The following is a 56,586-nucleotide window of genomic DNA, read 5'->3' on the forward strand; positions in this document are numbered from 1 at the left end:
TACCGTGACCGTCGAACAGAGGGCCTTTCCGTAACGCAACCGGGCAGACACTCGTGAGTCGCCGTCGCATACAGCTGACTTGATTCTTCATTCTGTACGTGCGGCGCCTCGATCCTTGAACGTAGTTCTCCGTTGGTGTTAATTGCAGTTCATCGCTAGGCTAGCATCGAATATAACAAACGTAATGGCATGCTGCCGTTGGCAGGAGCAGTAGCGTTCGCCTGGAACCACTGGAGCAAAGAAGACAATGAAGCAATCGAAACTCGATCTGTCACGATTCCCCCAAGCGTCCCTGCGCGACGGCCCCTCACCGATCCAGCATCTTCCCCGCCTAAGTCGGAAATTAGACGGCCCCGGCATCTATGTGAAGCGTGACGATCTGGACGGTTTGGGTGGTGGAGGAAACAAGCTCCGTAAACTCGAATTTCTAATCGGAGAGGCGCTGGCCTCTGGTGCTGACACGATCATTACGGTTGGTGGCCGTCAGTCCAATCACGCCCGACTCACGGCGGCAGCAGCTGCCCGTGCGGGCTTGAAGTGCGAGCTTGTACTTTCCCGTCTGGTGCCAATCGAAGACGAGGACTACGTGAACAACGGCAACGTGCTACTGGACGCATTGTTAGGCGCCGTTATCCATGATATTCCCGGCGACGTTAGTGCACTGGATTTTGCAGAAGAGCGTGCGGCGAAGCTTAGATCTCAAGGCAGCCGTGTCTACGTGTGCCCACTTGGCGGCTCAAGCCCTGTCGGTTGCCTTGGCTATGCCGCCTGTGCAGCGGAGATTGACGAGCAGTCCGCCAAACAAGGTATTTCATTCGATCGTATCGTCGTTGCAAACGGCAGCGGCGGGATGCAAGCAGGTCTCATATCGGGAACCATCGCCATGGGCAAGGATCCGGCATCGATCGTTGGTTACACGGTCCTGGCACCGTTGGAGAAAGCGTTAGCGACGACTTTCGAGAAGACACAAAAAGCCCTTGAACTACTCAATCCCGACTTATCAGTTCATGCAGATGCGGTGGCAATTCGGGGAGAGCAACTTGGTAGTGGTTATGGCCTGCCGACCGAAGCCATGCGAGAAGCGCTCAGCCTCGCCGCGACCCTCGAGGGGCTGCTGCTAGACCCTGTCTACAGTGGCAAGGCGTTCGCTGGCTTGATTCACGAAATCAGAACAGGCGTACTAAAGCCCGAAGACAAGGCTTTGTTCGTAATGAGTGGGGGAACCCCTTCGTTGTTTGCGTATCGTCGGGCGCTGTCGTAATCCAAGATCGATGATAGGCAGACGTGCCTACGGAGTTAAGCGCGATAACAGACGATGGCGACCGCGAGCGCGGCACGCTCACTTCACGGTCGTCAATGGATTACCCAGTCGCTGCTCTCGATCCCGCCGAAGGCGCATTTAGTAAGCTTGAGCCAAGAAGCCCTGGATCTGCGCGATCACACCCGCACCTTCGCCCACTGCCGAAGCAACACGTTTCGTCGAACCTGACCGAACATCGCCGATTGCGAAAATGCCTTGGACGCTCGTCTGCAGCGACACCGATTGCAAGGTCGCATCCGAAAGAGCGATGCCTGTCCGCACGAAGCCTTTGCTATCAAGCTCGACGCCGCAGGTCGCAAGCCAGCCCGTATGCGGTTCCGCGCCTATAAACACGAATAGGTGGCGGGCGGTCATACTTCCTTCGACCCCCCCGGCGCCGCGATAGTGCACACGTTCGAGACGCGTATTTCCTTCAAGTGCAGTCAGTTCGACACGGGTATGAACCGTGACATTCGGCAGCGACATGACGCGCTCGATCAGGTAGTGCGACATGCTGTCCTCAAGCGTAGCGCCTCGGATGAACATGTGCACGTGCTCGGCGTGCGATGCGAGAAACACGACAGCCTGTCCCGCCGAATTACCGCCTCCGATCAGCAATACCGGCTCGTCGCGGCATACCTTCGCTTCTATCGGCGTAGCCCAGTAGTACACGCCACATCCCTCGAAACGCTCAAGGTCCTCGACGACGGGGCGCCGATACTCTGCGCCGGTCGCGATGACAACAGTACGTGCGGTTATACGATGGCCATCAGTCATCTCTACCTCAGGCGGTTGATTGTCGCAATACACCGCCTTGACCTCGCACGGAATGCCGATATGTGCACCGAACTTCTGTGCCTGGACGAACGCGCGGTCCGCGAGGGCGTGGCCCGTGATGCCAGTAGGGAAACCGAAAAAGTTTTCGATGCGCGCGCTCGCGCCGGCCTGCCCGCCGGGCGCGCGACAGTCAAGCACCGCAACCGACAATCCCTCGGATGCTGCGTAAACCGCCGCCGCAAGGCCGGCGGGACCTGCGCCAACGATGGCCACATCGTAGACGTGAGCCGGATCAAATTCGGGAATCAGTCCGAGACACGAGGCGAGCTGTCTTTCGTCGGGGTTCCGCAGCATTGTGCCGTTCGGGCAGATGACGAGCGGGAAGTCATCCGGTTGCGGTGTCAGTTCCTCAAGTAGCGCGACGGAATCAGCTTCCTGTTCCGCATCGAGTGTGACATTTGGATAGGTGTTTCGGCGCAGGAAGTTCTGCAACGCCAGTAGCCGGGGATTGCCGGACGAGCCGACCAGAACCGCGCCGTTCACACGTTCCATTGCAATAAAGCGCCTGAGGATTAGCGCGCGCATGATCTTTTCGCCAACCTCGGCTTCACTGATCAGAAGTGGACTGAGGTCATCGGACCGGACCAACAGAGCTTCGACATCTTCTATGACACGAGAATCCACGAACGATGGCTTTTTCGAAAACTGGTTCACGTCAGAAGTGAATTCGCCGCGCTGGGAGAACGTGTGAATGATCTGTTCGCGCCCAAGACCATCGCGGGCGATAGCCCGGATCTTACCCGACAGCAGGACAAACATACCGGGGGTGCGCTCCCCTACACGATAGAGCAACGTGCCTTTGGGATACCTTGACACTCGGCCAAAGCGCCGCACTCTGGCGATCTCTGCTTCGGTGAGGACGGGAAACAGTTGCTGGAGCCGGGGGTGGCTAGACACGAACGGAGCGTCAATCACCGCATCGTCGTCGACGTGGTTCTTTCCTTCCGCGGGCTGAGGGGGCGGTACAGGGTCGCCCGGTACGGACTCGTTGCTCATCAGTTATCCTCCAGCGGCCGTCGGGTAGAAATGCGTCTGAAAACGTAAAGAGCGCCGTTGTCAGCACGCATCAATGGCCGACGACCTTTCCCTGCCAATAACTGCCCGAATCAGGCGTCGAGGGACGGGTTGATCAGAAATTTCGATCCCGTGCTGCGCTTTGTGTACTCCCGAAGCATCTCAAGCGAGAGGACATCGCTGAGCGAAATTTCGGCCTTGAACTCACTACGAAAAGTCGTACGCAACTCAGCATTTACCCGGTCACGCAGTGCTTGCGTTGCTTCGGGACCAACCCTCCCAAGGAAGTGGAACAGTAGCCATCCTCCAATTCCCCACGCCATGCCAACGCGCGGCACCTCAATCGGTCTTGGATCGAGGCTGCCATACATGTACACCTGCTTGTGAGTTGAAGATCCATACCGGCTGTAGCCTGGCAGTTCGCGGACGAGCGCTCTCTCCATTGCAAGCAGTATGCGCCCGGCAAGCGGTCCACCCGTCAGCGCGTCAAAACACAGCGTAGCCTTGGTACTGACTAATACGTCTGTGAGGTCCGCATCAAAATTGGCTGACTCACTGTTGAGAACATATTGCGAACCAAGTTCTTTCAGAACACCCAGCTGTGTTTCGTTACGGACGACGTTAACAAGTGCGATTCCTTCGTTCCGACAAATATTGATGAGCATGCGGCCGAGATTCGAGGCCGCTGCAGTGTGTACCAGCGCCAGATGACCCTCGCGGCGCATCGTTTCGACCATACCGAGCGCCGTAAGCGGGTTGATGAAAGCGGCAGCGCCCTCTGCTGGCGGCACGCCCGGATCCAGAGCCATGCACTGGGCTTTGTTGAGACGACGATACTGCGTGTACATACCGCCTCCTGCTACGGACACGGTTTTACCCAGCAATTCCGCCGCCCCCGGCCCCGACCGGACAACCACGCCAGCGCCCTCATTACCAACAGGCAGAGATGCGTCGAGCCGCAGCGCAAGACCATCCAGTGCCTCGGCTGGGATCTTCGCGGTCAACGTTCTTTGACGGCCGATACCCGTCTGCGTCGCGCTGTTAAGATCAGCGGGACCAAGCAGCAGGCCGATGTCGGAAGGATTGAGCGGCGCGGCCTCGACGCGGACAACAACCTCGTCTCCTGTCGGAGGCGCAACTTCCAGCTCGATAAGCGAAAGCTTCAGCTCACCGTCAGGGGTTATGCAAGATCGCAGTTCCAGCCCTTTCAACGGTTGTTCGTCGGGGTTTCGATCGCGCAAGTCAGGAGAATGGGTATTCATAAAGTATCCTTTGTTCATTTGGTAGCGGGCTCATCCATCAGACTTCCAAGGCGCGCTCCATAGTTGCGCTCCAAATCACTATCTTGCCCTGAACCCAGCTCCATTAGTTTTTGGGCACGCGTGACTGTTGTCGGCCAAGAGAGCGCGCTGAAGAAAGCCTTTTGCGATTCGTTAATTGCGGCCGATAGAGACTGCGCAGAATGTGTGTTCAGCAATCGCTTGGCTTCACGCAGCGGCTGCCTGTCGAACGAGGCGACCCGTTTTGCGAATCGGTTCACGAACTTCTCGAACTCTGCGTCAGGAATAGTCCGATTGACCCACCCGTAGCGCTCGGCAGTGCTTGCATCGAAGTCGTCCGAGCCAAGAATGATCTCGAACGCACGTCCACGTCCCGTTAAATGAGGCAGGCGCTCGATCGCTCCGCCCCCAGGAAACAGGCCCGCGCCAACTTCGATTTGCGCAAGGATCGCCTTTTCCTCGCTGGCAAACCGGATGTCGCACGCCAATGCAAATTCGCTGCCCACGCCGCGTGCGCGTCCACGAATTGCAGCAATCGTCACTACGGGGAGCCGAGCGAGCCGTTCCACAATATCTACCCACGGGTACATCCCACCCGGCAGCGGCGTCACGATCGTGTCGACTCCAGCCGCTGCACTGAAATGAGCGATGAAATATTCAGGATTGGCGCTGTCAAACACTACGACGCGCAGTTCAGGGTCCGAGTCCATCAGATCGAGTAGTTGCTGCAATTCTGGAATTGTCGCGCCGTCGAGCACATTGATGGGAGGGTTATCGAACGTGACTCGCCAATATGCAGGGCTTTGGGGCCTAACGCTGAATTGTCGAAACGACGTGGTCATAGTGCGACTCCTACTGAAAAATTGTCGTCTGGGCGCCGGTCCGGCGTCCGAGGACGTGCGCAGCTCTGTCGGAAGACGGGCCAGCACGTCATACGTGAGATCAAAAAAGTGCATCGAGCGCTTCGGACGCCCCTGCCGCCCCCACCTTTCGTGACCGCTATCAATCCTTCGATAGTTCGCCGTCAGTCAGGCGCCAAATCCCCGCAGGGTTGTCCAGCTTCAACGCTTCAGGTAGAAGATCGTCCGGGAACCCTTGGTAGCACACCGGACGCAGGAATCGCTCGATGGCAGTCATGCCCACAGATGTGAATCGGCTATCGGAAGTTGCAGGAAAGGGCCCCCCATGAATCGATGCATACGACACTTCTTGCGGATGTGAGAACGCATTGATCACGATTCGCCCGGTGCGACGCTCGAGAATCGGAAGCAGCCGCGCAGCAAGCGCGTGATCGGCGGGATCGATCTGCATCGTGGCCGAGAGTTGTCCTTGGAACTGCCGCGCGATTGCAATCAGCTGTTCGACGTCTTTCACGCGTACCAGCAGCGCGACAGGTCCAAACACCTCTTCCGACAGCAACGGATCTTCCAGCAGGCGTGCGCCGTCGACTTCGAAGAGCACCGATTGACCGTCCCACTTGCCTTGTGGCGGACCGCCCGCGGCGATTCGCTCTGCACCCGAATTGCGCTGACGCTCGAGGTTCTTGAGATACGCCGAATTGATCCCCGGCGTGAGCATCGTTCGGGCGGGCGTGTTCGCGACGCGCGGAAGCATGGCTGCTCGTAACTCTTCGTAGCCGGGACCATCGATGGCGAGGAGAATTGCGGGCTTCAGACAAGCCTGGCCGACCGTGACGAGCATGCGCTCCGTGAAACCATCGCCGATCTCAGCACCCCGAGCCGCGAGCGCCGCAGGCAACACAAACGTTGGATTGACGCTCGTCATTTCGGTGAAGACAGGAATTGGGTCACGACGTTGCTGCGCTCGACGGAAAAGCGCCATCCCGCCTACTTCCGATCCGGTGAACGTCACGCCTTTGATGAGCGGATGATCGACAAGCGCCTCGCCGATCTCATTGCCACCACCGCGGACCAGAGAGAAAACACCTTCATGTAGTCCCGCTGCTTTCACCGTCTGCTGGATCATGCGGCCCATCATCTCCGATGCACCCGGATGTGCGTTGTGCGCCTTCAGTATGACGGGGCAGCCCGCTGCCAGCGCTGAAGCCGTATCCCCACCCGCGACCGAGTACGAGATTGGGAAGTTGCTGGCGCCAAATATCGCAACGGGACCGAGCGCGATCTTCTGCAACCGGTGATCCATGCGTGGACGCGGTTGACGGTCCGGCTGCGCGGGATCTATCGCGGCCTGCCGAAAACGTCCCTGGCGGACGACGGTTGCAAACTGGCGGAACTGCACCGCAGACTTGGCGGCCTCCCCTTGCAGTTGAGCGACGGGCAGACCGGTTTCGAGCGATGTGCGCTGCGCGAGTTCGGTCGCGATGGCGTCGAGGCCGTCTGCGATCCGTTCAAGGAATGCGGAACGTTCGGCAAGACTTGTGTTGTTGTAACTGTCGAAAGCGTCGTCAGCCAGTCGCGCGGCACGATCCACCTCCGCGACGCCACCAAGCGCGAACGACGGTTCGATTTCGGCGTTCGTTGCAGGGTTTAACGCCTTCATCGTCCCTGCGCTTGCCGATATTTCCTGAGCTCCAATGAGCAGATTGCCGGTGAGTGTCATCTCTGATCTCCTTCAATTCAGGCGCCAGTGCCGGCGTTAAGCGCCGCACTGAGTTCGGCAGTTGTCAGAATCTCATGGGCATACGTCGGGCCGTTGAGCTCATGCGCCGCGCGCATCATTTCCTTCGAGAACGCAGCTGTTGCGTCGCGCACGAGTGTGACGTGGTAGCCCAACTCCATCGCGAACCGACTGGTCGACTCGATGCAGGTATTCGCGAGCAGTCCGATGACAATCACATGCGTGACACCTTGCTGCTTCAGCTGAAAATCGAGATCGGTATTTGCGAAACCACTCTGCGCCCAGTGTTCCTTGATGATGATGTCCTCTGCGTGCGGCACGAAATCGGGGTGCCATTCGCCGCCCCACGTCCCCTTTTCAAACGTGTGACGCTGCTTGATCGCATCTTGCGTGGGATTCGGATGATCCCAGTTCTCGTAATCCCCCGGCTCCCAGCGACGATGCGGCACGTAAAACACCTGGATGCTTGCCTTGCGTACGCTGGCGACTGTCGCACGAAGATTGTCCAGCAGCCTGTTCTCGGTAGCGATTTCCTTGATCATCGGAAAGACCTTGCCGCCCTCCGAGAGAAAATCGTTGTAGGGGTCGACCAGTAGCAAGCCGGTGCGTTCCGCGCGATACGTGGGATTGCCCATTTCAGTTCTCCGTTAAAAAAGGAAAATTATTTCGCTTTTCACTGGCGGCGGTGGATCAGGTGGTCTCACGTTGCAGCCCAGATCGAGCGCAGTGCAGTCCTTGATTTCATTCGTTCGAGTCGCTGCATCGCTGCAAGCACTCACTGGCGTCCAAGGAAGTTGCAGCAATAGAATACGACTGACATTGTTGTTCGCGCATCGCAGGTGACAAGTTGTAGCGATATCAAATGGTCCGTCGTGAACCGGGCGTCGTGCGAGGCATGAAAAATTCCCGAGCACTGTTCATCAGGTAGAGATGAATCCAGTGATAGCGGGACGTATCGGCCCACACGACATGGGGCCAGCGAGACTGCATTTCCCACGATGTCTTTCGAATGACAGCGACGCATCCGGAGATAAAGGCGGGAACCCCACCACCGTCTTCCGTTTTCCGGTCTTGGTGACGCAACTTGCGTGAAATGACCTCTCATCCCGTGTTCCGTCGGATGTTCGTTGGCGGACAGGATCTCTGCGGGTAGAAGTACACCCGTACCACCAAAGTATGACGCGAGTACGCCTGGACGCGGCGCTTGCAGCCATTCGTAGAATGGCTGAATCAGCGCCGGTCGCTTACCGTTATTTATGACGGGCCACGCGATCGGAAAGTTACTGCACCTGTGCATGCGTGCATGTCGATCAGACCTCGTTGCCATTGCGTTCCGCTGATTGGACTGCAATGCCTGACGCACGACTCGGCTGCAGAGGTATCAACGCTCGTATCCCACCGATCGTTGTCTCTGCTGCTGCGATATCTCTGCAAGTCACAGACTTTCGCGCCGGATACAGATGTGTTCGTTGTCGGCAGCAGCAGCGTGGGTAAGGTGAAGTTGACTCACACGATTGTTTGGGATGTTCACCCCCGGTCCGCGCACGTCACTGCCGCTAGCATTTGTCTCAGCATTGTGGCCTGGAAGCACGCGCGTCGCGCGCCATCGATAACGCCTCTATGTTCACAAATCAGGCTTAAGGGCCTCTTACGACCAACAGGAGCTTCCATGTCAAACGAAATGCTTCCTCAGGTGCCATCGCGGCGCCGTTTTATCGGTGTCGCTGCTGCCGCAGTTGCGACCGTATCGCTGAGTGAGCTCGCTCTAGCAGATACGACTCAGTCAACCTCGATCACGGAGATCACGCCGGCGACGGGCGAAGACGGGATGGCCATCCGTAAACTTCACGTCCACGTGCCAGAAGCGCAACTAGCTGATTTGCGTAGACGCATCAAAGCGACGCGGTGGCCTGAGCGCGAAACCGTCACAGATGCATCGCAAGGCGTGCAACTCGCGACGATGCAGAAGCTCGCACACTATTGGTCGACGGATTACAACTGGCGTAAAGTTGAAGCGAGGCTAAACGCATTGCCACAATATGTCACCCAGATTGATGGGCTGGACATCCACTTCATCCACGTGCGTTCGAAGAATAAAGATGCGCTGCCAATGATCGTCACGCACGGTTGGCCGGGCTCGATCATCGAGCAATTGAAGATCATCGAGCCGTTGACCAATCCCATGGCGCACGGCGGAAATGCATCCGATGCGTTCGATGTCGTGATTCCGTCGTTACCCGGTCACGGGTTTTCGGGCAAACCAACAACGACGGGCTGGGATCCCCAGCACATCGCGCGTGCGTGGGTCGTGCTAATGAAACGCCTCGGCTATACGCGCTACGTGGCGCAAGGTGGCGATTGGGGCAATGCCGTCACCGAACAGATGGCGCTTCTTACCCCCCCGGGGCTTATCGCCATTCACACGAACATGCCGGCGACAGTGCCGGACGATATTGCGAATGCGCTCAAGTACGGCAACCCCGCGCCGGCCGGACTATCATCCGACGAGCAGCACGCGTTCGACCAACTCGACTACTTCTACAAGCATGGTCTGGGTTACGCACAAGAGATGACGAACCGCCCGCAGACTCTGTACGGCATCGAAGATTCCCCTGTCGGTCTCGCTGCATGGATGCTCGATCATGACGCTGCGAGCGAAGCAATGATTGCCCGCGTTTTTGATGGGCGGTCGGAGGGACTTTCGCGCGATGATGTGCTCGATAACATCACGTTGTATTGGGTCACGAATACGGGCGTCTCGTCGGCTCGCTTGTACTGGGAGAACAAGTTGAACTTCTTCGCACCGAAACACGTTGCCATTCCTGTCGCTGTCAGCGTATTCCCCGATGAGATCTATGCGGCGCCAAAGAGTTGGACGGAAAAAGCGTATCCGAAATTGATTCACTACAACCGGCTGCCCAAAGGAGGACATTTTGCGGCCTGGGAACAGCCTCAGGAATTTACGGACGAAGTACGTGAGAGCTTTCGTTCATTGCGAGACGCAGGCGCAGCGGGTTGACAACATTGTCCCACCGGGCAGCGCGCGACCGCGATCAGTATCGACGAGCAGGTACAGGTTTGCGACAGCGCTGCTGCCCGTCCAGGACGCGAGCACTATTGGATCGCCGGCGTGTAAGGGGACCGCGAGTCCCACAAGGACCCTCAGACGCCGTCAGATATCAAAAGTTTCTTGAGTAAACTTACACAACCCGGGACTAGCCTATTTTCTTTTAAACGCCGCGCGCCGCTCCGCACGCTCCGTTGCAAACTGATTGCTCATCGACGCATCAAGATCTTTACGTTCGACAGGCACCTTACATTTCGGACATACCGATCCCAGACCCACATCGTGACCGCACTTGCGATGGACGAAACGGGTTGCGATCTCCTCGCTCCGATCTTTGCACCAGGTCTCGCCCCATGCGCGCAACGCGTAAATAACCGGATAAAACGATCGCCCCTTCTCCGTCAGTCGATATTCATAACGTAGAGGCCTCTCGCTGTACGGGTGACGTTCAATCATCCCGTCGGCCTCGAGCGATTTGAGTCGCGACGCCAGCATCTGGGGCGTCGCTTCGGTCTGGATCTGTATTTCTTCGAAACGCGTCGCGCCCATCGACAGTTCTCTCAGAACCAGGACTGTCCACCGATCACCAACGACATCCAAGGACCGCGCGACCGGACATACGGTATTTGCCCCTTCTGAATCACGTGCCACAACCCTTCTCCACTGAAACTATGAATTGCATAGTAACAGACTTTGCCCAGGTTGTGCGCCGCGAACGCCCGCGATTCGGGCATCACGGGCGTTTTGAGCACGCGTGCACCCGGCCCGCCGATCCCGCCCCAGTCCGTTTGGCACTTGACACTATGTTTTTCATAGTTATATCCTGCTTGCACTGAATGCGATGCGTGAGACGTCACGATTCGTTTGACAAAAGCATGTCGGCGCCGACGAAACGCGAGCTTGTTCGCAAAGACTTTCTAACTGGAAGACGTAATGGCTAATCTTATCTATCGCGCGGAGCGCACTGGTCTGTTGCTGGTCGATCCGTATAACGACTTTCTCTCGGACGGCGGCAAGCTGTTCCCGATGATCAAGGCAATCGCCGACGATGTCCGCCTTCTGGACAACCTGCGCGACACAGTCGCGACCGCGCGCGAGGCGGATGTCCAGGTGTTTTACGTGCCACACCGTCGCTGGCAACCCGGCGATTACGAGAACTGGGATCATCCCAACCCGACCCAACGCCTCGTGCAGCAACGCCACACCTTTGCGAAGGACACATGGGGTGGAGAATGGCACCCCGACTTCGTGCCGCAGGAAGGCGACATCATCATCAAGGAACACTGGGCCCAGAGCGGCTTCGCTAACACCGATCTTGACTTCCAGTTGAAGCAGAAAGGCATCACGCACGTGATCGTCGTGGGTCTGCTGGCCAATACCTGCATTGAATCCACGAGCCGCTTCGCGATGGAACTCGGCTATCACGTCACGCTCGTGCGCGACGCAACAGCCGCCTTCACGCAGGAAATGATGCGCGCCGCGCATGAACTGAACGGCCCGACGTACGCCCACGAGATCCTGACGACAGCCGAACTCATCGGCGCTCTCAACACCAGCACCACCGCCTGAACCGCGACGAGACCAACATGAAACTCACAGGTAATTTGCTGATCGGCGCGCAGGAAGTGTCCGCGACCGCTGGCACCATGAAGGCGCTGAATCCGGCGACGAACGTCGAAATTGAACCGTCCTTCGCATTCGGCAGCAGCGCGGAAGTCGATCGCGCCGCGCAACTGGCGGATGACGCGTTCGACAGTTACAACAACACGAGCCTTGAAGACCGTGCCGCGTTCCTTGAACGCATCGCCGACGGCCTCGACGCGATCACGCCAGAACTCGCGCAACGCATTGCGCTTGAATCAGGTTTGCCCATCGCGCAACTCGAAGGCGAAACCGCCAAGTCCGCGACCCAGTTTCGTCAGTTCGCGACTGTCGTCCGTCAGGGACGTTTTCGTCAGGCGACCATCGATGCCGCCCAGCCGGAGCGTCAACCGCGCGCGCGGATGGATCATAGATTGCAGAAGATCGCGCTCGGTCCCGTTGCGATCTTCGGTGCGAGCAACTTCCCGATCTCGTATTCAGTCGCAGGGGGCGACACGGCGTCGGCGCTGGCCGCTGGCTGTCCCGTCATACTGAAGGCGCACAACGCGCATCCTGGCGGATCGGAGCTGATGGGCCGCGTGATCCAGCAGGCGGTCAAGGATTCCGGCCTGCACGAAGGCGTGTTCTCTCTGGTCCGCGGTGGCGGCAATGAAATCGGCGAGGCGCTGGTCGATCATCCGCTCATCAAGGGCGTGACCTTTACGGGTTCGGAAGGCGGCGGCATGGCGTTGTTCCAGCGCGCGCAGCAACGTCCTGATCCGATTCCCGTCTTTACCGAAATGACGAGTGTCAATCCGACCTTCGTGCTCCCGGCGGCGCTCGCTGCTCGAGGTGGCGATATCGGCGACGGCTTTACGGAACGCATGCTTGTCACAGTTGGTCAGGCGTGTCTGAAGCCCGCAATCCTGCTCGCGATTGACGGCCCCGGCTATGCCGAACTGAAGAGCGCGATGGTCGCCCGCGTAGAAGCAATGCATGCGCGCACGATGCTGACACCAGGGATCAACACGGCCTATCGCAAAAACGTGGAGCGCCAGGCCGAAGCCGGCGCGAAGCGTATTGCCGCGGGCGGCCAAGCGCAAGGTGCGTGGGACGGGCAATCGGTTCTCTTCGAAGTCGACGGTGCGCAGCTGCTTGAAGATGCGTCGTTGTCAGAAGAAGTCTTCGGTCCTGCTGCGCTGCTAGTGCGCGTGGAGAATATCTCGCAGCTCATTGCGATCGCGAAGCAGTTTCGTGGTCAACTTTCCGCGACGATGCAGATCGATCAGGCCGATCACGCACTCGCCGCGCGCCTGTTGCCAATACTTGAGCGCCGCACGGGGCGTATCGTGATCAATGCGTTCGCGCATCCGCAAGAAGTGTCTTATGCATCGATTCATGGTGGCCCGTTCCCCGCAACTTCCGATAGCCGCTTCACTTCAGTCGGCATGAGTGCGATCGAACGTTTCCTGCGGCCGGTCTGCTATCAGGGGTTCCCCGATGACCTGCTACCTGAAGCATTGAAGCATGCCAATCCGTGCGATCTCTGGCGTCTGGTCGATGGCGAGATATCTAAAATCTGATCCGGTCTGACACCGAAGAAGCGCAGCCCGCAACTGTGCCTGTTGCAACGTTGCGGGCTGACTCGGCGTCCTCCTGGGGCGGTCAGCGCAGCGCCCCTCTGAAGGAATATCGTTTCGTGGACAAGATTCACAACATACGCGTTTTTTCGCGCGTCATCGAAGTTGGCAGCTTCACCGCCGTGGCCAATGTTCTGGATACCAGCGTTGCACACGTCTCACGCTCCATTTCCGATCTCGAAGATGATTTGCGCGTGCGCCTCTTTCATCGAACGACGCGCCGTATCACCCCTACTGAAGCCGGCGCTCGCTACTATCAGCGCTGCCAGAAGATTCTGGCCGACCTCGACTACGCCGACGCCGAAGCAGCCGACGCGCTAATCGAACCGTACGGCAAGCTGCGCGTTCACGCGATGCCAGGACTTGGACAGACGCATCTCGCGGCTTGCATTGTCGACTATCAGCGGCGTTATCCGAACGTCAATATCGAACTGACACTGTCCGCGACGATGCCGAGACTCGTCGAGGAGCAGTTTGACGTATCCGTCGTGACAGCGCCGACGCTTCCCGATTCGGACTACGTCAGCCACATAACCGGCAGCAGTTACAGCGTGCTGGTCGCTGCTCCTTCGTATCTGGAGCAGCATCGTGCACTACAATCGCCGGAAGATCTTGACCGTCATGAATGCATTCGCTTGCAGTCGCCAGCGTCACCATCAACAGATGGCTGGCAACTCGAAAGCCCGGATGGTGACGTGTTTTCGAATGTCTCTAAAGCGCGCTTCAAGGTCAACGACCCGGCAGCCTTGCGGGCCGCCCTGCTCGCCGGTGCCGGCATCGGCGCGTTGGCGGTCTATTCAGCCATCGACGATCTTCGCAGCGGCGCGTTAGTCCGGGTTCTGCCTGAGTTTCAGCTACCTACTCGAAACGTCTATTCGGTCTACCCTTCCCGCATTTACGTCGATGCGAAGATCCGCACGTTTGTCGACTTCCTGAAGCGCGAACTCAGCGCAAGAATCGCGTTGCAAGAGGCCGCGCTGAATGCATGAACCGATAGCAGGCATCCATTAGAGCGCGGTGATGCCAGTCAAATTCCCTATATCCCGGAGCACCGTAGAAACCGTTTGACCGCCGAGCGCGACTCTGTAAATCGAACCGTTCAGGTCGCTCAGAAAGACAGCGTTCCGCTTCGGATGCACTGACAATCCAATCGCCTCCCGAAATCCGCCATGCAGGACCTCGCGCTGCAATTCGCTTGCATCCAGGCACGCTCGATTCAGGGTATTGCCGAACGGTGGAGCGCCGCGGTCGGTCCAATAGAGCGTCATCGTCGCAGTATCCAGTTCGAGATCGACGGGCTCAGGTAATGCGCTGAAAAGTGTTTCGATATCGCGGCGCGAGGCAGGAGATTCGCTTGACTTCAGACCATTGAGTGGGGCACGCAGGATGCGCCCTGTGTTGGACTTCGATGCGCCTTTCTGTGTCCAATACACATGCCCGCGGTCGACATCGACCGCGATGCCGACGCACCAGTTGCGCGCATCCGCCTGATCTGAGGCTCCAAAGCCAGTTTGCACGAGCGTTTCGATCGACGATCCGTCGAGTTTGCAGCGCATCACCCGCATGCCCTCGCGGTCGCACCAGTAAAGATGCCCTCCTATCGCCTCTATAACCAACTGCTTGGGAGTATGCGTCAACCCCGGTGGCACAATACTCGTAACGTGGTGGCCATCAAGATCGCATCGCATGATGAAGCCGTCGTTACGCGACGGAACGCCCATATTGGTCCAATAAACGTGACCGCGTGCAGCATCGATTGCGATCCCGTCCGGCCCCGCGCAATGTCCGTTGACGAGGATCGTGAGGTCACTACCGTCGCTCATTGCCGACAAGACCCGGTCGCCACCGTGGTCAAGGAAGTAGAGGCGAAGGTCGCCCGACGTGGCCATTCGTGGCTGACAGCCTTCAGAAACCGGATAGTTCATCATTTCGCTGCAGCAGCAAAGCCGCCATAGGCCCGGAGCGGGACGAACGTCTCGATGACAAGTTTGCCGGCCTTCATCAGCGGCAATCCCTCGATCACGGCATGAGCTTCGTCTTTGCTTGCCGCCTCAATCAGCAGACAGGCACCGGCCGCGTCCGTGCGCGACCACACTTGACGTACCGATTCGAGTGCATAACTCTTCTGCACATACGCGACCTCCAACTCGCGCTCCTCGGTCGTTATGGGAGTAACTTCTCCCTTGACTCGCATTGCAAAAAGAAACTGCATGAAAACTCCTTCAAATTTAGATTGCTAGTGGAACGTGCACACCGTACCGCTTACTTAATGACTTGATCGTTTCGTGTGAGCATCGGACATGTCATGTTGCGCGGGGGGATTCAGGTTTCTCAATGACTGAAACCACCTGCATGCAGTCTAAAAATAATGCTTCGATAGAAAAATACCGTGTCCGGAAAAAGCCTCTTTGCTAGAAAAACAAAATGACAGATCAATGGTGCAACGTTTATCTCACGAGAGAATGTCCGGCTGGCGTGCGGCAAGCCAAGTGGCGTTTCGTCACAAACGACGCCAATCATGGATAATTCGGATGTTCGTCAGCAGACGCCTCTGAGGTCGACCTGAACTAAGCCGCAAAGATGTTATGAAGCGACTGCTGATGCTCGATCAGTTGCTGACGGATGAAATCGAAGCCACCCTGTACAAAGCGCCCTACATATCGAGATCATATGCACCCGCGTATCTGCCCGTTCGCGTTATCGACTCGCAGCTGCTACTGGAGGCAAACATCTGCATAATCGACAGTGTGTCGTACAAGGTATTGTCGGTGAAATGTTGCAAGCCAAGGGTCGACGCAGAGAATCTCAAGGTAGCCATTGGCCATTAGCGCGATTGACGTAGACATGTTCCACTCCCGAAACGGTTGATGCGCGAAGTGCAAACAACAGATCCAATCTCCCCTACCTTGTTGTTTTCATCAAGCTTGTGTTAAAGGTAGTGTCTAGCCCGGAGAAGCGCCATCGGATAAACGAATAGCATGGCCGCAGAGTTGTATCGCACTGTTATACCAAGGTTTATCGAAAGTCAGACCAAGGTGAAGCGTCGCGGCCTTCTTCGTTGATTCTTTGTCCCGTGAAGTGCCAGGTTTGACTCCAACGGTAGACGGATCAAACGTTGATACGCGGTTTGTCATTCAGACGACGCGACTACCGAAATCGTGAGTGTGGCGACGAGACCCCACCTTTCCCTCGAAAACTTATCGGGAGTGTCGCGATCCGTCTGCCGAGTTACTGACTACACGTTGCCCAGAGGGGCATGGTTCGGTGTCGCACAACCATAACAGTTTCGCGGGGATGATCATGTTCCGCGCATTTTTCGCGCGTTTGTCGCGACTGGTAGTTTTGCTGCACGGTTAAGTGCTCGACAGCAACGTCGTGCACGTCTCACTCGCCGTACCTGAATTTGACGATGAATTACGCGTGCGACTGTTTCTGTCGTGTTTGATATCTTTTACCTGCGCCCTAGTCTGGGAAGATGATCAGCATTGCGACGTCGCTACATACGACGAGAGCACCGGCATCGTCTGCGCTATCAAGTCAGATCGTTCAATCGGTGCACTTTGTGGGGACATCCAAAAACGTTGGCAAGCTTGAAGAGCACAAGAATAGATAAACCGTTCAATGCGCACTGTTAAGTGCTATTCCGCGATAAAAGCGAGTGGCGGATCCGTACATGCTAGCTAGCGCTGAGTAACACAAAAAAGCAAACAAACCAGCGGAGCAACCTGCCGTACGCGACTGCTCCGCCGCGTGCTTTTTACGACGCTAAGCTATCAAACTGACACGCTGATCTTTTGGCCGTTTTTCATTTCTTCGAGCTGCTTTTGTGCATCCATCTCTTTTTTGAGCAACTCTTGCACTTTCTTCATCACCTTGTCACGTTCTTCAGGCGACATATTTTTCAGATCGTCTTCCGTCACGCCGAGCTTCGCGAGAATCATCTTTTGCAGACGATCACTAGTCGTGCCCTTCGTGTAGTCGGTGAGTTGAGCCAGTAGTTCGGCAAAAGTCGGCTTGTCTCTATTGCGGGTACCCGATCGGATCGAGTCGCCGCTATTACTTTGAAGGTTCAATTCGACGGAGTTGTTCGTCTGAATGGACATATGATCCCCGATGACGTTGTGCTGTTTGATTGAAGTAGTGACTGCCGTGCGTGCACCTGTCCGCTCGCGCGCTTCCAGCCGATTGCACGATTAAAATATCACCCGATACATTGAATCGCTGGCAGGCGTCGATGCCGGGGCGAGTATATCACTATGAATATCATACAAACATACCAAGTGTGAGAAAGAGACGCAAATTTCGTCCAGGCGACGCTTTCGCACCTCTGGCGGGAGCGGACAAGAACCGGTAAAGCACTACACTTTGCACCGTGCTCCTTTTCCCCGCCGGCCCCTTCCCGGCAATTCCGCGACTTCCGTCGCTAATGCCCGTGTTTCGTGGCCGCAGCTCCGCCCGATCAGTCCGGTCTCGGGTCCCGAGGGCCACCGCCGGCTCAGCGGTATCACGCCAGTTATAATCAATATTCGAAATGGGCCCAGCATGACGACGTTGCGAACTGGCTATGCGCGAGCTATTCGTCAAGCAATATCCGTTCGAGGTTTTTTCAAGAAATGCAGGCGCGGCTAAGGATCCGAAGCGCCGGATGAAATTACGATAGTGATGCGATCGGCATGAACGTCGTCGGGCGCTGACGATGCGTAAAAGTCGGAAGGCAGCCGAGGGCTCCACGGGTGAGCTTGCGTGCACGGAAAGACATGTCTGCTCCATGGTCCGTCTTTCCGTCCTTCCCTCCCTCCTTCCACGAGGTTTCAATAACTGCACCTCTTGCTGATCGACGGTTCCTGGCCTAACCCGGAAAACCGTCGAAAGCCGATGCGCAGCGCAATTGCTTTGAGCCGCGATCTTCCGAAGTCGACCCACAACGGTCCGTCAAACAGAGGCGCGACCGCTGGCTCTTCTCACGCCATGACGACCATTCGTAGCTACCGCAAGACGCACAATTCGGAAGGGTGAATTCGAGCACTGTGAGGCAAGTTCAATGGGTGATCCCACCCGGTTGACGCCGTCTGGCGCCGGATACACGACACCCACTTCGAACAGCTCCTCATACCGCCGCCAGAACGGCTCATCTGGCCCGGTTGGCTGATGAAATACCAGTGTGCCCGTTGTGCCCATGCGATGTCCGCTGCCGGAAAGTCACGCCGGCGTTGCGTGGCGGGTCGGCCCGGACACGGTCTTTAAGTGACACCGTGGATTATGTCCACTTGTGTCGTCCTGATAGAATTACGTCTTATCTTTTTACAGCGATGTTTTACGTGGCTCCAAAAAATACGTAAAAATGTCTGGGAATTTTCCGATCTGAACTCTGATGCTTAATAGTGAAGCGATACCGACGGCTCTCAGGCGGATAGTTTTACGTACGAGCACTATCGGCCATATGGGCTTCGTCCGGCGAGCCAGTCACCTCCAAGAAAGCTGCGCCGTTCTACCACCACATCAGCGCGATATCCCGTGAAGCCCGTCGTCAGCAAATCGCCCTCGCCGCATCAACGAGGGCTCGTGAAAGTGGACGATTCCATGCGAGCTTGCGACCTGAAGCCGTCGCAGCCGCCGGTTAACCGGGGCCGGTCAGGAGATCGGACCGCCCCGTAGATTCGCCGTGGGTAAGATGCGAATGACCCTGGCGCGTGACGTCATCGTGATCAACGCTCGTCGCGTTGCCGATCCGAGCGCGGAGTGAGGGCCATATAAGCATACGCAAACCCTAACAACGCCCCCTCATCCCATTGCCGCCCCACAAAAATCAACCCAAATGGCGCACCCGACGCATAAAACCCCGCAGGCACCGCAATCCCCGGCAAGCCCGCAATATTGATCTCGCCTACCGTCGTCTCCTGAATGACATCCTGACCGTGAAGCGGAGGCAGTTCACCTCGCATCTGCGGAAACACCAGTGCATCGAGCTGTTGCGCATCCATCACCGCATTGAAAATCCGCAGATAGCGCGCCTTCACTTCGACAAACTCAGGCATCTCCGGCGGCACCGATGGATCAGCCAGCGCGGCCGTGAAATCCGCGAGGCTATGCAGATACCGCAGTATCCCTTGCGCCCCAAAAGCATCGTCATCTTTCGTCGCCGCAGCGAATTCCGCGAAGGTCTTGAGCGACGCATGCTTGCCGAGCCGCTGAAGATACTTTTCCAGATCGTACGGAATCGACTCCAGACCGCGCGCATCGAAATGCGCCAGCGGCGGAGTCGGCTTCCTCAGTTCGGCGAACCCCGAGCCCGCGAACGGATCGTCGACAAGAATCGCACCCAGATAGACCAGTTCGTCCTTGACCCGCTCATACAGCGCGGCAGCTTCATCGGACAAAGGCTGATTGCGCCAGCCCGGGCCATACAGGCCGATGCGCTTGCCGTTCAGCGCTTTCGGGTCCAGCGCCGCGGTATAACCGCCTTCCGGTTGCCGGCCGACGCTCGCGAGTGTCTTCGGGTCTTCGCTCGAATAGCCCGCGAGCACGTCGAGGCACAGCGCGGCATCCCGCACGTTTCGTGCAATGGGCCCCACCACATCGCGATTACCCGACAGCGGCACCACGCCCGCATTCGGCACCAGCCCGATAGTCGGTTTGATTCCGACGAGGTTCTGCGCCGACGCGGGGTTCTGAATCGATCCGCCGGTCTCTTCCGCGAGGCCGAGTACGGCCATGCACGACGCCACCGCCGATGCCGTGCCCGCACTGCTGCCGCCCGGCACCCGATCGGGCATCACGACATTGATCGTGGGGCCCGCCCAGCTATCGTTCGCATGCGAGCCGGTGTGGCTCAGGATCGGGACGTTCGTTTTGCCGAGCAGAATCGCACCCGCGCGGCGCATCCGTGCGACGACCGGCGCATCACGCTCTGGCATCAGGTCGACGCCGCCTCTCTTGCTGTACAACTTCGCCCATCCCGCGGTAGTCGGAAAGCCGACCATGTCCATGGGATCCTTGATGACGACCGGCACGCCGGCAAGCGGACCCAGTGGTTCGCCGGCAGCGCGCCGTTCGTCGATCCGGCGCGCGTCGTCGATAGCCGCCGGGTTCAGGAAAATCACTGCGTTGTACTTGCCGTTGTCGCGCCCGATTCTGTCGAAACAGGCGCGCGCCAGCTGCTCGGCCGTGAATGTGCCCGCCTTGAAACCCGCCTGCACGGCCTCGACCGTCAGGGCGTCCAGATCGATATCCATCGCACTGCCTCGTTCCATTCCATGCTCCTGTTGATTTGACCGTGTGTCAGAGCTGCACGCCGCGCGTGAGTGCTCCATCGACGACGAAGTTCGTCCCGCTCACAAAGCTCGCCGCCGGACTCGCGATGAATGCCACCGCGTTAGCGATTTCCTGCGGGCGCCCCATTCGCCCAGTCGGATTCAATGCAAGTGCGCTTTCGAATAGCGCCGCATCGTTATGCTCGATCCAGTCCCACACGCCGCCCTCGAAATACACATTCCCGGGCGAAACCGTGTTCGCGCGAATGCCCTTCGACGCGAGCTGGTTCGCGAGCCCCTGCATGTAATGAACGAGCGCGGCCTTGAACACACCATAAGGACCCGCGGCGAAATCGATCTCGCGTCCCGAGACGCTCGATATCGCGACGATCGACGCGGCCCGGCTCGCTTCGAGATACGGCATCGCCGCATCGACGAGATTGACGGTGCCGAGCAGATCGGTTTCGAATTCCTTGCGCCACGATTCAATGTCGTTGCCGATTGCGAGCGCGCTCACATTCGCCACGACGATGTCGAGGCCGCCCCACTCCGAGCCGATACGCTCGACCCACACTTTCAGCGCGGCACCATCCGATACATCGACTGCCGCGCCCGATGCGCGCGCGCCGCTCAGTTCGGCGAGCGCGCTAACGGTCGCCTCGACGGCAGCCTGATCGCGTGCGCAAATGGCGACCTCGGCACCTTCTGCTGCGAGCGTGCGTGCAATGGCGAGCCCTATACCCTTGGTGCCGCCGGTCACGATCGCCTTCAAACCCTTCAGTTGTAGATCCATGTTCGAAACTCCTGTGCAGGTGTTTGCGTGTCCGTTAATCGATCGAGCGACAGCACGCTCACTCTTTATCGCGCCCCTCGTCTGACGTCATGCCGCGAGAAATCTGCAGCACTTCGCCTGCCTGAATGACGGAGTGACAGATGTCGTCGATAGTTATGCGCTTCTCCATCGCCTGCGCGCGCAGCATGTCGTACGCTTCGCGTTCGCTCACGCGATGCATGGTCATCAGAATTTTTTTCGCTTCCTGCAAATGCCGGCTGTCGAGCAGCTTCTGTTCCAACTTGGCGATACGCTGCGCGTGCTGGCGCGAACGCTTTGCGTGATATAGCGCCATCACCACCGTGGACAGCAATCCCGAAGCGCGCACCGGTGTCGTTACGATGCCATCCGCGCCGAGCTTGATCGCCTGATCGATGAAGGTCGGATTCTCGTAGGCCACCACACAGATCACGGGCGGCGCATCCGGTCCCGACCATTCGCCCTTCGGCGCGCGCTCGTCAGGCCGCAATGCACGGAACACGAGGTCGACGCGCTCCGGCAGCGTGTCCACGGGCGGCCAGCATCGCTCGACCTGAAAGCCCATGCGCCGAAGGTGGTTCGTGAGCGTCACCCCGTCGTCGTCGTCGGGATGAAAAACGACCACGCGCGCATTGCGCTCGAGGATCGAACTCGTGAGGCTGCGTTGGCCTCTGTCCGGGCGCGCGCTCACGTCAGTAGTCCCGCGTGCTCAATTTCGTGACCCAGTCCCCGAGCGTCTGACGCGTCATGTAGGGATCCGGGCCGACGGCGAACTTCGATTCGCGCAGGATAGTGAACTGGCCATCGGCATTGACGCGGCCAATGCGCGGATAAAGGGCCATGTGATGATTGACCGGATCGATGCGCACCCGGCCTTGCGGCGCGGTGAACTCCGAGCCGAGCAGATGCGGCATGATGGTGTCGAGTTCATCCGAGCCGGCACGCGCGAACGCTTCCGCGAACATATGCATCTGATAGTAGGCGGCTTCCCAGTTCATGTCGGTTGGCGTGTGCGCGCCGAAGCGCGCCTGATGATGTCGCACGGCGCGATGATTCTCCGGCGTATCGATGCTCTGAAAATAAGGCGCAGCCGTGAAATGCCCTGTCGCGATGCCGCGTTCCATTGCGTGAATCTCGGTCTCGGAGGTGTTGAGGCTGCCGATCGGCATGCTGGCCGGATCGAGGTCCGCGCGCGCATAAGCCTCGTAGAGATAAGGCACCGTCTCTCCGATCACCGTGCAGAAGATCCAGTCCGGCGACTTCCGCCCGATATCCGCGACCACCTGGTCGAACTGGTCGCGCGTGGCATCGAGCGACAGATAGCGCTCGCCGAGGATCGCGCCTTCGGGATGCTGCAGCAGCAATTCCTGCATCGTCCGGTTGCATTCGTACGGATAGACATAGCTCGAACCGACAAAGTACACGCGCGCGCCGAACGTCTCCGTCATGAAGTCGGCGAGTTGCACACCGTTCTGGTTGGGCGACGCGCCGCTGTAGATGATGTTGTCCGAATACTCGAAACCTTCGTACATCTGCGCGTAGATCAGCAGCCGGTTGTGCTTCTCGACGACGGGCAGCATCGCCTTGCGGCTGGTCGACGTATAGCCGCCGAAAATGGTATTGACGCCGTCCTTCACGATAAGCCGCTCCGCCAGTTCCCGAAACGCGGCCGGATCGGAGCCGGGATCGTAGTGAAGCGCGACGAGTTCGCGTCCGCCTATGCCGCCGCGCGCGTTGATCTCCTCGACGGCGAGGCACGCGCCGCGCCATTGAGACTGTTCGAGCAACGCGGTCGAGCCGGTCGTCGAGCTAAGCAGGCCCACACGGATGGGATCGGATAATGCCATTTCTTGACGTGCTCTCGGATGCGCGCGGCGCATAAGCTCCGCGCTTTGGTCGTCTTACTTCGATTCTTCCGGTTGATGCGTTACTTCAGGTAGTGCTTGGCGACCATCGCGCCGACCGTATATTTTGGGTCGACAAAATTACCGAGACGTACCTTGCCGACCTGGCTCAGCATCATGTACGCATCCCACTTGTCAAAGCCATACTCCGCCGCCATCCACAGCACGAGTTCGCGATAGGCGATGCGCGTTGCGTCCTCCAGCGGCCGCGCGCTGCCGATGCTCATCAGCGCATCCTCGTTCTCCAGGCGCGGCCAGTCGATCTGCCACTTCTTGATGAGATCGACGCGCACGGTCGTCGTGCTCTGATACTCGACGGCCGTGCCGCACACTTCGCCGTCGCCCTGACAGGCGTGCGCGTCGCCGATGAATAGCCGCCCGCCCGGAGAGCGCACCGGCAGATACGTGATGCTGCCCGGCCCCATGTCAGGCACGTCCATATTGCCACCGTGATTGTCCGGCGTGAGCGAATTGATCGAATCGATTTCGGGAGAAAGACTCAGCGTGCCGATATGCGGTTTGTACGGCAGCGTATTGCGTTTGCTCCAGTACACGTTCTCTTCGTCGATCTTTATCTTACGTACGATTTCCGGCAACGGCTCGTTGAGCAACGCCGTGTAATCCGTGCCGGTCAGCCCGCCGAAGTTCGGGATCATGCAGCAGAAGCCGTGCGGATCGTCGCCGCGCGGCGCCATCTTCTCGATGTATACCGCGACCACGTCGCCCTTCTCCGCGCCTTCGATCATGATCGGCCCATTCTGCGGATTGAGAAAAGGCACCTGTAGCACCTGCGAGGGCTTGTCGGTCTCTTCCCTGATTTTGCCTTCGAAGGCGTCGCGCGTTTCCACCACCACGCGATCGCCCGGCTTGACGTGCAGAACGGGCTGCGAATAAGGGCCGATCGTGTAGTGATAGGTCTTTTGCATCTCCTCGGTGAGATGATGCTCCACCGGCTCGCGATCGGCGCCGACACCGCGCTTCATCATGATCGATTCTTCAAGCCATTTCATGTTCCGCTCTCCGTCACAGTGCCAGATACTGGCGAATCAATTGTTCGTCGCCGAGTTGTTCGGGGCTCAATGTCTCGACGATACGGCCCTTGTCCATCACACAGCAGCGATTCGCGATACGCTCGACCATGCCCATATCCTGTTCGACCAGCACCACGCCGATACCCGTGTCGTGCGCGATATGCTGCAGCGTGTCGCCGATCAGATCGACGATGGAAGGTTGAATGCCTTCGGACGGCTCGTCGAGCAACAGCACCTTCGGCGCGCTGATCAGGGCGCGGGCAATCGCCAGCTGCTGCTGTTCGCCCCCGCTCATGGTTCCCGCCTTCTGCGTATAGCGTTTCTTCAAAATCGGAAAATAGCCGACGACTTTCTCTTTCATGCCCGCGGCGCGCGCCCGATTCGCCTGCGCGCCGACCTGCAGATTCTCGGCAACGGTCAGCGCGCCGAAGATCTCGCGCCCTTGCGGCACATAGCCCATACCGCTCTGCGCCCGGGCATACGGCTTGTCGTGGCCGATCGCATTGCCTTCGAGTCTGATTTCGCCGGCATCGAGCCTGACAAGACCAATCAGCGCGCGCATCAACGTCGTCTTGCCGACCCCGTTGCGCCCGATGAGGGCCAGCACCTCGCCTCGCCCGACGCCGAACGACACGCCGTTGAGCACACGTCCGCCGCCATATCCCGCTTCAACGTTCGACACCTCCAGCAACGCGCTCATTTCTTCTTCCCCAGATAGACTTCCGCGACGTCGTCGCGCGCGAGGATCTCGTCGAGTGGCCCGTCGGCGAGCAGACTGCCGCCGTGCAGCACCGTGACGCGCGAGGCGATCTGCTTGACAAACGTCATGTCGTGCTCGACCACCATCATCGTGAGGCCATCTGCCGACAGCCGCTTGATGAGTTCGCCGGTTGCATGCGTCTCTTCCACCGACATGCCCGCCACCGGTTCATCAAGAAACAGCAGCTTCGGCCGCAACGACACGGCCATCGCAATTTCGAGCCATTGCTTCTTGCCGTGCGACAGGTTGCGCGCGAGCATGTGCTCTTCGTTCTCCAGCATGAAGCGCCGCAGCAGTTCGTCGAGACTCTCGGGCCGGTCGTCCTTCGCGCGATGCAGCGACAGTTGCAAATGCTGACGCACGCTCAGATCGGGAAACACGCCGGGAATCTGGAACTTGATACTCATGCCCATACGGATGCGCTCGTGTGGAAGCACATGGCTCATGTCCTTGCCGAGAAACATCACGCTGCCTTCGGACGGACGATGCTCGCCCGTGATGAGCTTGAAGAACGTGCTCTTGCCCGCGCCGTTCGGCCCGATCACGCAGCGAATCTCGTTCGCCTCGATACGGAAGTCGATGCCATTGATCACATGCGCGCCGCCAAAATGCTTCTTGAGCCCGCGCGTTTCGAGCAGCGTGGTCATGATTTGCCCTCCTCTCGCTTCAGACATGCGCCGGCGTGGCGCGAAGCGCCGCTCGTGCGGCTCGACAGACGCCGCAGATGCCGCGCGACGAACGGCAGCAGACCTTCTGGCGCGGCCAGCACGACGATCAGCAGAATCGCACCGAGCAGGATCAGCGCGTACTGGCTGCCATATACCGCGAGATTCTGCGAGAGCCACACGAGCAAGGCGGTGCCGATGATCGTTCCTCCAATGCTCTTTCTTCCCGACGTTGCGACCCAGATCACCGGCATCGCGGCAGCGGTGAGGCCCATTGTCGACGGCGTGATGTAGGAACCCCAGATCGTGTACAACGCACCCGACAATCCGCCCAGTGCGCAACCGAGCACGAACACCATCAGTTGATGACGACGGATATCGACGCCGAGCATCTCCGCGCGCTGCGGATTCTCCCGGATAGCGATGAGGGTCAAACCGAAGGTGCCGTCGAGCAGCCTGCGCATGATCGCGTAGACCGCGATCAGCAGAAGCAGCACGAGGTAGTAGAAGCTCACGTTCTCCAGCGTGAGCGGGCCGCCCGGCCACGGAACGGTCAATTGCGGCATGCCGCCCATGCCGTTGTAGCCGTTCAGCCGCGCCTCGCCGATCGCCCATTGCGGCCCTGCCGTCTGCGACATGAAGGTTTCGAGCACGAGCGTCACCGACAACGTGACGATGCCGATGAACACGCCCTTGATGCGCCCATAGAAAATCATGTAGCCGATCAACGCAGCGACGACGATGCTCACCACGATGCCCGCGCCGAGCCCGAGCCACGACTCGAACCACGTGTCGCCATAGTTGAGCGTGAAGATACCGTAGGTGTAGCCCGACAACCCGAAGAACGCGGTCTGCCCGAACGACAGGATGCCGCCGTAGCCCCACATCGCGGCGAGCCCGAGCGCGCTGAACGCCCACAGCAGACAGTAGGCGAGATTGCCGCTGGTGTTCGCATCGACCACGAGCGGCAGACATAGCGCCACGAGCCACGGCACCGTATGCAACGCGCGCGTTGCGGCGCTGGTCGAAGGCCCTTTCATTTGCGTCACGTCTGCCTCCTAGCGCAAGCGGGTGAAGAGATTGCCGAGACCTTGCGGCATCAGCCGGATCACGACGATAACGGTCACCAGCAGACCGATTTGTCCGAACAGCTGCCCGTAGGACGCCGTCAGCGCGGTCTGGATGATCGCGAGCACGCCGGCCGCCGGTGTGGTGCCCGCGATCACGTTGGCACCACCAACCACTACCGACACGAAGGCCTGCACGATGAAATTGCTGCCCATGGTCGGCACCGCCGTCATGGTCGGCGCGTAGAGCGCGCCGGTGAGGCCCGCGAGGCCCGCGCCCAGCGCGAAGGTCAGCGTATAGAGCCGGTCGGTGCGCAGACCGAGGCATTGCGCGATATTCGCGTTCTGGATCGTGGCGCGCGCGCAGACGCCGTAATTGGTTTTGAAGAACAGCAGGTAGAGGCCGAACAGGATGGCGAGCGCGATACCGGGCAGCACGGCACGATACGTCGAGAACGAATACTCGCCGAGCGAAAACGAGCCGAACGGCGTGCCGATCCCTTCGATCGACGGACCTGCGACCAGCAGCATGGTCTGCTGCACGATCAGGCTGATTGCCCACGTTGCCACGACGGAGTCGAACAGACGGTCATAGAGATGGCGAATCACCAGCCGTTCGATGATGACGCCCGCGAGCGCCGCCGCAAGCGCGCCGGACAGCATCGCGAGCGGCAGCGGCGCACCGTGCTTCGCCGTGATGATGGTCACGTACGCGCCGCACATGATGAACTCGCCGTGCGCGAGATTGATGACCCCCATCATGCCGAAAATTACCGCGAGTCCGAGCGCCGCGAGCACCAGATAGGCGAAGTTGTCGCCGAACTGATAGATGAGCGAATAGAGAACCGACAAAGTGGCCATACGTGCTCCACGTTCAGGAGGCCGGTGCGCGCGAGCATGCTGCTTTTCCCGCGCGCCGGCTTCGGATCAGGACTTCTTGGGCAGGTTCGACGGCGTGTATTGACGATGATCCGGCCGGTTCGGCAGATCGCAGCCGACCTTGCCGAGCCAGTAGGGCTGCACGTCTTCCCAGACCTTCGGAATCTCGACCGAGTGGTCCTCCTTCACGTGCACAAGATAAATCGTGTGACTCGCGTGATGGCTCTTCGGATCGATGCAGACCTTGCCTTGCGCGCCGGTCGTGCAGATGTCGCCGCTTTCGAGCGCTTTGCGTACCGCGTCCTGATTCGTCGACTTCGCCTTTTCGACCGCGGCCTTGTAGAGGTAGAGGGCGTCGTAGGCGTTTGCTGCTTCCTGGTTGATGTACGGCTCATTCGGAAACTTCGCGTGAAAGCGCTTCTTGAAGTCGTTGCTGGCGGGCGAATCGACCTCTTCGACGTAGTTCGCCGTCACGTACATGTCCTTCAGCGCAGGCGGTTTGAAGCGCTTGTGCTCATAGGCCTGACCGACGTTCACCGAACTCGCCATCGGCAGATTCAGATGCGCCGACGCCTGCTGCTCGTAGTACGAAGACTGATTCGCGCCGACCAGCAGTGTGACCACGAAGTCGGGCTTCGCCTTCTGGATGTTCTGAATGGTCTGGCCGAACTGCGATACCGACAGAGGAATGAACTCCTCGCCGACCATCGTGCCGCCGTTTTCCTTGACGATGTTGCGTACCCACTCCGCCGAAATCTGCCCGAAGTTGTAGTCGGCCGCGATGGTGTATACCTTCTTGCCGTACTTCTGCATCATCCACGGAATGAGCGTCGAAAATTGTTGCTCGGGCACCGCGCCGGTAACGAAGGTGTTCGAATCGCAGACGCCGCCTTCGTACTGATTGTCGTACCAGTAGAGCTGATGCGCGCGGTCCATGATCGGGCGGATCGCCTCGCGCGATGCGCTGGAGAACGCGCCGAAAATTACATCCGGCTTGTCGGTCTGCACGAGCCGTCGGGCCAATTCCTGAAACTTGGTGTTGTCCGACTGTGTGTCGTAAGCGATCAGCTTCACCGGGCGGCCGAGAATGCCGCCCTTCGCGTTGATCTCGTCGACGGCGAGTTCCGTGGCGTGAATCTTGGGAATCGTGGCCAGTGCGAAATTCCCCGAGGCGTCTTCGAGCAAGCCGATCTTTACGGGATCAGCGGCGCTCGAAGCGAGCGAAGTCAGTGCGAGTCCTGCGGTAAGGGCGAGACGCATCCAGCCCGACAGCTTCAGCAACATGCGGGTTCTCCAGAGATGGGCGCCAGACGTGAGCGCTGGAACAAGGAAAAAAACGGGCACAAAAAAAGCCCCCTGACGAACGGCGAGTTCGTCAGGGGGCTTCTGTGCCGGGTCCTCGGGCGGACATCTTTGTCGGGCCTCGAGGGAGTGACCTGAGTCTAAAACGCCATATTTTTATTTGTCAACTGCGGACAAAAATTTTGAGGGGCCTTGCGAGAGGGGGCTGGGCGGGGGCAAGTCGATACCGGGTTCTCCGATTGGTGAAGCGTGGTGGAGTTAGCGGCGTTGTCCGACTGACCGACATTAAATGATGCTGTTACGGATGGCGCCGCCTGCTTTCTTCCTCAACTATTCGCTGACAGCGGTTGCAAACGTCTGCAGCCGGCGTCGACGAATGGGCACTTTCGACACTGAAGGGACGCCTGGATACGCGGCCGGGTGTCCGTTTGCGAGAGAACCTGGTCAAGACCGGGAATCATGGTTGCGGCTATCATCGCGATATGAACGGCAACCGTATAGCGGATCGCCTGCACGGTATTGGCGTAAATAGGGTCCCAGAGGGTTCGCAGACACGATCGGCGCGAAGTCTTCTGGCAAAAAGGGTACGTTGCACGCAATTTCGGCGCCGCACAGCTGTGGACCAATCAATTGCTCCCACAACTTCGTCGATAAGGTGACGTGCAACCGTATCGACGTCGAAATCGTGAATTCCAGAATCGAGAAAAATGCAAAGCGACATCAAGCCTCGCCCCCGCACACTCAGTCAGATCCCCAAAGGTATCTGGTTGCTCGGCTTCGTCAGCATGTTCATGGACATCTCGTCGGAGATGATCCACGCCCTTCTTCCGATGTTCCTGGTGACGAGTCTAGGGGCAAGCGCCGTGATGGTCGGCCTCATTGAAGGTGTCGCTGAAGCGACCTCGCCCATCGTGAAAATCTTTTCCGGCGCGCTAAGCGACTACCTTGGCAACCGGAAATGGCTCGCTGTCATTGGTTACGGCATGGGCGCGCTGAGTAAGCCGCTATTTGCACTAGCACCGACGGCGGGAATTGTCCTGACAGCGCGAGTGGCAGACCGAATCGGCAAAGGCGTGCGAGGCGCGCCGCGCGATGCGCTCGTGGCCGATATCACTCCCCCGCACCTGCGCGGCGCTGCGTATGGCCTTCGCCAGTCGCTGGACACTGTCGGCGCGTTTTTGGGTCCGTTGCTGGCCGCCGGCTTGATGGTGCTTTGGGCAAACGACTTCCGCATGGTGTTCTGGGTGGCGGTCATCCCCGGCATAGTCGCAGTCGGATTGCTTGTGATTGGCGTTAGGGAACCTACGCATCGGTCAAGCGCGACGCGCGTCAATCCGTTGAAACTCGAAAACCTGAAGAAGCTGAGCGGGTCGTACTGGTGGGTGGTATTTGTCGGCGCGGTTTTCGCGATTGCTCGGTTTAGCGAAGCATTTCTCGTCCTGCGCGCGATGCAAGGGGGTATACCCGTGGCGCTAGTACCACTCGTCATGGTAGTTATGAACCTGGTGTATTCAGCGTCAGCTTACCCCTTTGGCAAGCTAGCCGACTCCATGAGCCACACCCGACTACTGGCCATTGGTCTCGTCGTACTGATTCTGTCGGATGTCGTGCTTGCGCACGGAAGTCACTGGCCAGTCGTGCTAACCGGCGTCGCTCTGTGGGGCTTGCATCTGGGCCTCACGCAAGGTTTGCTGGCGACCATGGTTGCGAAAGCTGCGCCGCCCGATCTGAAAGGGACAGCGTTTGGTTTCTTCAATCTCACTGGTGGATTGGCGACTCTTGTGGCAAGCCTCGTGGCCGGTGAGCTCTGGGACAGGTTGGGAGCAAGCGCAACATTTTATGCGGGAGCGGGATTCTGTATCGCGACGCTGATTGCGCTCTTTGTCATGACGCATTCTCCTTGGGATGAAACATGAACTGACACTGGACAAAAAATGTTCAGTCCGGTGCGGACAAACGCCCCATCCGTACCAGGTACCCACTTTCAGAATGGCGCCAGGTGAACGCGCAGGCGTTGACCTGCGTCAAGTAGCTGAATTCCCGGTGAAATAGCCTGAATCAGCTATCCATCGCTGCGACGTTGCGCGATCGACGATCTGACTACCGAATACCCGGAGGTGGATGATGATCAAGCTGGTTTCAGGGCGGGCAAGCATCCTGGGCGCACTACTGATATTTTCGTCTACCACTGCAGTGATAGCCAAAGAGCTGGCGACGATTGAAACACATAGCCAGCGATATGGCTCCCACATCGCCATTTCGGCTTACGACGATCCTCTCGTGAAAGGCGTGACATGCTATGTGTCAGAGTCGCATTCCGATGGCGCGCTGGGAAGTGGACGGATCAGTCATGGGGCTGATCTGACGGCATCCTGCCATCAGACAGGCAACATCCGGGTTGCCGAAGCTGTTCCCAGGCAAGCGCAGGTATTCACGACCGAAACAGACCCAAGTTTCGACTCGCTCCATATCATCCGCGTGCTGGACACCGAGCGGCACTCACTTGTCTACTTCACCTACTCTGAAAGCGAGGTTGCAGGGGATCTGCCGGGCCGCATCTACGTGATCAGGTTGCCGCCAGGCCCCCGGATGCCCACCAGATAGATAAGCTATCGCGCCTTCTATCCCCTGTCTCGCGGCCACGACTGCCGTAATGACGCCAGCGTCCCCTGGCTACAATTTCAATGGAATTGAGCGGTTACGAGGATCAACATGGAGATCAACTCGCGAGAGTTTCGTGTCCCGGAAGGTGGAAGGGTCAAGCTCGAAAAATGGCCGACAAAAGTGGATCCCGTGTACAAGTCACGAGATCACTATCAGCAATTGCTCGGTGAGCATGTCGGCCGCCTGAGTGCTTTACAGCAGTTGCTTTATGCGAGCAATCGGTATGCGATTTTGCTGATCTTCCAGGCGATGGACGCGGCCGGTAAGGACGGCGCCATCAAGCATGTCATGTCTGGCGTGAACCCGCAGGGTTGTCAGGTATTCAGCTTCAAACATCCCAGCCCCACTGAGTTGCAGCATGACTTTCTGTGGCGCACCACCCGCGATCTGCCAGAGCGCGGTCGAATCGGCATCTTCAACCGGTCGTACTACGAGGAAGTGTTGATCGCACGCGTCCATCCCGAGATTCTCCATAACGAGGGCCTTCCAGATGCACTGCTTGATGAGAAGACCGTGTGGCATGACCGCTATCGTTCAATCCAGGATCTGGAGTTGCACCTCTGCGGAAATGGCACGCGAATCGTCAAGTTTTACCTTCACATCTCCAAGGAAGAGCAGCGCAAACGCTTTCTGCAGCGTATAGACGACCCTGAGAAAAACTGGAAATTCAGTGTTGCGGATGTCGAGGAGCGGAAGTACTGGAAACAGTATATGAAGGCCTATGAGGAATGCTTCAATGCAACGAGTACCCAGCGGGCTCCCTGGTACATCGTGCCAGCTGACGACAAGGAGAACGCGAGGCTGATCGTGTCGAGAATCGTACTTGAGACGCTTGAGGAACTCGAAATGACCTATCCAAAGGCGAACGCCGAACGTAGAAAGGAATTGCAGTCAATTCGCGCGGAGCTTGAAAAATAAGGAATGGGAAATGAGCGAAGTCGAGACTTGAAATCGACGCTCCACGTCGCTCGCCGCTATATCGCCGTGTCGCCTCGATGCGTCGAAGTCATGGTCACGGGGACGCCCAGGCGCCGCGGATCGACATGGGTCATCACGTTGAGCACGCGGTGGCGCGCCATCACGCAAGCACGCGCTGCGACAGCGATGTCGTGCCCCTGCTCGACCGACAAATCGGCATCGATCTCCAGATGCACATCAACGAGGATCATGTCCCCCATCTTGCGCGTGCGCAGATCATGTACGCCGAGTATGCCCGGCGTCGCGCGCAGCGTTTCGGTTATGGCCTGCACCTCCGCGGCATCGGCCGCCCTGTCCATCAGGTCGTGCAATGCATCCCAGCCAAAGGACCCGCCCATCTTCACCACCATGCCGCCGACGATCAGCGCGGCGACCGGATCCATCAACGGATAGCCGGCAAGGTTGCCCACAATGCCCAGTGCGACAACGAGAGAAGAAGCCGCGTCCGAGCGCGCATGCCATGCATTGGCGACCAGCATGCTCGATTTCACGCGCGTCGCAGCCGCAAGCATGTAGCGAAACAGGCCTTCCTTCGCGACGAGAGCGGCAAGTGCGACCCAGAGCGCCGCGAGCTGCACGGACTGGATCGTCTCGGGATGTTCGAGTTTCAGGACCGCGGACCAGAGCATCCCACCGCCGACCAGCAGCAGAATCAATGCGAGCGCAAGCGATGCGCCAGTCTCGAAACGTTGATGACCGTATGGATGGTTCGCGTCGACTGGCTTCCTGCTGTGGTGACTGGCAAGCAACACGACGAAATCAGCGATCAGATCCGACAGCGAATGAATTCCGTCGGCGATCAATCCCTGCGAGCGGGACAGGATGCCCGTGATCACCTGCCCGATGCTCAGGGCGAGATTCACCGCGACGCTGACCCACGTGCTGCGAGACGCCGCCGCGGCGCTGGCGGAGGCATCTACGGTCTCGTCTTCCGGAAAAATCGGGGATGTGTCCTGTTTCATTTCATGCCTGCCGCAGTGGGATGTCGGGTGAGATGAACGCCCACCTTGTTTGACCGCCAGAGTTTTGGCGGTTGTTTTTTGGAGCTCGACTGCGATGTCCGGCTGGCCGCGTCCACAAAAACCAATCCACAATGAAGGGCAATTCGTGCCGCCATAGGTACGAGTGCGGAACGCTACCACGCTCGCTTTTGCGCACGCACGGCGCGCCCTCGCTAAGCGCTTTTCTGCTCTATCTGGTGGCCGCGGACCAACTCTTCCAACCCTCGTAGCCCGACGGGTGGACGCGCCTGCCACGGCAACAAAGCGGCCCGCTTCGAATCGTGCTCCATAACGCGCGCGATGAATGGCATTTCGTAGCGCCCTCGCTCGGCGAGGGCCGGATCGTGGGTTCCGCTTGCGAGCAGACTCTGGTCAATGACCCAGGCGTATGGCTCAATCTGTGCCCGACGCAGGTCGGCTTGCAGTCGTTCTGCTTCATGAACTGGCGTCGCCTCTGCGAGCGTCACGATAAGCACGTGCGTGAACTGCGGGTCTCTAAGCCGCGGCAGAAGCTGACGAACCGCTTCGGGCATATCGCCTTGCGTACGCATGACTTCGCGATGATAGGCCTCTGCTGAATCCATGAGCAGAATGGTGTGTCCGGTTGGGGCGGTGTCGAGTATCACGAAAGCGTTCCGGGCCTCGTCCACCGTCCGCGCGAATGCGCGAAAAACCGCTATCTCCTCGGTGCACGGCGACCGCAGGTCCTCCTCAAGCATCGCCTTACCTTGCGCATCGAGTTGAGTCCCAGCCTTGGCGAGAACCTCAGCGCGATAGCGGCTAACCTCCAGTTCCGGGTCGATGCGACTGACACTCAGGCCTGGAAGGGATTCCTGGAGCGTCCATGCTACGTGCGCGGCCGGGTCTGTGGTGGAAAGCAGAACTGCATGGCCGCGCTGCGCCAGTTCAAGCGCTATCGCCGCAGCCACGGTCGTCTTGCCGACGCCGCCCTTGCCCATCGTCATGACAAGGCCATGCCCCGCCTTCTCGAGTTCGTCAATGAGCGGCAGAAGGCCGCCAGGCAATTCCACGCCAGGACGGACATCGACGCTGGGCGTGGCAATCCGCGCCGGGTGCAAATACGCGTCTAACGCGGCCAGTCCAACCAGTCCCTTGGGAATAAAACCCGTTTCGCTTCGCGGAAGTACGGCGAGACCCGGTGGCATTGCCTTTACGGCTGCAGCCTGCTGTTCTTCCATCGCACAAGCAATGTCATCGTCAGTAGAGACCGCCTTGAATACACCGTTGACCGCGAGCACCAGGTTTCGAACCCCCAGGTCGGCCAGTTCGACACGGGTTCGCTCCGCCTCACGGAATGCGGACGCCTCCGGCCTCGCCACGAGGACCACGGTGGTGCGGTCGTGATCGGTCAATTGGGCAACGGCGGCGGCGTATAGTTGCCTGTTTTGCTCGAGGCCTGCCAACGGGCCCAAGCACGAATTGCCGGTTGTGTTAGTCGACAGGAAGTTACTCCAGGCCGACGGCAGCGTGAGCAAACGCAAGGTGTGCCCTGTCGGGGCAGTGTCGAAGATGACGTGGTCATACGCCTTCGCGGTGATACTACCGCCCAGCAGTTCGGCAAACGCATCGAATGCCGCTATCTCGACCGTGCAGCCACCAGAAAACTGCTCCTCCATGCTGCGAATTGCCGCGTCGGGCAACACCTCTCGATAGGGAGCAACCATTCGCTCGCGGTAGGCAGCCGCAGCGAGCTCGGGGTCGATATTCAACGCATGGAGGTTGGGGAACCCGTTGACCGGGGTCGGCTGCCCACAGAGTTGAGTCTCGAGCACCTCGTCGAGATTCGAAGCCGGGTCGGTGCTGACAAGCAGCACGGCCTTACCCTTTTCAGCCAGTTGCAGCGCCGTTGCGCAGGCGAGCGACGTTTTGCCGACGCCGCCCTTGCCGGTGAAAAAGAGATGGCGAGTTGTAACGGCAGGAAGTGTCATATCGGTGCGCCGGTTAACATTCGCCGGGCTTGCAAGCGCAAGCTCCAGCCTTGATGTGTGGCTTTTCGGCGGCGGGAATCTTGAGCCCCAGTTTCTGAATCAGTTGAGTTCGTGACGGATACACACCGGCGGAGATAATCCGGCCATCCACCGTGGCAATGGGCAGACGGTCCATACCCGCATGCAGCTCCCGTATCACCTCAGGATTTGCCGCAAAGGCTGCCGCATCGTGTCCGAGGCCGTGCCGAACGACTTCGACACCGTGCTCAGCCAGCCACTGAAGGTCGGCGCTGAACTGAACCAGCGCCGGGTCCACGTCCACGCCGCAGACGCCGGTCGCGCAGCACATAGCCGGCTCGAACACATCAAGTTTGCTCATCATTGCTCCCACGAATCCTGCCTGTCGGCCAGACCGCGGCCGCCTCCACTTCGTCATGCTCGTCCCTCCGAAGGAGGCGTCATTGACCTCGGTCAAGTCACAGACGATGGAGCGGCATTTTTCACACATGGAGAATCCGACCATTTGCGAATCGACTCCAGCTGCCTCATTGACGAGCGTCAAGGGAAGGTCGGCCCTGACATATACCCTTGTAATGCACGATGACAACACATGCCCTGTCGTCACGTGGCACATCTACAAGGGTGAGATATGAAGAAGCTCTTTGTTGCGATGGCCGCCGGTATCGCGTTGACATCCCCGGTCCTGCAAGCTGCATCCAAAGACACAGACGCACCGCACAGCACTTCAAAAACGCAGCCTCCGGGTGCTGTGGAGTTCGATAAGAATCTCGCCCAGCTCCAGGAGCAAATGAAGACAATGCAGGCGCAGATGGACCAGATTCGCAAAACTCAAGACCCTCAGGAACGCCAGAAGCTGCTAGAACAGCACTGGGCCACAATGCAAAGTGCGATGACAATCATGCACGGAATGTGGGGCCCGGGGATGATGGGTCATGGAATGGGCCCGGGAATGATGGGGGGCGCCGGGCCCGGAATGATGGGAGGCTGGGCGCATATGGGCGGCTACTACTCCCGCCTGACGCCCGAGCAACTGCGGCAGCGTCAATACATGACTGACCAATACCTGCAGATGCAGCAGGAGATGATGAACAACATGATGTTGCAGCAGCAATACCGGGGCGGGCCACCGCCCGCCAGTACAAAGTAGACATGGCTGAACAATGGGTTACGGCCGACCTCCCAGCCATAAGAGCCCGCCAACTACAGGAGCGGACATGAGCGGTATCTCCAGCTACAAAGACCTGACAGGCGCGGTATCGGTTCAGATGCGAGCGATGCGCGCATCGCAGCCTGACTTGATGACCGCATTCGGCCAACTCGCTGCGGCCGGGACAAAAGACGGGGCACTGAACCGAAAGACGCGGGAGCTGGTCGCGTTAGGGATTGCGATTGCCTGTCGTTGTGACGACTGCATCGGCTTTCACGTCCAGACGCTGGTGAAGCTGGGCACGACAAGGGCCGAGCTGGAAGACGTGCTCGGCACTGCGGTCTATATGGGAGGCGGCCCATCAATGATGTATGCCACCCATGCGTTGAGAGCCTTTGAGGAGCTTTCGCCCTGACTATCAACGTAGCCGGATTTCTGCCGGTTTCCGTTGCGCAATTCAGTTCCCCGACAAAGCGTCGTAACGTGGGACTTACTGCGGCGCCATGTCCGCATGATGATGCATATGCCCATCCATCGCATCAGCACCGTGGTCCGACAGTTGCGCGTCGAACCATGCGTGAAGTGACGACACCAGATTCGGCTCATTGCTGCGATAGGTGAGCTCGCCTCCACCTCTAATGTCCTTGTACGCAATCGATATCTGGCCAGGCTTTGCCGCCCTGAGTTGCGCCAACCCGGGCATGTCAGCTCCGTGGGTCCGGGCGGGCGCCGAAAAGTCACCACGCTGAAACTGCGTCTGGATTTCACGAAGATGCTTGCGAATCAGCCGAATTTGGCGGCTATCAGACTGGTTTTTCGCGATTACCTGCTGGCTCCCCCCATCGTCCGATTTGGTGAAGATGTGAGTTGTGGCCTTGAGGCTGAACGGCATGACCTCCGCACCTCGCTGCGCGACCTCGGCCTGACGTTCAGCGTCCGCCGCGAACGATTCAACCGCCGCGCCCAGGCCTGCCATCACGATAAGCGCAGTAAATAATGTGCCCGGCTTCATTGAATGAGACTCCTGCGTAGTAGACAGTGATAGCCGATTACACCCAATCCCCTCTCGTGCCGGCCACAATCATGTCAAGAACAAAGAGCAGCATGGGTACTGCCACGATAGCGTCGCCAGCATCCGTCAGCGCCAGAATCAGGCCGACAACAGCTCCCGGTAGCATACTGACTGCAGCCATGCGGTCCATTCCTCTGCCCCTATAAGCGCGGGAATTGCGCGAACGGCTCACCAATCCGTGCGCAGCGTGTCAGCCCTGCTGCCGACTCAATTTCGCGCGTTCGAAGAATTCGAACACAGCCATGCCACCGAGCATTGCGGCCACAAAACCCCATGCTTTCGGAAAGCCAGCGCCCAGTGCGACCAGCGCGGGTCCCGGGCAAAATCCCGCGAGCCCCCAGCCGATGCCGAATACCGCACTTCCCAGCACAAGTCTCAACGTCACGTTGGTACTGGCCGGAATCTGCATGGGCAGCCCCAGCAGGGATTTCCTGCGGCCTTTTGCAAACAGGAATGCGATAGAGCCGATGGCTATCGCGCCGGCCATCACGAATGCGAGAGAGGGATCCCATCGTCCCGCGATATCGAGAAATCCCAGCACCTTCGCCGGATTAGCCATGCCCGACACCATCAGGCCGACTCCAAACAGAAGGCCGGAAATTAAAGCAGCGAGCAAACCCATTTCAACCTCCAGGCAGATGCCTTGTCACGAACACGGTCATAAAACCGCTTGCCATGAATGTTGCCGTCGCGACCAGCGAACGGATAGAGCCGCGCGAGATGCCGCAGACACCATGGCCGCTCGTGCAACCGCTCGCGTAACGCGTGCCTATGCCGACGAGAAAACCCGCAATGAGTATTTCGGTCCACCCGGCCTGGATATCAGGCGCTACCGGGTTTCCAAGCAGGCTTGCCAGCGCCGGTGCTCCAATCAACCCGGCAAGAAAAGCGACCCGCCACCCGGCATCTTTGTGTGGCGTGCCAAGCAGCCCACCGAGGATGCCGCTGATGCCAGCTATACGTCCGTTGAATAAAACAAGCACGGCAGCCGCGGCGCCGATCACCAGGCCGCCAGTCAATGACAAGCCCGGCGTAAAACTCGCGATATCAATCGACATGACCTCTCCTCACCTTCATTGGGCGCAAAACTGGTCGTACAGCACGGTCATGACCGCAATCGCTTCCTTGCTCGCGATGGAATAAAAGATGCTCTTTCCCTCCCGCCGCGTCTCAACGAGCTCGTTATCCCGAAGCACCCCAAGTTGTTGTGAGAGTGTGGGCTGACGTATGCCTAACTGCTCTTCCAGGTCACTCACGCACAACTCGCCTTGGGACAACTGGCACATCAACAGCAACCTGTCGGGATTGGCCAGCACCTTCAGGAGACCACACGCTTTCTCCGCCGATGCCTGCATTACCGACAGATCGATTGGGGCGGACTTCTTCCGCATCTCACCGTCCTATAATTTGCACATTGATAATATATCAAACTATATATTATTTGTGAGAAGAATGATCGCTATCTCAGGATGGTCGGGATGCAGCGCACAGTTCGACCAACTGTTTCGTGAAGACGGAGAGTTCTTCATCGGAATGTGAACGGCAACCATGTCGCTGATCACCTCGCCGCTTTCCTCAGTCGCGTCAACGGGTCGTAGATTTTTGCTTTGGCATGACACGGGCAGGCAGGTCGACGCTCCTGATGGCCTCGCCAAGTCGTGCGCCATTCATCGCAGGCGCCACCTGGTCGATCATGCCCCCGCGCCGCCCATGTCGACCGCGCTGACGCCGTCAGGCCTTTATGTTGATGAGGGTGCCTACCGTCTGACCGCTGGAGTTGACACTCGGCGCGGCGCCCGATGGTGCTGCAACCGCCGGGCTAGCCTTCCGGCCACCGTCATCAGCGTCGCCGTCGAGGTCGGGTCCGACTTCACCAGCTTCACCACCCTTGGGCGCCTTTTGCGGCGTCGGATATTGCGCGCTGATCTGAGGATTCGCGATGGAGGAAATTGTCATGGTTCACCTGAGGACGAATGTGAGCACGACCATTCGTGCTCGATGCAGATAACGGCGCCATGATTTGTTACTTGATATCTATCGAAAGAAATATTCGGGAATCGAAAAGTCAATCGGATAATAGCCCGGCGCGATCCATTCTTCATTTTTCGGGTGCTTAAGTTTTCCTTCAGGTCGATATGCTAGATTCAGCGCAATTCGATTCATCTCGATGAAACCGGTATCTAAATTTTCGCGGTCCGACTGGCGGCGCTACTCGTGGCGCATGCCCCTGAAAAGCTATTCGTGACATCCTTGTTTCGGCTGTCGGCAGTCGCCCTGATAGTGGGCGCGCTCCTGGTGATCAAGCGTATGGCGCGAAGAGCGTTTCGTGTTGGCCTTGTGCGTAATGACGTGACCCTCACAGGCACGTCCTCACATCGAGCATTGATTTCGCTGACATGCCCGCAACGGCCGCTAGTCATTCTTCACATTAAGCTCGCTGGCGTGGCGAGAGATACCTTTCGTCCATAGGTAATCGGAGTTTTCGTTCGAAGCGGCCCGGCTTGTTGCGGGGAGGGAGATCTCCGTTCAACCACCATCAATCGTCAACGGCGCTGAATCCATCTGCGTAGCGGCATTCTGAATGACTGTTCCGGAAATGTTTTACGTGTCGATCGATGAGCCGCGGACAAAATGCTTTCTCTGAATTAAATGCGTGTACAGATTGCATCGGACCTCCATCTGGACGTCCTCGAAAAAAACAGAGGCTTCAATGACTTACCGCTTCAAGTCGCAACCGACGCGGATGTTCTTGTCCTTGCTGGCGATGTTCATTGTGGCACGCACGCTGTCGACTACTTTGAGCACTGGCCGGTGCCGGTTGTCTATGTTTCGGGGAATCATGAAGCATTTGGATTACCTTATGCTTCGGTCGTAGAGGCGCTTCGAGTCAGGTCGGCTGGCACACAGGTCAGATATCTTGAGCGTCAATCTGTCGTTATCGGCGGCGTACGGTTTCTCGGAGCCTGCCTGTGGACCGACTACGAGCTCTACAGCACGCGTGATTCGAGTATGGATTACGCACGCGCCCACATGTCGGACCATTCGGCGATCTGGCTTACTGATACCGAACGCTTCAGCCCGGAACACGCTTTTATCGAACACAAAGGCGCGGTCGACTGGCTGACGCGCCAATTGAGCATCCCGTTTCCAGGAAAGACAGTCGTGGTGACTCATCACGGCGTGTCACCCGATTCGATTCACCCGCGCTTTCTGGATCACCCAATCAATCCTGGCTTTCTCAGCGATCTACGCAACCTGCTTGGCCAGGCGAATTTATGGATTCACGGCCACGTGCACGATTCGTTCGATTACCACCACGGTGCGTCGCGGGTCGTTGCGAATCCGCGTGGATATCCGGCCAACCTCGGCAACGCCAGGTCATACAGTGACCTTACGTGGGAAAATCCGGCGTTTTGCTCGACCAAGGTGGTGGAATTATGATTCACCGCGACTGCGGCAGCGGCGCCGGCTTGGCAGCAACCGCCTTCGCTTATCGATATGACGACGGTACAGGGCATCTGATCATGGAACCGACTGAGTCCCGACTTGCCAACCGCCTTTAAAGGCAGCACTTTCTCGCCATCTGGAGTGGTTCGAAGGCGGTTGATGTCACGTCCAAAGGATGACCCTTCAAGGTGACGCGCTTCGCACTATTTTCGCGAGCGTTCAGTCGCGCATCTGCGCGCAGCCACCCGCAAATCAATCGTCATCGTCGCCGCGGTGATGGTGCTCCCATCCGCGGTGGCGGCCGTGGTCATGCCACCTGCGTTCGTCGCCGTAGCCCCCTTCATAGCGGTATCCATAGCCATAGACCGGTGCCGGGGCGTAGACCACTGGCGGCGGTGCTTCATAGACCACTGGCGGCGGAGCCTCATAGACGACCGGGGGAGGTGCGGCATAGACGGGACCCGGCACACCGAGAAACACGCCGATATCCGCATGTGCGAGAGCCGCGCTGGATGCGCACGCGGCGCAGAGTCCCGCCGCCAGAAAAAGGGTAACGCGTTTCATGGAGATCTCCTGTATCGCCGGCTTCTGGCGAATACCAGGCAATGGCGAACAACGCGGATTTTAGAGAGGCGCGCGGACGCAGGTGCGTCCGAAGTGTCAGTTCTGTAACCGGCAGTAACCCGCTGCGAAAACTGCCGGTTACAACCATGATTACGACACGCTTAGCGAGTCTCCGGAAACATGGACGCGCTCACCCACCTGGACCGAAGGCTGCGTCGAGTAATTGAAATTCCGGTAGCTGCCGTCCTGCATTCTCACCTGCACCTGGTAGTTCGTCGCCTTGCGCACCGCATGCTCGATGCCGTTGCCCGCCAATCCGCCGCCAACCGCTCCTGCAATCGTTGCCAGCACGCGACCGCGCCCTCCTCCAACCTGGTTTCCCAACAGACCGCCGGCGACAGCTCCGCCCACGGCTCCAAGACCCGTCGTTGATTCGGGTTCCTGAACTGTGTTAATGGCCACAACTTCGCCGGCATTCGGGTCGACGGCGACCGGCCTCGGTGCGGGCTGTACCGAGTTTTGATAGGCATCGTTGTTCCCATATCTCGGAGCCTGCTCGGGCGCCGCGCTACGATGATGATGGACGCCTGGTTGCGCTGGCGTCTGCTCATGCGTGACGCGCTGCTCCGCGACCGGTTGCGGCGACGTCGCCGGGGCGCTGGCAATTTGCGCGGCCACAGGTGCTGCCGCCGTCGAAGGCGCGGTCGTTGCCCGTGACGTTGGCAGAATGCCGGTCATCGCAGCGATTCCTGTGGCACTGGCCAGGATGACGGCCACAGCCGCACCGGCAACGAGAGGGTGAATACGACTGCGTTGCGGCGGATTGGAAGTCAGGTTGGTGTTCATAGTGCGCTCCGTTGACGTATGTCAGCAAGAACGCGGGAGCCGGCAAATTGGTGGACGTAGCGCCGGCAAGATTTGTAAGCACTTGTAGCATTTCCCGTCGACTGGTCGGCTCGAGGTTTCATCGAAAAACCGACGCTGTAGCGACCAGCGCCTCAGGCTATGGCACCAAACTTGACTACCATTGTTCAGGCAGCCGCTTGTGCAGGTTGTACTTCAACCGTGACATGCGAGAGGCCCTTGAAACGCTTGAGGACCGCGTGATAGAAGCGCGAATCGCGATGCGATTCACTGGTCGCAACGGACACCACAGCGCTCATATGGCCGGGGCCGAGTCGCCACACGTGCAGGTCGATGACCTTGTCACCCGAGTCTTCGATCACCTGGCGGACGTTGTCCGCCATCCGTCGGTCGGGGTTGATGTCGAGCAGAATCGCGCCTGTGTCACGCATCAGTCCGTAGGACCAGTTCGCAATCATCAGTCCGTAGGACCAGTTCGCAATCACCAGTGCTCCAATGACACCGGCGAGCGGGTCCATCCAAAGCCATCCGAATGCGCGCGCCAGCAAAAGGCCGACAATGGCCAGCACCGAGACCGCCGCATCTGCTATCACGTGGATGTAGGCAGACCGCATGTTGTGGTCCCGAATGGCCGCATGATCCACCTCGTCGTGATGCACATGTTCTTCGAATTCGACCTCGTACTCGCCGCCCGCCATCCGCACCACAGCTTTAAATGCGTGCGGCTCCGGAATGTGGTCTTTCGACTCCAGATACCCACCCCGCTCTACTAAATCAAACACCTGTCGCGATCCGTCAGGTCGTACGGTTGTAATGGCTCCCCCGGCCGCTTCGAGCCGCGAACCCGCAGTGGCAGGCGCAACCCGAAAGACTGGAGGCACGCCGTCTTCGAAGATAGACACGTCAAACACGCCGGACGCGGTGAAGACCTTCTGTGCGTCGTCTTCGTGCGCATGGTCGTCGTGGCCATGCTCATTACCGTGCCCGTGCCCGTGGCTGTGAGCATGGCCATGACCGTGATGGTCGCCGCCAAGAAGCCAGACACTCGCGAGGTTGACCAGCAGGCCGACGACCGCGATAGGAATAGCCTCACCGAAATGGATGGGTACCGGCGAAAGGAAGCGTGACACTGCCTCGTAGCCAATCAGCAAGGCAATCATTGCCAGCACGATGGCACTAGTAAATCCCGCCAGATCGCCCAACTTGCCGGTACCGAATACGAAGCGGGAATCCGTGGCATGTTTGCGCGCGTACGTATAAGCCAGTGCGGCAATCAGCATCGCACCCGCGTGCGTCGACATGTGGAGGCCATCGGCGACGAGCGCAAGCGACCCGAACAAACTGCCACCGACGATTTCCACGACCATCATGGCCGAGCACAGCGCAATCACAGCCCAGGTCCTGCGTTCGTTCTGCTCATGGGCTGAACCCAGAAAGATGTGGTCATGCCCCGCACCGAACGCGGCATCGTTGAAATCACTCATTTTTGACTCTACTTGAAATAGCTGTGAACAACTTCGATGAGCTGTTCGGTCGCGCTGACATCAGGCTCATCCGCGCTTTCCGCATCGACGAGATGATTGCGGATATGGTCCTCCAGTACGACGGCAAGCAGGCCATTCATCGCTCCGCGACAACTCGTAATTCGCTGCAGAACATCGGAGCAGCCATGCTCTTCCTCGAGTGCCCGCTCAATGGCTTCAACCTGCCCCTTGATACGGCGAACCCGGTTGAGAAGTTTCTGTTTTTCATGGACCGTATGACTCATTGCGGCTCCCCAGACACCCCTTCAGGGCGAAAAATAGACTTGAGTTTAACATAGGGGGTGGGGGTATCCGTCGGTTTCGTCAAACCAGCCTTGCGAATTTCGCCTGATACCACCTTGCTCGTATTCGAAGGCCGATTTCTGTGACCTCGCAACCTTTGCCCACAACTGTGGTCCGAGTGAAGCACGTCCCGCTGACAATTCAGCTGCTCAACATTGGAGGTTGTGATGAAAATCCTGATGGTTTTGACGTCCCACGATCAACTTGGTAACACAGGAAAGAAGACCGGATTCTGGCTCGAAGAATTTGCCTCACCCTTTTATGTATTCAAGGACGCGGGAGCAGAAATTACGTTAGCTTCGGTCAAGGGAGGCCAACCGCCTCTTGATCCAAAAAGTGACGAACCAGACGCGCAAACCGAGTCAACGAAACGCTTTCGCGCTGACAAGGAAGCGCAGGCACTGCTCGCTCATACCCATCCGCTGTCGGAGGTTGATGAAGCGGAATACGACGCGGTCTTTTATCCCGGCGGCCACGGCCCGCTGTGGGATCTTGCCGAGGACTCGAAATCGATATCGTTGATTGAAGCATTTCAAACAGCTGGAAAACCGGTTGCGTTTGTCTGCCATGCGCCTGGCGTCCTTCGGCACGTGAAGGGCACCGACGGAAAGCCGCTCGTGAACGGGAAAAAGGTCACCGGCTTTTCCAATTCAGAGGAGGCTGCAGTCGGGCTTGTCGACGTGGTTCCGTTTCTTGTCGAGTCGGAACTGCAAAAGCTTGGCGCGCATTACAGCAAAGGACCGGATTGGGCGAGCCACGTGGTGGTCGACGGACAGTTGGTGACGGGGCAGAACCCTGGCTCATCGGAGGCGAGCGCAAAGGCAGTCATAAAGATGCTGGGCTGAAATGCGGCGCAGTAGTCGACACCCGAGCAGTGCGGTGTCGACTCTGTGGTCTCGCAGGAGGGCGGGTGACTTTCCTCGCGGATTCGGCCAGTTAAACCGCTGCGCGTGTGCGGCACAACAGGCCTCATCAACGCGAAGACCCAGCCCTTGCGTTCAGGCTTCGCTTCATGCGGCCTTAAGCCATTGCAGAACCCGCCCCCAGTCCTGCGGCGTCATGGCGCCGAACCAGTCGTCGTGATCGGCGTTGGGCAACAGCATGAGCCGGGCATGATCGTGCTCGCTCGCGAAACGTCGTGCATGCGCGACCGGAATCAACTCGTCTCGTTGCGCCCCGATGATGACCAGCGGCCCCTCGTAACGCGATACGGCGGCGATCGAATCAAAGCGGTCGTGCAGCAGCCACCGCACCGGGAAAGCCGGATACTTTTCAGCGGCCACATTCGCAAGCGAGTCCCACGGCGTAATAAGCACGACGCCCGCGATCGCCGACTCGTTGCCCTTGACAACTTGCGATGCCATGCCCGCGCCGAGCGACTCGCCCACTAGATAGACTGGACCGCGCCATTGCGAGAGCACGGATGCCAAAGCTTCACGGGAAGCAACCGTCGCCGCTTGCATGGTGCGCTCACCTCCCCGCTTGCCGTGCCCTGGATACTCGGCAATGACGACCCGATACCCGGCGCGTACGAATACATTAGCGAGCGGCAGCTTGGTCTCCGCCGACTCCTCGTTGCCGTGATAGACGATGAACGTACCGCGCGGTACGTGCTCCGTCGGCCTGACGACGTAGCCCGCGTACGCGCCTTGCGCTTTCCACGCGTCAATGTGGTTACCCGCGTTCACGACCGTGCGAAGATCCGCCGCGTCCGGCGTGGATGGAAGCAGCATGCGGTCCTGCATCAGATACAGCGCCAGCGCCGCACCCAGATAGGCGGCGACAGCGAACCATAGGGCATAGGTAAGCACGCGCATGCTTTGTCTCGTGCGAAGCGGCTTTACTAGTTTCGGGGCCGATATAAGGACAAACGCCGGATCGATGCGCTAATTCCCATTGGTCAGTTTGCTGCCATTGCATTCGGGAAAACACGGCCCAGTCCGAACTTTGCCTGATATCGCCGGATATGTCACAAAAGTGTCTGGCACAATCACTGTTTCATGGGTCAATGTCACCTCGCCGTATATAACAAAATGAAAGTCAAAAACTCTCGCCGCTGGGCGCCGCGAGGCCGCAGACGGTGGATTATTGCAGCTACGGCACTTTTTACCGCCGCTGCCATCCGATCGGTACTGCACCCGCTGCTTGGTCCGATCATGCCGGGCACCGCCTTTCTCATCGCCGCCGTGCTCGTGGAATACTATTGTGGTCTCGCGCCCGCATTCAGCGTGATGCTGGCGGGACTCTGTCTCGCGGATTACCTGTTTGTCCCGCCGTATGGACGCCTGGACGTCATCGACGCGTCGGATATCCGCCTGCTGGTGTCGTATCCGCTGATCACGATTGTTGTGATCACGCTGGTCGAGCGTTTGAAACGCGCGCAGTATCGCGCCGAACTTCTGGCGTCTGTCGCGCAGTCGCGCTATGAAATGCTGCTGCGCGGCGATAACGAACGCCTGCTGGCGCGTCGTGCCACGGATGAAATGCATCGCATGCTGCATCACATCGCCCAGCACAACCGCTCACTCATTCTCATCAAGGCAGTCGATCCGGCAACGAGCGCGCCGCCTAGCAGTTTTGTTGCGGCAGCGGCGACTTCCACGGCCGACGGCGTCATCGACGACGAATCGTTTCGTACGGGCATCGCCTACGGCACCAGGCATTCGGAAGTGCATCAGGATGATCTCGCGCGTGTGAACGACCGCCTGATGCCGGGCCATCACCGCATGCGTTTTCTATCGAGTGGACACGGTTGGCGCGCGGTCGAATGTATGTGCGAACGCTTCATTACGCCGTCCGGCGAGTTTCTGATCCTTCGGGCGGAAGACTGACCATGAACATCTCTGCATTTCCCACCGCTCAGGGCAACGATCACGCTGTCCTGCTTTTACACGGACTGTCGAGTTCTCCCGCGGAATTGCGCTTCCTTGCGCGTGCGCTCGCCGAAGAAGGCTTCGTGACTCACACGCCGGAGCTTCATGGCTACAGTGCCGGAGCGGGACATGCGCCGATGGAACAGTGGATCAGCGCAGCCGTCGCCGAATTCGACGCGCTTGCCGCGCGATACCGGCACGTTTCGGTATGCGGACTTTCCATGGGCGCGACGCTGGCCGCCGCCGTCACTCAACAGCGCCCGACCGCGCGCGCGTTGCTGCTGTTGTCGATCACACTCAGTTACGACGGCTGGGCGATTCCCTGGTATCGATTTCTACTCGACTACGTCTACTACACGCCTTTGCGCTCGCGCTATCGCTATCGCGAGCACGAACCCTACGGTCTGCGCAACGAGGCGTTGCGCTCGAAAATTGCGCGCGTGATGCAAAGAGGTGAAATCAGCGAAGTGGGACCCGCATCCATTGCGATGCCCGCGCTTCACGAAGCGAGCCGGCTTGCGAACTGGGTACGCGAGAAGCTGAAGAGCATCAGCACCGACTGCCTCATCATTCATGCGATCGACGACGAGACGTCCAGTCCACACAATGCGCAGTATGTCGTGGCGAACGTCGGCGCGTCGTTTCTTCGCACCATCTGGCTCGACGACTCGTACCATATGATCACCTCTGACAACGAGCGCGAGGTAGTCGCGCGGGAATGCGCGCTATTCATGCGCGAAAGCGCCGCAACGTCGGCGTCCTGCAACAATCCGACGCCTGTCGTATCACGGGCGCTCGCTCGACGCCTGAGACAGTTGGCCGCAGTGGCGAGGAAAGCATGAAGCTCCATATCGCATCTTTCCGACGCCGCTGCCTGGCGCTCGCAGCGGTAAGCGCGTGTTGTACGACGGGTATCGCGCACGCCGATGAACCGCAGGCGGACAGCGACTGGAAAATCTCGGTCGGGCCGGGCATGTACGTGTTCCCGAAGTTCCCCGGCTCCTCACAGTTGCAAGTGCTTCCCTTCCCCGTGCAGGACATTTCATGGAAGGACCGCTTTTTCTCGCAGGGTCCGGATGTGCTCGGCGTCAACGTGATGCACGCGGAGAACTATCACCTCGGCATGTCGGTGAGTTTCGACTTCCAGTCGAGATCATCGTCCGACGATGCGCGGCTCAAAGGCTTACCCGATGTGCACTATGGACCGAAGCTGCGGATCTTCGGCGATTACACGTGGTGGGCGTTCACCGGCGCGGTGGCGGCCTACCAGGACATCGCGGGAACGGGGCAAGGTCTGACGGCGATGGCCGATCTGTTCGTATCGGCGCCAATCGGCAACTGGCTCATTTCGATGGGTCCGGGCCTCACATGGGCCAACGCGACCTATACCCAGACGATGTTCGGCGTCACGCAGCAGGAAAGCGCGGCATCGGGACTACCGCACTACGATACCGGTTCCGGTTTGCGCGATGCTCACTTCAACGTGAATGCCACGTACAAGATCAGTCCGCACTGGTCGGCGAACGTTGCGGCCGTTGTGGGACGCCTCGAGCGTTACGCCGCCGGCAGTCCGATCACCGAGCGCCGGCTCGACCTCAACGGGATGGCGTCGGTCCTTTACCGCTTCTAGCAGCGAAACTCATTCGCGCAATCTCACTGGACGGAATGAACAATGGCGCTCAAAGAAGCCGGACGGGCCGGCTGTCTGTGCATTCGGAATGAGTTGCCTTCACTACGTCCTGATGGAACTGCATGGATTTCCATGCCATCCGATAGCGCGCATGATCAGGCTGCCGGCTCCCTCCTGGTTGGCCGCTGCGGGATCAGCACGATACACGCCACCATGAAAGTAAGCAGGATGCCGGACGCATACAGCCGACTCACTTGCAGTCCGCCCTGCGCCACCGGTTTATCGAGGAAGTCCCCCAACGTCGCGCCGAGTGGCCGGGTCAGAATAAACGCTGACCAGAACAGCGCCGTGCGCGATACACGCGTCCAGAAGTAAAGTGCGGCCACGACAATCAGGCCGGCTCCAAAGAGCATTGCGCCATATTCGTATCCGATACCGAGCCCGCCGCGGTCTTCACCCGCTACCCAGTCCCCGAGCGCCGTGCCGAGCGTTTGTGAAAACAGGATCGTAATCCAGTAAAACCATTCAGCCCTGGCGGTGACGATGCTCTCGACCGAGACCGTCCCCTCCGACCGATACCATATGGCCAGACTGCCGATCAATAGCGCAACGACTAGCGTAGTGCCGCCGGGATATCCGATGCCTAGCGATCTATCGGCGAAGTCCGCCATTGTCGTACCCAACGTGGTCGTGGCGACAATCGTCGCCCAGTACAGGAAGCGATGGAAATCTCTTGCCTTGACCTGGGCTGAAACGAGGGCGACGAATAACACGAGGAAGATCGAAGAGCCAACCAGATAACCAAGATTCAGCGACATGGATACCCAATCTCCGCCGGTTTCCCCCAGCGTCGTCGCGGCCACCTTGATCGCCCAGAATCCGATCGTTACCTCGGGAACCTTGCTGACAGCCTGGCTGGCGAAGCTCGCAGTGCTTCCTTTCATGTTCATTCCTCTTTCTTTGCACTTCAATCGATCGTTGCGCCCGCAAGCGCCTGCGCCTCGCACCAGCGGCGCCGAAGACGTGGCAGACAGATTGCATCAGTCAGGTTAACACCCGCTTAACCGAGCCGTTCGCGCGTATTCAATCCGCACGGAAGCCGGATAAGCGTCACCTAAGGTTCAACACGTACTCTGATGATGCACGTCACAAGGGCCCTCGACGTGATGCTCCAGATCGGCGCGCAGGACTCGAAGCGCGAAGGTCAGGAATATTCATTCAGATTCCCAAGGAAAACGCACTATGAAACGCATCCTCTCCATCTGCATCCTTGCCATCACCGCTTCGCTGCCTGTCGCCAGCTTCGCGCAGGCGACCAATGGTCCACTCACGCGCGCCGAGGTGCGAGCGCAAACAGCCGAAGCCGAGCGAGACCACACCCTGCATCAATCCAAAATGGACTATCCGGCTTCTCAGCAATACGCGAGCCCGCGCCAAACAGCCGGTGCGACTGGTTACGGCACGCAAACGGGCGGATCGTCAGAATCTCGGACGCCGCGCTCTCATGTTGCGTCGTCTGGCGCGGATGCCGGGCTTTTCACTCACCACTAGACTGTCCATGCGTCGTCTGTCGACCGGCGCATCGCGCCGTTCCGCAGCGCTTTCGTTTGCCCAAGAATGCGCCGGCGTGCATGAGAGCTTCGATCCGCTTGCTCTCGAAAGGCAGATAATATTGACCGAACGCTTAACAATTGCTTAAGGAAACGTTAATTCCGGATGCGCGACAATGTCGGATGGTGAACAACGCAAGGAGCGCCGATGCGTCTGCTTCTGGTAGAAGACGATGAAATGATTGCGGAAACCGTGCTCGAATCGATGGGGCGCGAAGGGTATGCAATCGACTGGGCGCAAGACGGCCGGGCCGCCGAGTTGTCGCTTGGCAACGGCGTGTACGACCTTGTCCTGCTGGATCTCGGCCTGCCTAAAAAAGACGGCATCGATCTGCTCAATAGCTACCGCAAACAAGGTGGTCAGGCGCCCGTCATCATCCTGACAGCACGCGACTCCGTGAACGAGCGCATTCGCGGCCTCGACGCCGGAGCCGACGACTACCTCATCAAGCCCTTCGATCTGGATGAACTGGCAGCAAGAGCGCGGGCGTTGCTGCGACGACGAACCGGCCAGAAACAGCCGATCTATTCCCATGGTGAACTGACGCTTGACCCCGCCGCTCACGAAGTGAGGAAGAACAGCGCACCGGTAGCGCTCGTGCCGCGGGAGTTCGCGCTGCTGCAGGCGCTGATCGAAGAGCCCGCGCGCGTCTTCACCCGGTCCGAACTCGAAGACAAGCTGTATGGATGGGGCGATGAAGTGGGAAGCAACACAATCGAAGTGCACGTGCACAGCCTGCGGCGCAAGATCGGCGCAGAACAGATCGTGACGGTGCGTGGCGTTGGCTATCGATTGAAGAGGCATGAATGACGTCGATTCGCCGCTGGCTACTCGGCTGGCTGATCTGCGGCCTCGCCGCCGCCTCCGGAATTGCGGCATTCGGGATCTTTCATACGGCCCGCGAAGAAGCCAATGAACTGTTCGACTACGAACTGCGTACCGTTGCCCTGTCCTTGCCATCGAATCTCGAAACGGCGGAGACAGTCGAGCGGCAAGGCTCGGAGTTCGAAGGTATTTCGGACGACCGGATTCTGATCGAGATATGGGACAAAGGGGGCTCGCTCGTCTACCACTCCCGCTTGTCGCCGGTTCTGGCGCGACTGCCCGCGGGTATTCGCACCATCGAACGGGGCGAGGCTCACTGGCGCGTCCTGGGCTTGCAGCAGCCGGACCGCTTTATCCAGGTTGCGCAACCCGTCTCCGTACGAGAAGCGCTGGCGCTCCACCTCGCGCTCCATACCTTGTGGCCGCTCGGCCTGCTCATGCCTGTGACCATCGTACTCGTGCTGTTCGTCGTGGCGAGAGGTCTCGCGCCGATTGGCGGCTTATCGCGCTCACTGGCAACGCGCTCGCTCGATTCGCTCGAACCATTGCGTCTCGACGGCCAGGTGCCGGTCGAAATCCGGCCGCTCGTCGATGCATTGAACGACCTGCTGCAGCGTCTGAACGCCGCCTCACAGGCGCAGCGCACTTTCATTGCGGATGCCGCGCACGAACTGCGCTCGCCGCTTGCCGCGCTGAAACTGCAGTTGCAGGCAGCGTCGAACAACGGCACCTTGAAAGACGATGGCCAGACGATCGAGCGGATCGACACACGGCTCAATCGCATCATCCGCCTCGTTCAACAGCTTTTGACGCTTGCAAGGGAGGATGCGAATCCGGCAAACGAAGGCGTATCGGTCAGCTTAAGGAAAATCGGCGAGCAGGCAGTCAGCGATTTCTCCCTGCTGGCGGAACAGAAGCAGATTGATTTGGGCCTGGAGTTCCGGCATCCCGTGACGCAAGACAATCCGTGCGATGTGCTGGCTGATCCGCATGGGGTGAGCGTGCTGCTGAATAACCTGATCGACAATGCGATCCGCTACACGCCGCAAGGCGGCAGGGTCGACGTCGTACTCTGCCTCACAGGGGAGCGTCTCGGCTTCGACGTGGTGGACACCGGACCCGGCATTCCCGAGCGAGAGTTGGAGCGTGTGCTCGACCGCTTCTATCGCGGTGAGCATACCAAGGGGACGGGCAGCGGGCTCGGACTCGCCATTGCGGCCCGTATTGCGCAGCGACAGCAGTTGACGCTCAAATTGGCGAACAACGTAGATGCAGCCGGTCTCACGGTGTCAGTCCGCGGATTTATCAGACCTGACGGGTCCAACGCAGCGGCACTCTAGCCCCACCTTCGACGTACGAGGAACCCTTCGCCTGCGTTCGGCGCGACGACGATCACACAATTGCCAAACACTGTCTGATCACGACGGGATTCGAGGCGTGCAAGACGTTCAAATACTCGCGACAACGTTCCGGTCAACGTTAGCGATTCAGCTCAACTTTTCAACCCACCACTCAATTCTTAAGGAAACCTTAAGGCAATTGCTGATTGCTGTTTTTTTCCAGTCCATACCATTAGCCGCTTGCTGGTTATGGAATCGAAAGCGCCCATTCATCCTGACGACTCAATTGCCCTGCACATTCATTCCCGGATTACCAAATGTTTCGTGGCAACCTGAAAAAAGGACGGGAAATGAAGACGATGCGCATAGGGAAACGCAAGCAAATCGGCCTTGGCGTGGGCGTTGCCCTGCTCGCCGGGCTGTACTCGATGGGCGCGGCGGCGGCCGATCAGCATGAACACGAGCACGAGCACGAGTCAGTGAAGCATGTGTTGCTGATCAGCTTCGACGGTCTGCATGAACAGGACGTCGCACGCTGCATCGGTTCGAATGCATGCCCGAATCTTGCGGTGCTCGCCAGGTCTGGTACGACCTACACCAATGCGCACACACCGGGCCTGTCGGATTCGTTCCCAGGTCTCGCGGCGCTCGTCACCGGGGGCTCGCCCAAATCCGCCGGCCTCTTCTACGACGTATCCTACGACCGCACGCTCTTCGCGCCGTCCGATAGCAATTGCACCGGCAAGCAAGGCTGGAATGTCGTATTCGACGAAACGACTGGCATCGATGGCGAGAACGGCGGCGCACTGACGCATCTCGACGGTGGCGGCGCGTTCAATCCGCAGGCTATCCCGCATACGTTGGTCAATGGTGTCTGTGCGCCCGTCTATCCGCATAACTATGTGAAGACGAATACGATCTTCGAAGTAGTCAAACGCAACTTGAAAGGCGCGCGCACCGCCTGGGCAGACAAACATGCATGGGGCTACGACTGGCTGAACGGGCCGTCCGGCACGGGCGTGGACGATCTCTCGCGCACCGAGATCAACTCGATCGATCCGGCCACCAATACGAACTACACCGACGTCTACACGCACACGGAAAAGTTCGACAATTTGCATGTGCAGTCGCTGATCAATGAGATCGACGGCAAAGACTCCACAGGTCAATCCAGCGCCGATGTGCCCACACTGTTTGGCACCAACTTCCAGACTTTGAGCGTCGCACAGAAGGCGACGGTCGCGCATGGCGGCGGCTATCTGGATGCGAGCTTCACGCCGGGGCCGCAGGTCAGCAATGCGATTGCTTATCTTGACAACGCTCTGGGTCGCATCGTGACCGAACTGAAGCAGCGTAATCTCTATTCGTCGACGGCGATCATCGTTACGGCCAAGCATGGGCAGTCACCGACCGATCATTCGAAGCTGATCAAGAACGGAGACACGCTGTCGAAACTGCTTGAAACAAGCAACTATCTGGATCCGAACGGCAACTTCGGGCAGAACGCTACGAAGAGCGGCAACCTCAACGACGGAACGGGCCTGGTCGGAACGGGTTTCGTCCAGACCGATGACGTCGGACTGATCTGGTTGCGCGATCAAAGCCAACTGTCTGCCGTCGTGAAGACCCTCAAAGGCAACCTCGGTTGCAACGCTCCCGGTATTTGCGCAGACGGTCCGCAGGCATACATTCTCTACGGCCCGCAATTGACCGGCCGGTTTGGGGACCCTGCCGATGGACGCACGCCTGACATCGTCGTCCAACCGAACCCGGGTGTGATCTATACCTCGAGTACGGCAAAGGACGAAGAGCACGGCGGCAACGCTCCCGACGACAGCCATCTCGGTCTTGTGATCTATGTGCCCCACGCCCAACACACTGGACAGATGAACGGCGAACATGTACTGACCACACAAGTTGCGCCCACGATTCTGCGTTTGCTCGATCTGAAGCCAGAACTGCTGCATTCGGTTGCTGTTGAAGGAACGCGTGCGTTGCCGGAATTCGATCGCGAGCACTTCTAGGCGAATGGCCGAGCTCCGTGGCTGAAAGCACGGCACTTCAATAGTGCGATGCTTCAGGATATCCAACGGCGTTCGGTGCTCGTGCAGACGGGAGCGTCATGAGGGGCGTCGCTCCCGGTTAGCCGAGTTGGGCGCTCGACGACATGTTCGCAAACATGTTGTCGAGCGGCGCAGCGATCTATCGCTAGCCAGTGCCTGACCGCTTTACGCCTGCGCCTTCGTCCGACCTCTGCCCTCATCCGCACCCGCCCGCACATCAAACGCCCCGCCCGTCAGCACCTGATCGCGCAACGTGACCGGCTTCTTGCCGGGCAACAACGGGAACACAAGCTCCGCGAAACGGATCGACTCCTCGAGATGCGGATAGCCGGACAGCACAAAACTATCCGCGCCCGCGTCGACATACTCCTGCAACCGCGCGGCGACCGTCTTTGCATCGCCGACCAGCGCCGTGCCCGCGCCGCCGCGCACCAAACCCACACCGGCCCACAAGTTGGGGCTGATCTCCAGCCTGTCGCGGCGTCCGCCATGCAACTCCGCCATCCGGCGTTGCCCGACCGAATCCATGCGCGCGTAGTTCTCCTGCGCGCGGCGGATGTCTTCGTCGTCGAGCTTGCTGATGAGGCGCTCGGCTTCGGCCCATGCCTCTTCGTTGGTCTCACGCACGATCACATGCAGACGCACCCCGAGACGCAGCTTGCGGCCATGGGCGGCGGCACGCCGCTGCACATCGGCGAATTTTTCAGCGACGGCGGCAGGCGGCTCGCCCCACGTCAGATACGCATCCACATGCTTGGCCGCGAGTTCATGCGCGGCCGGCGACGACCCGCCGAAATACAGCGGCGGCGACGGCTGCTGCGCCGGCGGATGAAAGTTGCGCGCCTGCTCCACGTGAACGTATTTGCCCTTGAAGTCCACCGTCTTGCCGGCGAGCAGATCGCGCCAGACGGTGAGGAATTCGTCGGCGGCCGCATAGCGCTCGTCGTGGGGGAGAAACACGCCGTCGGCGGCGAGTTCGGTGGCGTCGCCGCCCGGCACCACGTTCAGCAGCAGGCGTCCGTGCAAGGCCTGGTCGAGCGTCGCGGCCTGGCGCGCGGCGGCAGTCGGGCCGCTGATCGAGGTGCGCAACGCGACCAGAAGCTTGATGCGCTGCGTCACCGGCACGAGACTGGCGGCGGTGACCCACGGATCCTGACAACTGCTGCCGGTCGGAATCAGCAAGCCGTCATAGCCCAGATTCTCGGCCGTGACCGCGATCTGACGCATATATTCGTTGGTCGGCGGCCGGCCAAAATCGGACTTGCCGAGATAGCGTGTATCGCCCGAGGTCGGCAAAAACCAGAAAATATCGAGACTCATGCGTGCTCCTGTGACAAACGTTGGGCGAGGCGGATCGTGTGCGGTTTCATACCGCCTCCGCGGCATGCTGCCGGAAGCTCGCCGCCGCGTGCCGGGCCGGCAACTGGTCGCCCTCCCCGAACAGCTTGTGGCGCAGCGCGCCGTCGGTATAGGCGGTCTTGTACAGGCCGCGATTCTGTAATTCCGGCACGACCAGATCGATAAAATCCTCGTAGCTTTCGGGCACCACCGTGCGGCTCAGGTTAAAGCCGTCGACGCCCGTTTCCTCGATCCACGCCTGCAGTTCGTCGGCAACCTGCGCGGCGCTGCCGACAATGGCCGGATAGCGGCCGCCTAGTTCGAACATCTCCAGCAACTTGCGGCGTGTCCAGCCGTGCTGTTTGGCTGTTCGCGTGGCCGATTCGA

55 protein-coding genes (1 of these 55 running past the window's edge) are annotated in these 56,586 nt (G+C 59.0%); 19 read left to right on the forward strand and 36 right to left on the reverse strand.

Annotated features, from left to right (window positions below):
- Positions 1 to 247 precede the first annotated feature (247 nt).
- Positions 248 to 1,261: a D-cysteine desulfhydrase family protein gene (locus tag P0D68_RS18555; protein WP_408298790.1), complete on the forward strand. Its 1,014-nt coding sequence runs from the start codon at positions 248 to 250 to the stop codon at positions 1,259 to 1,261.
- A 138-nt stretch (positions 1,262 to 1,399) separates the two neighbouring features.
- Here P0D68_RS18555 and P0D68_RS18560 read toward each other — a convergent pair whose 3' ends face one another.
- From P0D68_RS18560 to P0D68_RS18580, 5 genes are all read right to left on the reverse strand, one after another.
- A complete protein-coding gene (locus P0D68_RS18560) occupies positions 1,400 to 3,133 on the reverse strand; it encodes an FAD-dependent oxidoreductase (RefSeq protein WP_408298792.1) in 1,734 nt (577 codons plus the stop codon).
- A gap of 110 nt (positions 3,134 to 3,243) precedes the next feature.
- Positions 3,244 to 4,413, reverse strand: coding sequence for an MDR/zinc-dependent alcohol dehydrogenase-like family protein (locus tag P0D68_RS18565; protein WP_408298794.1), 1,170 nt, complete (start codon positions 4,411 to 4,413; stop codon positions 3,244 to 3,246).
- Between the two features lie 14 nt (positions 4,414 to 4,427).
- A complete protein-coding gene (locus P0D68_RS18570) occupies positions 4,428 to 5,273 on the reverse strand; it encodes an enoyl-CoA hydratase/isomerase family protein (RefSeq protein WP_408298796.1) in 846 nt (281 codons plus the stop codon).
- Between the two features lie 160 nt (positions 5,274 to 5,433).
- On the reverse strand, positions 5,434 to 7,011 hold the full coding sequence (locus tag P0D68_RS18575) for an aldehyde dehydrogenase (NADP(+)) (protein ID WP_408187140.1): 1,578 nt from the start codon (positions 7,009 to 7,011) through the stop codon (positions 5,434 to 5,436).
- Between the two features lie 17 nt (positions 7,012 to 7,028).
- Positions 7,029 to 7,664 carry a cysteine hydrolase family protein gene (locus tag P0D68_RS18580; protein ID WP_408187139.1) on the reverse strand — a complete coding sequence of 212 codons (636 nt, stop codon included), beginning with the start codon at positions 7,662 to 7,664 and terminating at the stop codon, positions 7,029 to 7,031.
- A gap of 1,034 nt (positions 7,665 to 8,698) precedes the next feature.
- Here P0D68_RS18580 and P0D68_RS18585 point away from each other — a divergent pair.
- Positions 8,699 to 10,048 (forward strand): epoxide hydrolase family protein, encoded by a 1,350-nt coding sequence (locus tag P0D68_RS18585; RefSeq protein WP_408298800.1) that lies wholly within the window; start codon positions 8,699 to 8,701, stop codon positions 10,046 to 10,048.
- 201 nt (positions 10,049 to 10,249) lie between these two features.
- On the opposite strand, the gene P0D68_RS18590 is transcribed toward P0D68_RS18585, so the two are convergent.
- Complete coding sequence (locus tag P0D68_RS18590) at positions 10,250 to 10,747, reverse strand: winged helix-turn-helix transcriptional regulator (protein WP_408298802.1); 498 nt, start codon at positions 10,745 to 10,747, stop codon at positions 10,250 to 10,252.
- Between the two features lie 282 nt (positions 10,748 to 11,029).
- On the opposite strand from P0D68_RS18590, the gene P0D68_RS18595 reads away from it, so the two are divergent.
- The 3 genes from P0D68_RS18595 (at position 11,030) to P0D68_RS18605 (ending at position 14,306) form a co-directional block, all read left to right on the forward strand.
- The gene (locus P0D68_RS18595; RefSeq protein WP_408187136.1) at positions 11,030 to 11,665 is read left to right on the forward strand and encodes a cysteine hydrolase family protein; all 636 of its coding nucleotides are present in this window, start codon (positions 11,030 to 11,032) and stop codon (positions 11,663 to 11,665) included.
- A 17-nt stretch (positions 11,666 to 11,682) separates the two neighbouring features.
- Complete coding sequence (locus P0D68_RS18600; protein WP_408298804.1) at positions 11,683 to 13,260, forward strand: aldehyde dehydrogenase (NADP(+)); 1,578 nt, start codon at positions 11,683 to 11,685, stop codon at positions 13,258 to 13,260.
- A gap of 116 nt (positions 13,261 to 13,376) precedes the next feature.
- Positions 13,377 to 14,306 carry a LysR family transcriptional regulator gene (locus P0D68_RS18605; RefSeq protein ID WP_408187134.1) on the forward strand — a complete coding sequence of 310 codons (930 nt, stop codon included), beginning with the start codon at positions 13,377 to 13,379 and terminating at the stop codon, positions 14,304 to 14,306.
- Between the two features lie 18 nt (positions 14,307 to 14,324).
- Here P0D68_RS18605 and P0D68_RS18610 read toward each other — a convergent pair whose 3' ends face one another.
- The 13 genes from P0D68_RS18610 to P0D68_RS18670 form a co-directional block, all read right to left on the reverse strand.
- Positions 14,325 to 15,245, reverse strand: a complete 921-nt coding sequence (locus P0D68_RS18610; RefSeq protein ID WP_408187133.1) for a YncE family protein — start codon at positions 15,243 to 15,245, stop codon at positions 14,325 to 14,327.
- Positions 15,242 to 15,529: a hypothetical protein gene (locus P0D68_RS18615; RefSeq protein ID WP_408187132.1), complete on the reverse strand. Its 288-nt coding sequence runs from the start codon at positions 15,527 to 15,529 to the stop codon at positions 15,242 to 15,244. Before P0D68_RS18615 ends, P0D68_RS18610 begins: the two co-directional genes overlap by 4 nt.
- Positions 15,530 to 17,090: 1,561 nt before the next feature.
- Positions 17,091 to 17,420 (reverse strand): hypothetical protein, encoded by a 330-nt coding sequence (locus P0D68_RS18620; RefSeq protein WP_408298807.1) that lies wholly within the window; start codon positions 17,418 to 17,420, stop codon positions 17,091 to 17,093.
- A 1,602-nt stretch (positions 17,421 to 19,022) separates the two neighbouring features.
- Positions 19,023 to 20,567 carry an amidase gene (locus tag P0D68_RS18625; protein ID WP_408187733.1) on the reverse strand — a complete coding sequence of 515 codons (1,545 nt, stop codon included), beginning with the start codon at positions 20,565 to 20,567 and terminating at the stop codon, positions 19,023 to 19,025.
- Positions 20,568 to 20,595: 28 nt separating this feature from the next.
- Positions 20,596 to 21,360, reverse strand: coding sequence for an SDR family NAD(P)-dependent oxidoreductase (locus P0D68_RS18630; RefSeq protein ID WP_408187734.1), 765 nt, complete (start codon positions 21,358 to 21,360; stop codon positions 20,596 to 20,598).
- 58 nt (positions 21,361 to 21,418) lie between these two features.
- Positions 21,419 to 22,069: an ANTAR domain-containing response regulator gene (locus P0D68_RS18635; protein ID WP_091801231.1), complete on the reverse strand. Its 651-nt coding sequence runs from the start codon at positions 22,067 to 22,069 to the stop codon at positions 21,419 to 21,421.
- 1 nt (position 22,070) lies between these two features.
- Positions 22,071 to 23,225, reverse strand: coding sequence for a transporter substrate-binding domain-containing protein (locus P0D68_RS18640; RefSeq protein WP_408298810.1), 1,155 nt, complete (start codon positions 23,223 to 23,225; stop codon positions 22,071 to 22,073).
- 80 nt (positions 23,226 to 23,305) lie between these two features.
- On the reverse strand, positions 23,306 to 24,292 hold the full coding sequence (locus P0D68_RS18645; RefSeq protein ID WP_007176236.1) for an acetamidase/formamidase family protein: 987 nt from the start codon (positions 24,290 to 24,292) through the stop codon (positions 23,306 to 23,308).
- Between the two features lie 13 nt (positions 24,293 to 24,305).
- A complete protein-coding gene (locus tag P0D68_RS18650) occupies positions 24,306 to 25,013 on the reverse strand; it encodes an ABC transporter ATP-binding protein (protein WP_091801237.1) in 708 nt (235 codons plus the stop codon).
- Positions 25,010 to 25,720 (reverse strand): ATP-binding cassette domain-containing protein, encoded by a 711-nt coding sequence (locus P0D68_RS18655; RefSeq protein ID WP_408187736.1) that lies wholly within the window; start codon positions 25,718 to 25,720, stop codon positions 25,010 to 25,012. The genes P0D68_RS18650 and P0D68_RS18655 overlap by 4 nt, the downstream gene beginning before the upstream one ends.
- On the reverse strand, positions 25,717 to 26,778 hold the full coding sequence (locus tag P0D68_RS18660) for an ABC transporter permease subunit (RefSeq protein WP_408187743.1): 1,062 nt from the start codon (positions 26,776 to 26,778) through the stop codon (positions 25,717 to 25,719). The genes P0D68_RS18655 and P0D68_RS18660 overlap by 4 nt, the downstream gene beginning before the upstream one ends.
- An 18-nt stretch (positions 26,779 to 26,796) precedes the next feature.
- Positions 26,797 to 27,666, reverse strand: coding sequence for an ABC transporter permease subunit (locus P0D68_RS18665; protein ID WP_408187737.1), 870 nt, complete (start codon positions 27,664 to 27,666; stop codon positions 26,797 to 26,799).
- 66 nt (positions 27,667 to 27,732) lie between these two features.
- On the reverse strand, positions 27,733 to 28,968 hold the full coding sequence (locus tag P0D68_RS18670) for an urea ABC transporter substrate-binding protein (protein WP_091801246.1): 1,236 nt from the start codon (positions 28,966 to 28,968) through the stop codon (positions 27,733 to 27,735).
- A gap of 725 nt (positions 28,969 to 29,693) precedes the next feature.
- On the opposite strand from P0D68_RS18670, the gene P0D68_RS18675 reads away from it, so the two are divergent.
- The 3 genes from P0D68_RS18675 (at position 29,694) to P0D68_RS18685 (ending at position 32,568) form a co-directional block, all read left to right on the forward strand.
- Positions 29,694 to 30,902: an MFS transporter gene (locus P0D68_RS18675; RefSeq protein WP_408298813.1), complete on the forward strand. Its 1,209-nt coding sequence runs from the start codon at positions 29,694 to 29,696 to the stop codon at positions 30,900 to 30,902.
- Positions 30,903 to 31,110: 208 nt separating this feature from the next.
- Positions 31,111 to 31,590 carry a CreA family protein gene (locus P0D68_RS18680; protein ID WP_408299008.1) on the forward strand — a complete coding sequence of 160 codons (480 nt, stop codon included), beginning with the start codon at positions 31,111 to 31,113 and terminating at the stop codon, positions 31,588 to 31,590.
- Positions 31,591 to 31,698: 108 nt separating this feature from the next.
- Positions 31,699 to 32,568 carry an ADP-polyphosphate phosphotransferase gene (locus P0D68_RS18685; protein ID WP_408298815.1) on the forward strand — a complete coding sequence of 290 codons (870 nt, stop codon included), beginning with the start codon at positions 31,699 to 31,701 and terminating at the stop codon, positions 32,566 to 32,568.
- A gap of 56 nt (positions 32,569 to 32,624) precedes the next feature.
- On the opposite strand, the gene P0D68_RS18690 is transcribed toward P0D68_RS18685, so the two are convergent.
- The 3 genes from P0D68_RS18690 to arsD all read right to left on the reverse strand — a co-directional run bounded on the left by P0D68_RS18690 (position 32,625) and on the right by arsD (position 35,960).
- Positions 32,625 to 33,590, reverse strand: a complete 966-nt coding sequence (locus tag P0D68_RS18690; RefSeq protein ID WP_408299010.1) for a cation diffusion facilitator family transporter — start codon at positions 33,588 to 33,590, stop codon at positions 32,625 to 32,627.
- 212 nt (positions 33,591 to 33,802) lie between these two features.
- Complete coding sequence (gene arsA, locus P0D68_RS18695) at positions 33,803 to 35,578, reverse strand: arsenical pump-driving ATPase (protein WP_408298817.1); 1,776 nt, start codon at positions 35,576 to 35,578, stop codon at positions 33,803 to 33,805.
- Between the two features lie 13 nt (positions 35,579 to 35,591).
- Positions 35,592 to 35,960: an arsenite efflux transporter metallochaperone ArsD gene (gene arsD / locus P0D68_RS18700; protein WP_408298819.1), complete on the reverse strand. Its 369-nt coding sequence runs from the start codon at positions 35,958 to 35,960 to the stop codon at positions 35,592 to 35,594.
- A 267-nt stretch (positions 35,961 to 36,227) separates the two neighbouring features.
- Between arsD and P0D68_RS18705 the strand changes: the two genes are divergently transcribed.
- Both P0D68_RS18705 and P0D68_RS18710 read left to right on the forward strand, forming a co-directional pair.
- The gene (locus P0D68_RS18705; RefSeq protein ID WP_091801263.1) at positions 36,228 to 36,746 is read left to right on the forward strand and encodes a hypothetical protein; all 519 of its coding nucleotides are present in this window, start codon (positions 36,228 to 36,230) and stop codon (positions 36,744 to 36,746) included.
- A gap of 67 nt (positions 36,747 to 36,813) precedes the next feature.
- Complete coding sequence (locus P0D68_RS18710) at positions 36,814 to 37,161, forward strand: carboxymuconolactone decarboxylase family protein (RefSeq protein ID WP_408298821.1); 348 nt, start codon at positions 36,814 to 36,816, stop codon at positions 37,159 to 37,161.
- Between the two features lie 75 nt (positions 37,162 to 37,236).
- Here the strand turns inward: P0D68_RS18710 and P0D68_RS18715 are convergent, their stop codons facing one another.
- The 6 genes from P0D68_RS18715 to P0D68_RS18740 form a co-directional block, all read right to left on the reverse strand.
- Complete coding sequence (locus P0D68_RS18715) at positions 37,237 to 37,758, reverse strand: aspartate carbamoyltransferase (protein WP_408298823.1); 522 nt, start codon at positions 37,756 to 37,758, stop codon at positions 37,237 to 37,239.
- Between the two features lie 37 nt (positions 37,759 to 37,795).
- Positions 37,796 to 37,939 (reverse strand): hypothetical protein, encoded by a 144-nt coding sequence (locus P0D68_RS18720; protein ID WP_286162069.1) that lies wholly within the window; start codon positions 37,937 to 37,939, stop codon positions 37,796 to 37,798.
- 69 nt (positions 37,940 to 38,008) lie between these two features.
- A complete protein-coding gene (locus tag P0D68_RS18725; protein WP_408298825.1) occupies positions 38,009 to 38,440 on the reverse strand; it encodes a DUF6691 family protein in 432 nt (143 codons plus the stop codon).
- A gap of 1 nt (position 38,441) precedes the next feature.
- Positions 38,442 to 38,876, reverse strand: a complete 435-nt coding sequence (locus P0D68_RS18730; protein ID WP_408298827.1) for a YeeE/YedE family protein — start codon at positions 38,874 to 38,876, stop codon at positions 38,442 to 38,444.
- Positions 38,877 to 38,891: 15 nt separating this feature from the next.
- On the reverse strand, positions 38,892 to 39,209 hold the full coding sequence (locus tag P0D68_RS18735; protein WP_091801279.1) for an ArsR/SmtB family transcription factor: 318 nt from the start codon (positions 39,207 to 39,209) through the stop codon (positions 38,892 to 38,894).
- 340 nt (positions 39,210 to 39,549) lie between these two features.
- Positions 39,550 to 39,774 carry a hypothetical protein gene (locus tag P0D68_RS18740; protein ID WP_408298829.1) on the reverse strand — a complete coding sequence of 75 codons (225 nt, stop codon included), beginning with the start codon at positions 39,772 to 39,774 and terminating at the stop codon, positions 39,550 to 39,552.
- Positions 39,775 to 40,467: 693 nt separating this feature from the next.
- Between P0D68_RS18740 and P0D68_RS18745 the strand changes: the two genes are divergently transcribed.
- Positions 40,468 to 41,259, forward strand: a complete 792-nt coding sequence (locus P0D68_RS18745; RefSeq protein WP_408185023.1) for a metallophosphoesterase — start codon at positions 40,468 to 40,470, stop codon at positions 41,257 to 41,259.
- A gap of 258 nt (positions 41,260 to 41,517) precedes the next feature.
- Here P0D68_RS18745 and P0D68_RS18750 read toward each other — a convergent pair whose 3' ends face one another.
- The 4 genes from P0D68_RS18750 to P0D68_RS18765 all read right to left on the reverse strand — a co-directional run bounded on the left by P0D68_RS18750 (position 41,518) and on the right by P0D68_RS18765 (position 44,461).
- On the reverse strand, positions 41,518 to 41,829 hold the full coding sequence (locus P0D68_RS18750) for a hypothetical protein (protein ID WP_091801288.1): 312 nt from the start codon (positions 41,827 to 41,829) through the stop codon (positions 41,518 to 41,520).
- 150 nt (positions 41,830 to 41,979) lie between these two features.
- Positions 41,980 to 42,675 (reverse strand): glycine zipper 2TM domain-containing protein, encoded by a 696-nt coding sequence (locus P0D68_RS18755; RefSeq protein ID WP_408298832.1) that lies wholly within the window; start codon positions 42,673 to 42,675, stop codon positions 41,980 to 41,982.
- Positions 42,676 to 42,860: 185 nt separating this feature from the next.
- Positions 42,861 to 44,177 (reverse strand): CDF family Co(II)/Ni(II) efflux transporter DmeF, encoded by a 1,317-nt coding sequence (gene dmeF / locus P0D68_RS18760; protein ID WP_408468738.1) that lies wholly within the window; start codon positions 44,175 to 44,177, stop codon positions 42,861 to 42,863.
- Between the two features lie 8 nt (positions 44,178 to 44,185).
- Complete coding sequence (locus P0D68_RS18765) at positions 44,186 to 44,461, reverse strand: metal/formaldehyde-sensitive transcriptional repressor (RefSeq protein WP_091801298.1); 276 nt, start codon at positions 44,459 to 44,461, stop codon at positions 44,186 to 44,188.
- A 225-nt stretch (positions 44,462 to 44,686) separates the two neighbouring features.
- On the opposite strand from P0D68_RS18765, the gene P0D68_RS18770 reads away from it, so the two are divergent.
- Positions 44,687 to 45,364 (forward strand): type 1 glutamine amidotransferase domain-containing protein, encoded by a 678-nt coding sequence (locus P0D68_RS18770; protein ID WP_408298836.1) that lies wholly within the window; start codon positions 44,687 to 44,689, stop codon positions 45,362 to 45,364.
- A 165-nt stretch (positions 45,365 to 45,529) separates the two neighbouring features.
- Here the strand turns inward: P0D68_RS18770 and P0D68_RS18775 are convergent, their stop codons facing one another.
- Complete coding sequence (locus tag P0D68_RS18775) at positions 45,530 to 46,336, reverse strand: alpha/beta hydrolase (RefSeq protein WP_408298838.1); 807 nt, start codon at positions 46,334 to 46,336, stop codon at positions 45,530 to 45,532.
- Between the two features lie 216 nt (positions 46,337 to 46,552).
- Between P0D68_RS18775 and P0D68_RS18780 the strand changes: the two genes are divergently transcribed.
- The 3 genes from P0D68_RS18780 to P0D68_RS18790 are packed head-to-tail and all read left to right on the forward strand — an operon-like array spanning position 46,553 to position 49,022.
- Positions 46,553 to 47,350 (forward strand): DUF4118 domain-containing protein, encoded by a 798-nt coding sequence (locus tag P0D68_RS18780; RefSeq protein ID WP_408298840.1) that lies wholly within the window; start codon positions 46,553 to 46,555, stop codon positions 47,348 to 47,350.
- Positions 47,351 to 47,352: 2 nt separating this feature from the next.
- The gene (locus tag P0D68_RS18785) at positions 47,353 to 48,234 is read left to right on the forward strand and encodes an alpha/beta hydrolase (RefSeq protein ID WP_408298842.1); all 882 of its coding nucleotides are present in this window, start codon (positions 47,353 to 47,355) and stop codon (positions 48,232 to 48,234) included.
- Positions 48,231 to 49,022, forward strand: a complete 792-nt coding sequence (locus P0D68_RS18790; protein ID WP_091801308.1) for a MipA/OmpV family protein — start codon at positions 48,231 to 48,233, stop codon at positions 49,020 to 49,022. The genes P0D68_RS18785 and P0D68_RS18790 overlap by 4 nt, the downstream gene beginning before the upstream one ends.
- A 155-nt stretch (positions 49,023 to 49,177) precedes the next feature.
- Here P0D68_RS18790 and P0D68_RS18795 read toward each other — a convergent pair whose 3' ends face one another.
- Complete coding sequence (locus tag P0D68_RS18795) at positions 49,178 to 49,966, reverse strand: COG4705 family protein (protein WP_091808697.1); 789 nt, start codon at positions 49,964 to 49,966, stop codon at positions 49,178 to 49,180.
- A 298-nt stretch (positions 49,967 to 50,264) separates the two neighbouring features.
- On the opposite strand from P0D68_RS18795, the gene P0D68_RS18800 reads away from it, so the two are divergent.
- The 4 genes from P0D68_RS18800 (at position 50,265) to P0D68_RS18815 (ending at position 54,822) form a co-directional block, all read left to right on the forward strand.
- The gene (locus P0D68_RS18800) at positions 50,265 to 50,573 is read left to right on the forward strand and encodes a DUF4148 domain-containing protein (RefSeq protein ID WP_091801311.1); all 309 of its coding nucleotides are present in this window, start codon (positions 50,265 to 50,267) and stop codon (positions 50,571 to 50,573) included.
- A gap of 207 nt (positions 50,574 to 50,780) precedes the next feature.
- Positions 50,781 to 51,443 carry a response regulator gene (locus tag P0D68_RS18805; RefSeq protein ID WP_091801313.1) on the forward strand — a complete coding sequence of 221 codons (663 nt, stop codon included), beginning with the start codon at positions 50,781 to 50,783 and terminating at the stop codon, positions 51,441 to 51,443.
- Positions 51,440 to 52,798, forward strand: coding sequence for an ATP-binding protein (locus P0D68_RS18810; RefSeq protein ID WP_408298845.1), 1,359 nt, complete (start codon positions 51,440 to 51,442; stop codon positions 52,796 to 52,798). The genes P0D68_RS18805 and P0D68_RS18810 overlap by 4 nt, the downstream gene beginning before the upstream one ends.
- A 428-nt stretch (positions 52,799 to 53,226) precedes the next feature.
- Complete coding sequence (locus P0D68_RS18815; RefSeq protein ID WP_408299012.1) at positions 53,227 to 54,822, forward strand: alkaline phosphatase family protein; 1,596 nt, start codon at positions 53,227 to 53,229, stop codon at positions 54,820 to 54,822.
- Positions 54,823 to 55,026: 204 nt separating this feature from the next.
- Here the strand turns inward: P0D68_RS18815 and ssuD are convergent, their stop codons facing one another.
- Both ssuD and P0D68_RS18825 read right to left on the reverse strand, forming a co-directional pair.
- Positions 55,027 to 56,181, reverse strand: a complete 1,155-nt coding sequence (gene ssuD, locus P0D68_RS18820) for an FMNH2-dependent alkanesulfonate monooxygenase (RefSeq protein ID WP_408298847.1) — start codon at positions 56,179 to 56,181, stop codon at positions 55,027 to 55,029.
- 46 nt (positions 56,182 to 56,227) lie between these two features.
- Positions 56,228 to 56,586 carry the final stretch of an LLM class flavin-dependent oxidoreductase gene (locus P0D68_RS18825; RefSeq protein ID WP_091801321.1) on the reverse strand. Its footprint extends 1,012 nt past the window's final position, so 359 of the gene's 1,371 nt are visible here — the last part of the coding sequence; its start codon lies off the right edge, out of view — the gene reads right to left on this strand; its stop codon occupies positions 56,228 to 56,230.

The organism is Paraburkholderia sp. RL17-380-BIE-A, from assembly GCF_046028085.1.
In the GTDB taxonomy this organism is placed as follows: domain Bacteria; phylum Pseudomonadota; class Gammaproteobacteria; order Burkholderiales; family Burkholderiaceae; genus Paraburkholderia.

Coding starts and splice junctions, on each gene's coding strand:
- P0D68_RS18555 (WP_408298790.1), top strand. CDS start 248: ATGAAGCAATCGAAACTCGATCTGTCACGATTCCCCCAAGCGTCCCTG.
- P0D68_RS18560 (WP_408298792.1), bottom strand. CDS start 3,133: ATGAGCAACGAGTCCGTACCGGGCGACCCTGTACCGCCCCCTCAGCCC.
- P0D68_RS18565 (WP_408298794.1), bottom strand. CDS start 4,413: ATGAATACCCATTCTCCTGACTTGCGCGATCGAAACCCCGACGAACAA.
- P0D68_RS18570 (WP_408298796.1), bottom strand. CDS start 5,273: ATGACCACGTCGTTTCGACAATTCAGCGTTAGGCCCCAAAGCCCTGCA.
- P0D68_RS18575 (WP_408187140.1), bottom strand. CDS start 7,011: ATGACACTCACCGGCAATCTGCTCATTGGAGCTCAGGAAATATCGGCA.
- P0D68_RS18580 (WP_408187139.1), bottom strand. CDS start 7,664: ATGGGCAATCCCACGTATCGCGCGGAACGCACCGGCTTGCTACTGGTC.
- P0D68_RS18585 (WP_408298800.1), top strand. CDS start 8,699: ATGTCAAACGAAATGCTTCCTCAGGTGCCATCGCGGCGCCGTTTTATC.
- P0D68_RS18595 (WP_408187136.1), top strand. CDS start 11,030: ATGGCTAATCTTATCTATCGCGCGGAGCGCACTGGTCTGTTGCTGGTC.
- P0D68_RS18600 (WP_408298804.1), top strand. CDS start 11,683: ATGAAACTCACAGGTAATTTGCTGATCGGCGCGCAGGAAGTGTCCGCG.
- P0D68_RS18610 (WP_408187133.1), bottom strand. CDS start 15,245: ATGATGAACTATCCGGTTTCTGAAGGCTGTCAGCCACGAATGGCCACG.
- P0D68_RS18615 (WP_408187132.1), bottom strand. CDS start 15,529: ATGCAGTTTCTTTTTGCAATGCGAGTCAAGGGAGAAGTTACTCCCATA.
- P0D68_RS18620 (WP_408298807.1), bottom strand. CDS start 17,420: ATGTCCATTCAGACGAACAACTCCGTCGAATTGAACCTTCAAAGTAAT.
- P0D68_RS18625 (WP_408187733.1), bottom strand. CDS start 20,567: ATGGAACGAGGCAGTGCGATGGATATCGATCTGGACGCCCTGACGGTC.
- P0D68_RS18630 (WP_408187734.1), bottom strand. CDS start 21,360: ATGGATCTACAACTGAAGGGTTTGAAGGCGATCGTGACCGGCGGCACC.
- P0D68_RS18640 (WP_408298810.1), bottom strand. CDS start 23,225: ATGGCATTATCCGATCCCATCCGTGTGGGCCTGCTTAGCTCGACGACC.
- P0D68_RS18645 (WP_007176236.1), bottom strand. CDS start 24,292: ATGAAATGGCTTGAAGAATCGATCATGATGAAGCGCGGTGTCGGCGCC.
- P0D68_RS18650 (WP_091801237.1), bottom strand. CDS start 25,013: ATGAGCGCGTTGCTGGAGGTGTCGAACGTTGAAGCGGGATATGGCGGC.
- P0D68_RS18655 (WP_408187736.1), bottom strand. CDS start 25,720: ATGACCACGCTGCTCGAAACGCGCGGGCTCAAGAAGCATTTTGGCGGC.
- P0D68_RS18660 (WP_408187743.1), bottom strand. CDS start 26,778: ATGAAAGGGCCTTCGACCAGCGCCGCAACGCGCGCGTTGCATACGGTG.
- P0D68_RS18665 (WP_408187737.1), bottom strand. CDS start 27,666: ATGGCCACTTTGTCGGTTCTCTATTCGCTCATCTATCAGTTCGGCGAC.
- P0D68_RS18670 (WP_091801246.1), bottom strand. CDS start 28,968: ATGTTGCTGAAGCTGTCGGGCTGGATGCGTCTCGCCCTTACCGCAGGA.
- P0D68_RS18675 (WP_408298813.1), top strand. CDS start 29,694: ATGCAAAGCGACATCAAGCCTCGCCCCCGCACACTCAGTCAGATCCCC.
- P0D68_RS18680 (WP_408299008.1), top strand. CDS start 31,111: ATGATCAAGCTGGTTTCAGGGCGGGCAAGCATCCTGGGCGCACTACTG.
- P0D68_RS18685 (WP_408298815.1), top strand. CDS start 31,699: ATGGAGATCAACTCGCGAGAGTTTCGTGTCCCGGAAGGTGGAAGGGTC.
- P0D68_RS18690 (WP_408299010.1), bottom strand. CDS start 33,590: ATGAAACAGGACACATCCCCGATTTTTCCGGAAGACGAGACCGTAGAT.
- arsA (WP_408298817.1), bottom strand. CDS start 35,578: ATGACACTTCCTGCCGTTACAACTCGCCATCTCTTTTTCACCGGCAAG.
- arsD (WP_408298819.1), bottom strand. CDS start 35,960: ATGATGAGCAAACTTGATGTGTTCGAGCCGGCTATGTGCTGCGCGACC.
- P0D68_RS18705 (WP_091801263.1), top strand. CDS start 36,228: ATGAAGAAGCTCTTTGTTGCGATGGCCGCCGGTATCGCGTTGACATCC.
- P0D68_RS18710 (WP_408298821.1), top strand. CDS start 36,814: ATGAGCGGTATCTCCAGCTACAAAGACCTGACAGGCGCGGTATCGGTT.
- P0D68_RS18715 (WP_408298823.1), bottom strand. CDS start 37,758: ATGAAGCCGGGCACATTATTTACTGCGCTTATCGTGATGGCAGGCCTG.
- P0D68_RS18720 (WP_286162069.1), bottom strand. CDS start 37,939: ATGGCTGCAGTCAGTATGCTACCGGGAGCTGTTGTCGGCCTGATTCTG.
- P0D68_RS18725 (WP_408298825.1), bottom strand. CDS start 38,440: ATGGGTTTGCTCGCTGCTTTAATTTCCGGCCTTCTGTTTGGAGTCGGC.
- P0D68_RS18730 (WP_408298827.1), bottom strand. CDS start 38,876: ATGTCGATTGATATCGCGAGTTTTACGCCGGGCTTGTCATTGACTGGC.
- P0D68_RS18735 (WP_091801279.1), bottom strand. CDS start 39,209: ATGCGGAAGAAGTCCGCCCCAATCGATCTGTCGGTAATGCAGGCATCG.
- P0D68_RS18740 (WP_408298829.1), bottom strand. CDS start 39,774: ATGACAATTTCCTCCATCGCGAATCCTCAGATCAGCGCGCAATATCCG.
- P0D68_RS18745 (WP_408185023.1), top strand. CDS start 40,468: ATGCGTGTACAGATTGCATCGGACCTCCATCTGGACGTCCTCGAAAAA.
- P0D68_RS18750 (WP_091801288.1), bottom strand. CDS start 41,829: ATGAAACGCGTTACCCTTTTTCTGGCGGCGGGACTCTGCGCCGCGTGC.
- P0D68_RS18755 (WP_408298832.1), bottom strand. CDS start 42,675: ATGAACACCAACCTGACTTCCAATCCGCCGCAACGCAGTCGTATTCAC.
- dmeF (WP_408468738.1), bottom strand. CDS start 44,177: ATGAGTGATTTCAACGATGCCGCGTTCGGTGCGGGGCATGACCACATC.
- P0D68_RS18765 (WP_091801298.1), bottom strand. CDS start 44,461: ATGAGTCATACGGTCCATGAAAAACAGAAACTTCTCAACCGGGTTCGC.
- P0D68_RS18770 (WP_408298836.1), top strand. CDS start 44,687: ATGAAAATCCTGATGGTTTTGACGTCCCACGATCAACTTGGTAACACA.
- P0D68_RS18775 (WP_408298838.1), bottom strand. CDS start 46,336: ATGCGCGTGCTTACCTATGCCCTATGGTTCGCTGTCGCCGCCTATCTG.
- P0D68_RS18780 (WP_408298840.1), top strand. CDS start 46,553: ATGAAAGTCAAAAACTCTCGCCGCTGGGCGCCGCGAGGCCGCAGACGG.
- P0D68_RS18785 (WP_408298842.1), top strand. CDS start 47,353: ATGAACATCTCTGCATTTCCCACCGCTCAGGGCAACGATCACGCTGTC.
- P0D68_RS18790 (WP_091801308.1), top strand. CDS start 48,231: ATGAAGCTCCATATCGCATCTTTCCGACGCCGCTGCCTGGCGCTCGCA.
- P0D68_RS18795 (WP_091808697.1), bottom strand. CDS start 49,966: ATGAAAGGAAGCACTGCGAGCTTCGCCAGCCAGGCTGTCAGCAAGGTT.
- P0D68_RS18800 (WP_091801311.1), top strand. CDS start 50,265: ATGAAACGCATCCTCTCCATCTGCATCCTTGCCATCACCGCTTCGCTG.
- P0D68_RS18805 (WP_091801313.1), top strand. CDS start 50,781: ATGCGTCTGCTTCTGGTAGAAGACGATGAAATGATTGCGGAAACCGTG.
- P0D68_RS18810 (WP_408298845.1), top strand. CDS start 51,440: ATGACGTCGATTCGCCGCTGGCTACTCGGCTGGCTGATCTGCGGCCTC.
- P0D68_RS18815 (WP_408299012.1), top strand. CDS start 53,227: ATGGGCGCGGCGGCGGCCGATCAGCATGAACACGAGCACGAGCACGAG.
- ssuD (WP_408298847.1), bottom strand. CDS start 56,181: ATGAGTCTCGATATTTTCTGGTTTTTGCCGACCTCGGGCGATACACGC.